The organism is Paenibacillus sp. sgz302148 (assembly GCF_056120465.1).
The window spans coordinates 25,757-83,427 of the sequence record NZ_JBVYOJ010000020.1; the positions used below are offsets into that span (position 1 = coordinate 25,757).

Annotated in this window: 50 protein-coding genes (1 of these 50 cut by a window edge); 13 read left to right on the forward strand and 37 right to left on the reverse strand. The window is 52.0% G+C overall.

Annotated elements, in window-relative coordinates; translation table 11 throughout:
* Positions 1-933, reverse strand: a 933-nt coding sequence (locus AC0LWM_RS25335) for a UDP-N-acetylmuramoyl-tripeptide--D-alanyl-D-alanine ligase (RefSeq protein ID WP_474677800.1), incomplete at its 3' end; no start/stop codon positions are given.
* Between the two features lie 159 nt (positions 934-1,092).
* On the opposite strand from AC0LWM_RS25335, the gene AC0LWM_RS25340 reads away from it, so the two are divergent.
* Positions 1,093-1,914 (forward strand): GNAT family N-acetyltransferase, encoded by an 822-nt coding sequence (locus AC0LWM_RS25340; RefSeq protein ID WP_474677801.1) that lies wholly within the window; start codon positions 1,093-1,095, stop codon positions 1,912-1,914.
* Here the strand turns inward: AC0LWM_RS25340 and AC0LWM_RS25345 are convergent.
* From AC0LWM_RS25345 to AC0LWM_RS25460, 24 genes are all read right to left on the reverse strand, one after another.
* On the reverse strand, positions 1,845-2,504 hold the full coding sequence (locus AC0LWM_RS25345) for a YdcF family protein (RefSeq protein ID WP_474677802.1): 660 nt from the start codon (positions 2,502-2,504) through the stop codon (positions 1,845-1,847). The two genes, AC0LWM_RS25340 and AC0LWM_RS25345, sit on opposite strands and share 70 nt — an antisense overlap.
* A gap of 18 nt (positions 2,505-2,522) precedes the next feature.
* A complete protein-coding gene (locus AC0LWM_RS25350) occupies positions 2,523-3,200 on the reverse strand; it encodes an alpha/beta hydrolase (RefSeq protein WP_474677803.1) in 678 nt (225 codons plus the stop codon).
* Positions 3,190-3,756, reverse strand: coding sequence for a ribonuclease FAU-1 family protein (locus tag AC0LWM_RS25355; protein ID WP_474677804.1), 567 nt, complete (start codon positions 3,754-3,756; stop codon positions 3,190-3,192). The genes AC0LWM_RS25350 and AC0LWM_RS25355 overlap by 11 nt, the downstream gene beginning before the upstream one ends.
* A gap of 72 nt (positions 3,757-3,828) precedes the next feature.
* On the reverse strand, positions 3,829-4,434 hold the full coding sequence (locus AC0LWM_RS25360) for a peptidylprolyl isomerase (protein ID WP_474677896.1): 606 nt from the start codon (positions 4,432-4,434) through the stop codon (positions 3,829-3,831).
* Positions 4,435-4,789: 355 nt separating this feature from the next.
* Complete coding sequence (locus tag AC0LWM_RS25365) at positions 4,790-6,040, reverse strand: ABC transporter substrate-binding protein (RefSeq protein WP_474677805.1); 1,251 nt, start codon at positions 6,038-6,040, stop codon at positions 4,790-4,792.
* Positions 6,041-6,297: 257 nt separating this feature from the next.
* Entirely contained in the window at positions 6,298-7,176 is an 879-nt protein-coding gene (locus AC0LWM_RS25370) for an ABC transporter ATP-binding protein (protein WP_474677806.1), read from the reverse strand.
* Between the two features lie 3 nt (positions 7,177-7,179).
* The gene (locus AC0LWM_RS25375; RefSeq protein WP_474677807.1) at positions 7,180-10,044 is read right to left on the reverse strand and encodes an ABC transporter permease; all 2,865 of its coding nucleotides are present in this window, start codon (positions 10,042-10,044) and stop codon (positions 7,180-7,182) included.
* 22 nt (positions 10,045-10,066) lie between these two features.
* On the reverse strand, positions 10,067-11,098 hold the full coding sequence (locus AC0LWM_RS25380) for an efflux RND transporter periplasmic adaptor subunit (protein WP_474677808.1): 1,032 nt from the start codon (positions 11,096-11,098) through the stop codon (positions 10,067-10,069).
* Complete coding sequence (locus tag AC0LWM_RS25385) at positions 11,073-11,783, reverse strand: ABC transporter ATP-binding protein (protein WP_474677809.1); 711 nt, start codon at positions 11,781-11,783, stop codon at positions 11,073-11,075. The genes AC0LWM_RS25380 and AC0LWM_RS25385 overlap by 26 nt, the downstream gene beginning before the upstream one ends.
* A 222-nt stretch (positions 11,784-12,005) precedes the next feature.
* Positions 12,006-13,595 carry a response regulator transcription factor gene (locus AC0LWM_RS25390; RefSeq protein ID WP_474677810.1) on the reverse strand — a complete coding sequence of 530 codons (1,590 nt, stop codon included), beginning with the start codon at positions 13,593-13,595 and terminating at the stop codon, positions 12,006-12,008.
* A 4-nt stretch (positions 13,596-13,599) separates the two neighbouring features.
* Positions 13,600-15,357, reverse strand: a complete 1,758-nt coding sequence (locus tag AC0LWM_RS25395) for a sensor histidine kinase (protein ID WP_474677811.1) — start codon at positions 15,355-15,357, stop codon at positions 13,600-13,602.
* 3 nt (positions 15,358-15,360) lie between these two features.
* Entirely contained in the window at positions 15,361-17,949 is a 2,589-nt protein-coding gene (locus AC0LWM_RS25400) for a transglycosylase domain-containing protein (RefSeq protein ID WP_474677812.1), read from the reverse strand.
* Positions 17,950-18,091: 142 nt separating this feature from the next.
* Complete coding sequence (gene hfq / locus AC0LWM_RS25405) at positions 18,092-18,328, reverse strand: RNA chaperone Hfq (protein WP_474677813.1); 237 nt, start codon at positions 18,326-18,328, stop codon at positions 18,092-18,094.
* A 21-nt stretch (positions 18,329-18,349) separates the two neighbouring features.
* Entirely contained in the window at positions 18,350-19,333 is a 984-nt protein-coding gene (miaA, locus tag AC0LWM_RS25410) for a tRNA (adenosine(37)-N6)-dimethylallyltransferase MiaA (protein WP_474677897.1), read from the reverse strand.
* Entirely contained in the window at positions 19,317-20,105 is a 789-nt protein-coding gene (locus tag AC0LWM_RS25415) for a class I SAM-dependent methyltransferase (protein WP_474677814.1), read from the reverse strand. The genes miaA and AC0LWM_RS25415 overlap by 17 nt, the downstream gene beginning before the upstream one ends.
* Complete coding sequence (gene mutL / locus AC0LWM_RS25420) at positions 20,105-22,369, reverse strand: DNA mismatch repair endonuclease MutL (protein ID WP_474677815.1); 2,265 nt, start codon at positions 22,367-22,369, stop codon at positions 20,105-20,107. The genes AC0LWM_RS25415 and mutL overlap by 1 nt, the downstream gene beginning before the upstream one ends.
* A gap of 38 nt (positions 22,370-22,407) precedes the next feature.
* On the reverse strand, positions 22,408-23,904 hold the full coding sequence (locus AC0LWM_RS25425) for a S41 family peptidase (RefSeq protein ID WP_474677816.1): 1,497 nt from the start codon (positions 23,902-23,904) through the stop codon (positions 22,408-22,410).
* 502 nt (positions 23,905-24,406) lie between these two features.
* A complete protein-coding gene (gene mutS, locus AC0LWM_RS25430) occupies positions 24,407-27,142 on the reverse strand; it encodes a DNA mismatch repair protein MutS (RefSeq protein WP_474677898.1) in 2,736 nt (911 codons plus the stop codon).
* A gap of 84 nt (positions 27,143-27,226) precedes the next feature.
* Complete coding sequence (locus tag AC0LWM_RS25435) at positions 27,227-28,636, reverse strand: putative amidoligase domain-containing protein (protein ID WP_474677817.1); 1,410 nt, start codon at positions 28,634-28,636, stop codon at positions 27,227-27,229.
* Between the two features lie 124 nt (positions 28,637-28,760).
* The gene (locus AC0LWM_RS25440) at positions 28,761-29,330 is read right to left on the reverse strand and encodes an outer spore coat protein CotE (protein WP_474677818.1); all 570 of its coding nucleotides are present in this window, start codon (positions 29,328-29,330) and stop codon (positions 28,761-28,763) included.
* Between the two features lie 131 nt (positions 29,331-29,461).
* Positions 29,462-30,295, reverse strand: a complete 834-nt coding sequence (locus tag AC0LWM_RS25445) for an ABC transporter permease (protein WP_474677819.1) — start codon at positions 30,293-30,295, stop codon at positions 29,462-29,464.
* 6 nt (positions 30,296-30,301) lie between these two features.
* Positions 30,302-31,078 (reverse strand): ABC transporter ATP-binding protein, encoded by a 777-nt coding sequence (locus AC0LWM_RS25450; RefSeq protein WP_474677820.1) that lies wholly within the window; start codon positions 31,076-31,078, stop codon positions 30,302-30,304.
* Positions 31,075-32,073, reverse strand: a complete 999-nt coding sequence (locus AC0LWM_RS25455) for an ABC transporter substrate-binding protein (protein ID WP_474677821.1) — start codon at positions 32,071-32,073, stop codon at positions 31,075-31,077. Before AC0LWM_RS25455 ends, AC0LWM_RS25450 begins: the two co-directional genes overlap by 4 nt.
* Before the next feature lie 127 nt (positions 32,074-32,200).
* Entirely contained in the window at positions 32,201-33,715 is a 1,515-nt protein-coding gene (locus tag AC0LWM_RS25460; RefSeq protein WP_474677822.1) for a carboxypeptidase M32, read from the reverse strand.
* 126 nt (positions 33,716-33,841) lie between these two features.
* On the opposite strand from AC0LWM_RS25460, the gene AC0LWM_RS25465 reads away from it, so the two are divergent.
* Positions 33,842-34,180 (forward strand): iron-sulfur cluster biosynthesis family protein, encoded by a 339-nt coding sequence (locus AC0LWM_RS25465; protein ID WP_474677823.1) that lies wholly within the window; start codon positions 33,842-33,844, stop codon positions 34,178-34,180.
* A 13-nt stretch (positions 34,181-34,193) separates the two neighbouring features.
* Positions 34,194-34,769 carry a beta-class carbonic anhydrase gene (locus AC0LWM_RS25470; protein ID WP_474677824.1) on the forward strand — a complete coding sequence of 192 codons (576 nt, stop codon included), beginning with the start codon at positions 34,194-34,196 and terminating at the stop codon, positions 34,767-34,769.
* An 85-nt stretch (positions 34,770-34,854) separates the two neighbouring features.
* Here AC0LWM_RS25470 and AC0LWM_RS25475 read toward each other — a convergent pair whose 3' ends face one another.
* Positions 34,855-35,385, reverse strand: coding sequence for a DUF309 domain-containing protein (locus AC0LWM_RS25475; RefSeq protein WP_474677825.1), 531 nt, complete (start codon positions 35,383-35,385; stop codon positions 34,855-34,857).
* A 100-nt stretch (positions 35,386-35,485) separates the two neighbouring features.
* Between AC0LWM_RS25475 and AC0LWM_RS25480 the strand changes: the two genes are divergently transcribed.
* Positions 35,486-35,914 (forward strand): hypothetical protein, encoded by a 429-nt coding sequence (locus AC0LWM_RS25480; protein WP_474677826.1) that lies wholly within the window; start codon positions 35,486-35,488, stop codon positions 35,912-35,914.
* Between the two features lie 5 nt (positions 35,915-35,919).
* On the forward strand, positions 35,920-36,204 hold the full coding sequence (locus AC0LWM_RS25485) for a YxcD family protein (RefSeq protein ID WP_474677827.1): 285 nt from the start codon (positions 35,920-35,922) through the stop codon (positions 36,202-36,204).
* A 70-nt stretch (positions 36,205-36,274) separates the two neighbouring features.
* Here the strand turns inward: AC0LWM_RS25485 and AC0LWM_RS25490 are convergent, their stop codons facing one another.
* The 3 genes from AC0LWM_RS25490 to AC0LWM_RS25500 form a co-directional block, all read right to left on the reverse strand.
* Complete coding sequence (locus AC0LWM_RS25490; protein ID WP_474677828.1) at positions 36,275-36,898, reverse strand: polysaccharide deacetylase family protein; 624 nt, start codon at positions 36,896-36,898, stop codon at positions 36,275-36,277.
* An 11-nt stretch (positions 36,899-36,909) separates the two neighbouring features.
* Positions 36,910-37,545: a polysaccharide deacetylase family protein gene (locus AC0LWM_RS25495; protein WP_474677829.1), complete on the reverse strand. Its 636-nt coding sequence runs from the start codon at positions 37,543-37,545 to the stop codon at positions 36,910-36,912.
* Between the two features lie 62 nt (positions 37,546-37,607).
* Complete coding sequence (locus tag AC0LWM_RS25500; RefSeq protein WP_474677830.1) at positions 37,608-38,591, reverse strand: CgeB family protein; 984 nt, start codon at positions 38,589-38,591, stop codon at positions 37,608-37,610.
* A gap of 200 nt (positions 38,592-38,791) precedes the next feature.
* On the opposite strand from AC0LWM_RS25500, the gene AC0LWM_RS25505 reads away from it, so the two are divergent.
* The 7 genes from AC0LWM_RS25505 (at position 38,792) to AC0LWM_RS25535 (ending at position 47,975) form a co-directional block, all read left to right on the forward strand.
* The gene (locus AC0LWM_RS25505) at positions 38,792-39,487 is read left to right on the forward strand and encodes a glycoside hydrolase family 75 protein (protein ID WP_474677831.1); all 696 of its coding nucleotides are present in this window, start codon (positions 38,792-38,794) and stop codon (positions 39,485-39,487) included.
* Positions 39,488-39,517: 30 nt separating this feature from the next.
* Complete coding sequence (locus AC0LWM_RS25510) at positions 39,518-40,492, forward strand: CgeB family protein (protein WP_474677832.1); 975 nt, start codon at positions 39,518-39,520, stop codon at positions 40,490-40,492.
* A 23-nt stretch (positions 40,493-40,515) separates the two neighbouring features.
* Complete coding sequence (locus tag AC0LWM_RS25515) at positions 40,516-41,160, forward strand: polysaccharide deacetylase family protein (RefSeq protein WP_474677833.1); 645 nt, start codon at positions 40,516-40,518, stop codon at positions 41,158-41,160.
* Between the two features lie 19 nt (positions 41,161-41,179).
* A complete protein-coding gene (locus tag AC0LWM_RS25520; protein ID WP_474677834.1) occupies positions 41,180-42,157 on the forward strand; it encodes a CgeB family protein in 978 nt (325 codons plus the stop codon).
* A gap of 213 nt (positions 42,158-42,370) precedes the next feature.
* On the forward strand, positions 42,371-44,281 hold the full coding sequence (locus AC0LWM_RS25525) for a glycosyl hydrolase family 18 protein (protein ID WP_474677835.1): 1,911 nt from the start codon (positions 42,371-42,373) through the stop codon (positions 44,279-44,281).
* 252 nt (positions 44,282-44,533) lie between these two features.
* Positions 44,534-46,153: a sensor domain-containing diguanylate cyclase gene (locus tag AC0LWM_RS25530; RefSeq protein WP_474677836.1), complete on the forward strand. Its 1,620-nt coding sequence runs from the start codon at positions 44,534-44,536 to the stop codon at positions 46,151-46,153.
* A gap of 226 nt (positions 46,154-46,379) precedes the next feature.
* Positions 46,380-47,975 carry a sensor domain-containing diguanylate cyclase gene (locus AC0LWM_RS25535; protein WP_474677837.1) on the forward strand — a complete coding sequence of 532 codons (1,596 nt, stop codon included), beginning with the start codon at positions 46,380-46,382 and terminating at the stop codon, positions 47,973-47,975.
* A gap of 86 nt (positions 47,976-48,061) precedes the next feature.
* On the opposite strand, the gene AC0LWM_RS25540 is transcribed toward AC0LWM_RS25535, so the two are convergent.
* The 4 genes from AC0LWM_RS25540 to AC0LWM_RS25555 form a co-directional block, all read right to left on the reverse strand.
* Complete coding sequence (locus AC0LWM_RS25540) at positions 48,062-48,859, reverse strand: C39 family peptidase (protein ID WP_474677838.1); 798 nt, start codon at positions 48,857-48,859, stop codon at positions 48,062-48,064.
* 216 nt (positions 48,860-49,075) lie between these two features.
* On the reverse strand, positions 49,076-50,032 hold the full coding sequence (locus AC0LWM_RS25545; RefSeq protein ID WP_474677839.1) for a carbon-nitrogen hydrolase family protein: 957 nt from the start codon (positions 50,030-50,032) through the stop codon (positions 49,076-49,078).
* Positions 50,029-50,862, reverse strand: a complete 834-nt coding sequence (locus AC0LWM_RS25550) for a uroporphyrinogen-III synthase (RefSeq protein WP_474677840.1) — start codon at positions 50,860-50,862, stop codon at positions 50,029-50,031. Before AC0LWM_RS25550 ends, AC0LWM_RS25545 begins: the two co-directional genes overlap by 4 nt.
* 42 nt (positions 50,863-50,904) lie before the next feature.
* Positions 50,905-52,623, reverse strand: a complete 1,719-nt coding sequence (locus tag AC0LWM_RS25555; protein WP_474677841.1) for an NADPH-dependent assimilatory sulfite reductase hemoprotein subunit — start codon at positions 52,621-52,623, stop codon at positions 50,905-50,907.
* A 259-nt stretch (positions 52,624-52,882) separates the two neighbouring features.
* On the opposite strand from AC0LWM_RS25555, the gene pdxR reads away from it, so the two are divergent.
* The gene (gene pdxR, locus AC0LWM_RS25560) at positions 52,883-54,319 is read left to right on the forward strand and encodes a MocR-like pyridoxine biosynthesis transcription factor PdxR (RefSeq protein ID WP_474677842.1); all 1,437 of its coding nucleotides are present in this window, start codon (positions 52,883-52,885) and stop codon (positions 54,317-54,319) included.
* 94 nt (positions 54,320-54,413) lie between these two features.
* Here the strand turns inward: pdxR and AC0LWM_RS25565 are convergent, their stop codons facing one another.
* The 4 genes from AC0LWM_RS25565 to AC0LWM_RS25580 form a co-directional block, all read right to left on the reverse strand.
* A complete protein-coding gene (locus AC0LWM_RS25565) occupies positions 54,414-54,986 on the reverse strand; it encodes an SCO family protein (protein ID WP_474677843.1) in 573 nt (190 codons plus the stop codon).
* 190 nt (positions 54,987-55,176) lie between these two features.
* Positions 55,177-55,503 (reverse strand): cytochrome o ubiquinol oxidase subunit IV, encoded by a 327-nt coding sequence (locus AC0LWM_RS25570; RefSeq protein ID WP_474677844.1) that lies wholly within the window; start codon positions 55,501-55,503, stop codon positions 55,177-55,179.
* 1 nt (position 55,504) lies between these two features.
* On the reverse strand, positions 55,505-56,050 hold the full coding sequence (cyoC, locus tag AC0LWM_RS25575; RefSeq protein ID WP_474677899.1) for a cytochrome o ubiquinol oxidase subunit III: 546 nt from the start codon (positions 56,048-56,050) through the stop codon (positions 55,505-55,507).
* A gap of 80 nt (positions 56,051-56,130) precedes the next feature.
* On the reverse strand, positions 56,131-57,671 hold the 3' portion of the coding sequence (locus tag AC0LWM_RS25580; protein WP_474677845.1) for a cbb3-type cytochrome c oxidase subunit I. It continues 442 nt past the right edge of the window; the window shows 1,541 of its 1,983 coding nt (coding positions 443-1,983); its start codon lies off the right edge, out of view — the gene reads right to left on this strand; it ends in the stop codon at positions 56,131-56,133.

Here is a 57,671-nt window from a genome sequence, read left to right on the forward strand (position 1 = left end):
CCCGCTGGCGATCCTGTCGCCGGAAATGCCGAGCCGATCGGCCACGGCAATGGCGGCCAGGGCATTATGGACGTTGTGCTTGCCAAGCAGAGGGATGAACAGATGAGGGAGCTCGGGGCGATTGGTCATGAAGCGGATGCCCCCGGGCTCCTGCTCCATCGAAGTGACATCATAGTCGTACGATGCAGCAACCCCGAATTCAATCCGCTCCCAGAGGCCGCCCCCTTCCCAAGCGGCGTTCGACAATAACGGCTCACCGCCCGGAACGACAAGCGTTCCGCCTGCTCGCAAGCCCTGCGTAATCTCGCGCTTGGCCGCGGCGATCCGCTCTCGCGACCCCATGGACGACAGATGCGATAATCCGATCATCGTAATGACGGCGACGTCCGGAGCGGCGATTTCCGACAGACGGGCGATTTGGCCGGGCTCGCTCATCCCCATTTCCAGAACGGCCACCTCGGTTTGCGGATCGATTTCGAGTAAGGATAGAGGAAGTCCGATTTGGCTGTTGAGGTTTCCTTTTGTTTTGTAGACCGAATAGGTCGTGGAGAGAATGGCATCGATCAAATCCTTGGTCGTCGTTTTCCCGTTGCTTCCCGTGACGGCGACGACTTTAACCGGAAGCCTCTTGCGATACGCCGCGGCAAGGCGCTGCAAAGCGGCAAGCGTATCGTCGACATGGATGAGCGGCACGCCCTCGGGAGCGTTCGGCTCCGACTTTTGCCACAAGGACGCTGCGGCGCCGTGGGCAATCGCCGCCTCCACGTACCGGTGTCCGTTGTCCACCCGCCGAATGGGAACGAACAATTCACCGCCTCGTATCGTTCTCGAATCGATGGAAACGCCCCTCATCGTTAACGTTGCATCAACCGCGGCGGCTTCAACGTTTCCGTCTACGATTGCGGCGATATCCCCAAGGCTTGATTCAAACATGCTTCTCGCCTCCCTATACAAATCATGCAAACATCAACGAAAAAACACTTTACGCACGATTAAATATACAATAAAATGTATAATTATTCCGAACTTGCATAAATCGATTTGAAACTGGGGCTCGGAAATAACACAATACAGCCTATCGGGGGAGCCAATATGATGACAAACGAACAGCGCAGCCTCGCCGCTTTCATTGAGGAACTCGCGAGTAACACATGGCCGGCCAAATATGTGCAGCATTACGGCAGCTGGACGTTCCGAGCCAACGACGGCGCTTCGAAACGGGCGAACAGCGTTCTGCCGCTTGGCGCGATGCCGCCTTACGCCGGTTGGTTGGATGAGGTCCGCGCCTTCTACGCAAACCACAGGCTGCCGGTCCGCTTTTCGATCAGCGACGCATCGCCGCCCGAATTAGATCCGATGCTGGAGCAGCTTGGGTATGTGAAGGAAACGGAGTGCTCGATTCTGATCGCTTCTGCGAGAGATGTAGCTTCAACAGCCGGCAACCGGCTTCCGGAAGGATATTCGGCCAGCTTCTGCACGAGACCTTGGCAGGCATGGATGGACGCTTACATTCAGATCGAAGGCTACGCCGAGGAAATGCAAGCTAAATACCGCGACATCGTGAGCCGGATCGCGCCGCGCAAATCCTTCATCCTCGTCCAGCAAGGCAGCGAGGCGGTCGGGATCGGCACCGTCGTTGCCGAGCGAGGCTGGGCCGGCTTCGTCAATATTGCCGTAAGCGAAAGCCACAGGCAGAAAGGACTTGCCACCTTCATCATGGCGGCTCTGTCCGAACAAGCGGTCCGGCTCGGCGCCCAAAGTCTTTATCTGCAGGTCGTGAATGACAATCCACCCGCGCTAGCGCTATACGGAAAGCTTGGATTCACCCCGTTATATCACTATCATTACCGGACGGAAATCGGGTCCTCAGCGCCAAAATCGAGCAGCAGCTTGTCGGCCATCCATTTGGAATAAGCCAGCAGTTCGCGGCCGGTGTTCCAAGGAACATTCATCACTTTGGTCGGCGTCGTGGAAGCAACCGGGTTCTCGAAGCCCAAATAACGAGCGATATCCAGCGATCGGGCCCCGTGATAGCGATGTGTGATGATGACCGCGCTTTTCCAGCCTTTATCGTCCATCAGACGTTTGCTGAACAATAAATTTTCGTACGTATTCGTCGCTTTATTTTCAAGCACGATCCGATCCTCCGGCACGCCCATGGCAACTAACGCTTTGGCCATGCCCTCCGCCTCGGTGAGCCGAGAGTTGTTCCCGTCAAGACCGCCGGTTACGATCAATGCGCGTACCCGGCCCTCTTTAAATACTCTGTACGCTTCCTCAAGCCGTTCTTTCAAGCCGGGGCTCGGCTTGTCTTTCCATAACGCGGCGCCTAACACGATGCCGACATCCGCCGGTTCGGCGTTCGGCGTGTTGTCCACCGTGAGAATATGCCACAAAATATAAACAAACCATATGAAAGCTGCTAACGCAAAAAGAGAAACAATCCTCAGCGCTGTCGCAAGCGCTTTGAGAACTCTCCGCTTCTTCCGCGGAACGGTCTTCATTAACATCACCTTTATCGTCTATTTCTGCAAAAAAGCAAGAACCGTACGGAACAATTCGTCCGCCTCTTTGTCTTGACAAATCATGTGCCGCGATTGCAGGAACCAGCGCAATTCCTTCTCTCCTTGAACTTGATCGGCAATGTAACGGGCGCTCGAAGGATGGATGACCTGGTCCCGTTCGCCCTGAACGATTAATACAGGCACGCGTATGCGGCTGAATTCCGGCTTCAATTGACGGACAAGCCTGCTGAATTGCCAGGTTGCAAAAAGCGGCGTCTGGTGCGTTTTGGACAAAAGCCGCCTTACGGAACGGTCTTCCTTCCACTGCTCCAACGCCGCTTGCGCGAATCGTACCGGACTCATATATATGACGGCTGCGTTCAGCAGCACAAGCCTTCTTACACGGTGACGGTTGGCCAAATAAGCCGCGATAAGGCCGCCCATGGAGAAGCCGACGAGGTCAAATTGGCCGTACGACCGTTCGAGCCTCTTCGCGGCTTCCGTACCGCTGGCTACCCACTCCTGCCACTGGGTATCGCGCATGGAGCGGCTGTCCTCGCCGTGACCGGCAAGCGTAGGCGTATCGCAGGCCCACCCATGCCGCTCCAGATATCGTGCGAGCGGCTCGATTTCATGGGGGCTGCCCGTAAATCCGTGCAGCAGCAGGCATGCTTGCGTTGCCGAGCTATGATCCATGACTGCCCCCGTTCCTTGGCACAGCCGTGAACAATTCCGCTCGATGCCTTACCGACATTTGCAAAAAATTGAATTCGTTGCGGCGAATCGTCTCTAGCACCTTCGCAGCCTCGGCTTTCGCCATCCGGTAGTCGTCATTCGAAATGGCGCCCTGCTCATAAGCCTCCAACAGCTCATCCTCGTCGAGCAGGAACACCTCGCCCGAAGGCAGGACGATGATATCCAGGAACAAATCGTCGAACCAAGGAACCCCTTGATCGGTAACGCCTTGAGACTTGCAAATATCTATGTACCATTGAACGACATGTTGCTTGGCATCGAACATCGTCGTCACGACGTAATGCTCGTTTTTCGGGAAATGCTGAAGCCAGGAATAACCGTTGTCCGCCAAACACAGGCGGGTACCGTTGTATTCCTTCCACAGCGGGTCCCGCAGCTGGTGTATGAGGTAAAGCGTGACGTAACCAGTAAACTCGTCGCCGGTCAGATAGAGGGATTGATAGCTCTTGCTCGTAATCCGCCTCCAATTCGCCCGATCCGAAAATTTTCGTTTCATGACGATGTTCCTTTCCCGCGGAACGAAGAAACAAAAAACGTGCTGCGTGCACGTTTATCGCTTCTGCTGCCGCTACTTTTCTTCGATCTCGATCGAGTCGATCGTAACTTTTTCCGTCGGCTTGCTCATTTCGTCACTAGCTCCCGGCCCAACAGGAGTCGCGGCGATATTCAGCACCGTGTCCATACCTTCGACGATTTTGCCGAAGATCGGATAGTACGGCTGAGGATTCAAAATCTCCGAGCTTTTTTCCGTTGTGCAGATAAAGAATTGGCTGCCGCCCGTATTCGCGCCTGCGTTTGCCATCGCGACAATTCCCGGTTCGTATGAATATTTGGAACCCAGTTCGTCTTTAATGGCATATCCGGGGCCGCCTGTTCCGTTGCCGAGCGGATCGCCCGTTTGAATCATGAAATCTTCGATAATGCGATGGAACGTTACACCGTTGTAAAAACCTTGTTTTGAAAGGAATACAAAGTTATTGACCGTGATCGGAGCGTCTTTTGCGAACAGTTCGATCGTAAATTTGCCTTTGGAGGTCGTCACATGAGCTTTATACGTCTTGCTCGTATCGATCTCCATCTTCGGAGGTTCCGTCCAGCTTTTCACCTTGGAATCCCCATTCGACGAGGCGTCCGGTTTGGTCGGTTTTGCGCCGCATCCGGCAAGCAACAACATGGATACTACTAGTATACTTACAAATGGCAGCCATAATACCCTTCTCAAAGCTTGCTTCACTCCAACTCGTTGTTTTTTTCAGAAAATTATACCATACTCGTCCTTTCGATACAAAACTAATGCAATATGATAAATGGCATTTATGTTTAATGTCATTAATCATATATGAGATAAAATAAATAACCCTCAGCGGGTGCAGGGGTTATTGTTTTTTGCGTGCATTTTTTGTCCCCCGTTCAGGAGGAAGCAGATACTGCTCCCTCCATCGTTCTGAAAACAAGGAATAATTAACACATACCTGCAGTTTCAGTTCTGATAAAAAACATAAAGTATTAGTCGAACATCACCCTCGATATTACGGCACAATTTCGGGATACACATGCGGCAGCTTCGTATCAATTTCGTTGGCGTATTGCGACAAGATCGCTTGAATATTACTCCCCTTCTTGAAAAGGGCCTCAACATCCAAGGTTACAGCAAGATTGCGGTTATCATTAAAAGAGTTGTAAAAAATAAAAGAGGCAGGCTCTGCGTCTTGTAAACCCCGACTCAAAACGTTCAGCAGAGATTCATCGGCCACCCATTCCGAAGTGGAATCACCGGTTTGATTCTGTATCGTATGGTTGATGAGCAGTGGCATAGGTTGGTCTTGAGCTAAATACTCCAAGAGCTTCCATGAAAGTTGTTTGTTTTGCGATGCGCTTGTCATCGACAATCCGCTAATGGCGGCAGTGTTGAAGCGCTGTCCTCCAATGCTCGGCAATGAGGCAACCTTGACCTTAAGGTGATCTCGATAAGTCAGCCAACCGGCGTATGATTGGATCGTAATGGCGCAATTGGCCTCTAAATTGCAATCAAAACTAACGATCGAAGCCTCCTTTAGCCGTTGGAATGCAACCTGAGTGTCCTTGCTATCGAAATATCCTGCAGCTTGTTTACGATCCGGTGAACTGAAGCGGCCTCCCATCCCCATAATAAAAGGCTCGAGGATATTGAACATGGGGTATATTGCGGTCTGATACCCATACGTTCGAAGTTGTTCAGCAATGTTGAGGAACTGCTCCCAAGTCCAACTGTCATTAGGATAAGGAATGCCTGCGGCATCAAACGCCTCGGGCTTGAAGTACATAACAATAGGATATGCAGTTATAGGTAAACCAAGGTAAGCGCCGTCGGACATCGTTGCCTTTAACAAGTTTTCGTAGATGGGATCCCATGAAGTGCCTCGGTTCATGAGATACGGATTCAGATCCGAAATGACTTGTTTATCATATAAATACCGCATTTGATCAGGAACGAGCTGAATAAGATCATACGCAGGTTCTTTATTGCTAGTTGATAGGCGGGAAAACATTCGCTCGTAGTTGAAATTAATAAGTTTGTCCACCTTGATCTTCACGTTCGGATGTTCCGCCATAAACTCCTTCATTTTTACTTCGATCGGCAGCTTCTTCCTAAGGTCTTCGTTGCTCACCGACAACAAAATGCGCAAAGTCACAGGCTCCGTATTTTCTTCCAATACTTCGACTTCGCTTGCCTTATCACAGGCGGAAACAAGAATAGATAACAACAGAAGAAGAATTGCTGTAAACCGTAATGATTTCAAATTTTTCGCCATCCTAACTCACGCAGTTTTAGATATATCTTATCGTGCCGATTTGCACCAAACGCACTCATTCAAAAAGTTGATATATCTAATTTCCATTATACATAATATACCATAGTAATTCAATACTTTTATAGCAACTTTTGCTATAACAAAAAGCGGTTGCCAGCATTATCGCTGCGCAACCGCTTCTAGCGCTCCATTCGGAGCCATCTTCCGTTTATAGTCTCAATCAAACAAGAGACAGAATCCTTCTTCTATCCTTCCGGCGGCAAAATAACGATTTTGCCGTCCTCCAGCGTCAGCTGAACCTTGTTCGTATTTTTGATGCCGATCGACTCCAAGTAGTTCGTCGGAATTTGCAGTCGTCCCGCCCTGTCGAGCACCGCATATTCGACGTGGGACTCGTCTTCGGCGATAAGCCCCTGCTCCAGCTCCGCCAGCTCCTCGGCATACGATTTACGGCGGATCATCTCCGACGAGGTTTTGCCGTCCCGGATCGCGACGACGCGGTCGACCTTCTTCGCCAGCAGCGGATCGTGCGTGACGATGACGACCGTCAGCCCGAGGCTGCGGTTCAGGTCGCGGAACAAGTCCAAGATCTGGTTTGACGTCTTCGTATCGACCGAACCGGTCGGTTCGTCGGCAAGCAGCAGCTTTGGATAATTCGCCAGCGCAATCGCAATCGCCACGCGCTGCTGTTCTCCGCCGGACAGCTGGTTCAGGCGGTTTTTGGCGCGGTGGCTTAAGCCGACGGCATCCAGCAGTTCAATGGCGCGCTGCCGCTTGCGGCGCCCTTGCAGCAAAATCGGTAGCTCCACATTTTCAAGCGCGGTCAAATACGGGATCAAATTGCGCGCATTGTTCTGCCAGACGAAGCCAACCGTCTCGCGCTTGTACTTCATCAAGTCGCGCTCGGTGAACTTGAGCAGGTTTTTCCCGTCGACGAACAGGTTGCCCGCGGACGGCCGATCCAGGCCGCCTAGCATGTTGAGCAGCGTCGATTTGCCGCTGCCGCTATTGCCGATGATCGCCATCAACTCGCCGGGCTCGACGTGCAGATCGAGCCCTTGCAGCGCGACGACCTCGAGGTCGGCCGCCTTGTATATTTTCACCAGGTTATCGCAATGGATCACGGTTTAATCCTCCCCTAACTTGATCGCTTGATGGATTTTGATGCGCGACAGCAGGACGCTGAGAATAATTAAACCAAGCGTTACCATAAACGCGACGATGGAATACAACCGGATCGAGTCGAGCGAGTCGTTGATCACTTCGAACGGCGGCACTTGCGCGGCCGGGTTGAACGAAATCTGGAACATCGGAACGAAGAGCCGGCTCGCCAAATTGCCGCATAACACGCCGATCGCAATCGCGGCACCCGACGTCAATATTTGCTCCGCGATAAGCATGCCGACCAGCTGCGGGAAGGAGATGCCCATCGCTCGCAGCATGCCGAGCTGAAGCGTTCGTCCGGACAATGACAAGATCCAGTACAATAAGAACCCAAAGAAACAAATCGCGATCGAAATCATAAAGCCTAACGTCATGACGCCGTTAATCGACATTTGGAACGGATCGTTTTTGGCTGCTTTCAGCTGCTCCCGCGTATTGGTCAAGCCCGTGACGGGAATCTTCTGCGCGGCCAATTCATCGTATAGCGGCTGCACAAGGGCATCCTTTTTCAGCTTGATCCATACCTCGTAAGGCTCCAGTGCCAGTGCTCGCGCAATATATTCGCGATGGCCGACGATCAACTTCGGCTTATCGGCGTTGTTCGACTTTTCGCCGGACCCTTTCGGATTCGGATTAAAGCCGGGGAAAAAATCGATAATGCCGTAAATAACGAAGCTGCGTGTCCCGGCTTCGCTCCATCCGACCTGAATCGGATCGCCCTCCTTGGCCCCCGTTTGCTCGGCGATGGAACGGGAAATGAGCACGGCCGTCGGATTCGTCGACAGCAAATTCAAATAATCATAAAAATGGTGCGGCAGCAGACCGTCCTTCATCCATACCGTCCTGCCGAAGTCGTCCGTGTCGATGCCCATCAGCTTCGTCGACCCGGAATTGTTGCCCGCGCTGTAATCCGCGTTTTCTTTGATAAACACTTTAGCGGTTTGCTCCACACCGGGCAGCTTCGTCAGCGGTTCATACGGCGCTTCCGTATACTGCACTTTCTTCGGCGGGCCTTCGGCCGCGGGTGGCGGACCGCCCATACCTGGCATCGCCGGAGGAGGCGCATCGTTTTCCCACCGAATATTCAGAGTGAGATCGGCGCCGTTTTTATACAATATTTTTTCCTGCGTATTGATGTTGATCGTCCTTGCCGCACTGGCGCTGAACAATCCCGTCGACAGCGTGATGATCAGGAACACCATCAGAAACTGATAATGGCTCGTCGAACGGCCGACCTGAATAAGCGTCGAGTAAAGCGACGGCGGCCACCATTTGCGCCCGACCCAATAGACGAAGCGGACAAAAAACGGATAAATTCGTAATATAAACAACCCCGAACCGATAATAAACAATGCCGGGACAAGGAACAGCAGCGGATCGATGTTCATATCCGTCGTATCCAGCCCTAGCTTCTGGAGGTCGTTCATCCGAGTGTGGAACGTTCTTAACCCGTACACCGAAACGCCGATCAGAATAATATCGATAAAAAATTTATGGAAAAACGACGTTTTCTTCAAACGGGACATCTGCTGTTTGTGACCGACGATCGATACTCTCGTCGCCAGGAACGCCGGAATAAGCGTCATAATGACGGAGCTCACGACGGCGATAAGCGCGTATTGGTATGCCTGCTCGCCAACCCTCACCTTCAGTGACGCCCGTTGGACGAATTCGAGGAATCCGTTTGATGCACCCAGCATTTTGGTTAAGAGCATGCCGAGCATCGGCCCAGCGACAAAGGCGATCACCCCGAGCAGAATCCCTTCGATCACGTACGAGCATATAATTTGCAGCCGGCTGGCGCCGCGGCTTCGCAGCACCGCGATTTCGGTTTTTTGCCGGTCCGTAATGAGGTTCGAAACCATGAATAGATAAAAGCCCAACATAATAATGACCGGAATGTTAAGCGACCATAACAAAATCCGAAGCTTCGTCTCCCGTTCCGCATACTTCTCCATCGTTTTCAGAGCGGGCGCTTTGACCGCGTAGTTGAAAAAGCGGTTTTTCAGCACCGTATTCACCCAGCGGTTCGTATCGAAAAAGCTTTGCATCGTCGTTAAATCCAATTGCGTATAGTCAAGCGCAAAGTACCAGAAGTTCGATACGTGCGGCAGTTTCCCGCCGATCCGAAAATCCTTTTCATACAGATCGAACGGCACGAAAATGGACTGCTTGTAGCTGGAAAACGTAGTGTTGTACCAGAACGTGTCGTATTCCGATTTGCGCGTGAACACGCCGACCGGCTTGATCTTAACCGGCTCAAGCACCGCCTTGTCCTGAATGACGAACACGTTGCCGAGGACCATCTTAAGAGTGGACAACCCGCCGTCCGGAACCATCACCTCATATACGCCGTCAACGGGTTCATTGCTCGGCAACCGTCCGTCGATGAGCTCGATGTGCTCTTCGATCCCCTTCATGGCGCTGACCTGCGCGATACGGTTGACTTTCGGATCGATAAGCGTGCCCTCATCCGGCATCAGCTTCAAATATTGGGTGCCGCGTTCGAATACGATGAAATGAGCCGGAATGCCGAATGAAGGCAATGCCTTCTCCACCATGAACTTATCGACTTGATCCGTATATTTAAGCCGTTTCGCCGCGTCCAGGTCGCTCATATAGGAGGAACCCAGGAACGCTCCCGGGAATTGGCCGGAATCGTTTTGCGACAGCTCCAAATCTTTGACGAGCATCCGCTGCAGTATCGCATCCGTATAGATCGGCATGCTGCTGACGAGGGCAACGGATAACACGAGGCCAAGCAACAAGCTGAGTTCCAGCCATTTGTTTTTGACCATTTTGCGGAAAATCATTACAAAAAGCGCCATGGCTTAGCTGCCTCCCAACCCGTTATTGCAAGATCACTTGCTGGCCTTCCTTCAGCCCTTGCGTAATCTCCACTTCCGTTGAAGATTCGATTCCCTTTTCCACGTCGATTTCCCTTACGCTTTTGCCGTCAAGCACCTGGACATAGTTACGGCCCAAATAAGCACGCAAACCACGGCGAGGAATCTTAAGCGTATCCGTCCGTTTTTGCGTAACGATCGTAATATCGGCGAACTTGCCGATCTCCGCTTTATCCGGAATTTTATCCATCGTAAAATAAGCCGTCTTCGAGTACTTCTCCATCAATTCCCGATTTTCCGTGAACGGCGCCGAAGAAGGCGCTTGCACGACTTTGCCTGTATATTTGTTCTTGTCGAACTCGATTTCGGCGGTCATGCCGACTGTAACATCGCCAAGATTGTTGCTTTCGCTGGAATAAGATAAACGAAGCTGGCTCGTATCCGCGATCACGATCAGCTTGCGATCCGAATCGATGTAATCGCCCGGCTTGGAATCGTCGGTAAAGATAACTTGCCCGTCCATCGTCGCGCGCATTTCTTTGGCCGCTTTTTTCTTCAGCACGTTGTCGAGTTGGATTTGGGCGATATCGAGCTCCAGCATTTTGATTCTCATCTGACTCACGTCCTGTTGTTCCTTCGCACCGTCCAGTGCGACTTTCACCTTCTCCACTTCAAGCTGCCGCTGCTTGATTTCAAGGTCGATGCCTTCCAGCTCCAGCTGGACGAGCAGATCGCCTTTCTTCACCATATCTCCGGCTTTGACATTAATGGAAGCCAGCTTGCCCCCACCCGATTCGAACTTGTAAAATTCCTGCTTCGTCGATTCGAACGTCGCGACGCCCTTCACTTGCTTCTGAATATCGCCGCGCTTGACTTCGAACGTTTCGTAGTTTTCTTTAAGCGGCTTGAATAACGGCGGCTTTAATGCTTCCTCCTCCGCCGGAAGTAGCGAACATCCGGAAACGGTTGCCGAGATGCAGCTGATCGTGAGTGCAAAAGCGAGCCTTTGTTTAGCCTTGATCCACAATTTGTCCATCCTCCAATGCGTAAACGTGATCGACGATTTCCATAATAGCGGGATCGTGCGTCGTCAGGATGATCGTCATGCGCTCTTCGCGCACGAGATCCTTGAACAGCTTCATCACCTGCAGCCCCATCTTGCTGTCGAGCTCGGCCGTAGGTTCGTCCGCCAGAATAAGCCTGGGCCGGTGGGCGATCGCTCTTGCGATCGCAACGCGCTGTTGCTCTCCGCCCGACAGCTCAAACGGCCGATGCTTCATTCTCGCCTTCATGCCAACCGTCGATAACGCGTGCTCCGCAAGCTGCTTATGATCCTTGGTCGGCGTACCGGAGATGCGAAGGCCGAACTCCACGTTCTCGTAAGCGGACATCAGCGGCATCAGCGCAAACGATTGGAACACAAGCCCCATTCGGGTGCGACGCAGCACGTTGCGCTCCTTCTCGGACAACCCGGTCAGTTCCTGCCCCATAAAATAAATCGATCCTTCGGTCGGCCGGTCAAGCGCGCCGAGCAAGTTAATCAGCGTTGTTTTGCCGGAGCCGGATCGTCCTCTCAAAGCGACAAGCCTGCCTGGAGGTATCGATAAATCGGCACCCTTTAGAGCATGAACCGCCGCTTGCCCGCGCCCGAAAGTCCGTTTGACGCCGATCGCTTGAATAAGCGGTTCGCTGCTTGTTTCCGGTTTCGGTTCATTCAACATTCGTGCACCCCTTTTATACTTTGACGAAGTCAAGGTTGTTCATCTTCAATGTAACCTGGCGGCACACGGCAAAAAAGCCCCCATTTTGTTGGAAAAGGGGGCTTTTTGTTCGAAATGCTATTCGTTGAATATGTAAGAAAAGCTTCTATTCGAAGCCCTTTCCACGATGAATGACCCTGCGTAAGAGGAAGCTTTTCTTGCGCCACTGCGGTATCGCTGAGATTACCGTTGAAGCACGTATTCCTTGGGGGAGCAGCCGACGAGCTTACGGAACGTCCGGGCGAACGCTTTGGCATCGGAAAAGCCTACGGATTCGGCAATTTCATACACCTTCTTCGCATCCCCGGACATGAGCAGCTTCTTGGCCTCCTCGATACGGATGCTCGTTAACGATTCAACAAGCGATTCGCCGGTTTCCCTGCTATACAGATCGCTTAAATAGCTCCGGCTCAGCTTCACGTGATCGGCGATATCGACCGTGCCGATATTCCGCCGATAATTGTCGCGCATAAACTGAATCGCCTTGCGGACGAACGGATTGCTCGAAGTCGCGTGAATGACGCCGCCGAAGCGCCGGCTCCACAGCTCCCGCATCGCCGCCGACAGCCACTGCGTCAGACCGTGCGCATCGAAGCAATCCGCAATGGCCGGCTTGGAAACGTACAGCCGTTCAAACTCGTCCAGAGCCGCGTAGTTCTGCTCCCGGGCGTATCCAAGCGCAAGGGCCAGCAGCTCGAACGTAAAGCCATGCAGCTTCGCGATATCTGGCTTTGCCTCGCGAATCCAATCTGCAATCCCTTCGGTGCGGTGCAGGAGTGCTTCTCCGTTGGCGGTTGCGATGGCACGCAGCAAATCGTTGCGCAGCTCGTAAGGAAACGCCGGATCGTCCGATACGCCCGTAAGCCCGTCCAGCCCGACGATCGTGCCGTGAGTCGTTCCCGGCGCGGCGGCATAATAAGCGTGCCTGATTTGACGCTGATGAAGCTGTAGGCTGGCCTGCAGATCGGACAGCTGCCGAATGACCGGGCCGATGCCGACAAACCAGCGGGTGTCCGGTGCCGTCTCCTGTCCTGCCGAGTCCCGCAGCAGCCGGTTGACGGCAGTCGCATGATGATAGCACCATTGGTGCGCGAACAGCTTGGACTGCATGGCCGAAGCGTCGCAAGGGTAGTACAACAGCAGCGCCTGCTCCTGCCAGGTGACGGCGGCGGCGCAATCGGCGAACGGCAATCCGGCGGGAAGAAGCTCATCTTTGGGAGCCCAATAGACCATCAGCGAAACGACAGCCCCCGTCTGGGCGAACAGCTCGGCTTCCAGCTCGCCGTCCGCTGCGGTTTGCTGATGGATATACCGGCGAATCCGCTCGGACAGCCGCATTTGCTTCGTTTGCTCGATTTGCTGCTGCCACCGCCCCAGTTGATCGCGCGCCGCTCGTTCCTGCTCCAGCTTCTCCCGCATTCCTTGCAGAATGGCGACCAGTTCTTCGGTCTCCATCGTTGGTTTCAGGATGTAGTCGCTTGCCCCCAGCTTCATCGCTTCTTTCACGTAAGCAAAATCGTCCAAACAACTCAGCACGAGCACGGCGACATCGTGATTACTTTCGCGGGCTTTGCGGATCAGCTCCAGCCCATCCATGCCCGGCATCAATATATCGGTAATGAGAATATCGACCGCCTCGCTTGCCATGAGGTCCAGCGCCTCAAACCCGTCCGCCGCTTCACCGGCGAGACGAAAGCCATGTCGCTCCCAGTCGACCAGCGTGCGCAAGCCGACGCGAATGATCGGTTCATCGTCGACAACGATAATATTCATACGGTTATAACTCCTCGCTTGCGTGAATCGGAAGCGAAAGGCGAATCGTCGTCCCTTCGTTTTCCTTGGAGAAAATATGCATTTTATAATCGTCTCCGTAATACAAACGGATTTTGTCGCGAATATGCTGCAGCCCGATGCCGCTCATTTTCTCCTTAGCCGTCCGGTTATCGGCCCGGCCCGTCGGCAGCATGTCCGGCCTGCCTTCCGTCGCCTTGTCCGAATGCGGTTCGGCCTTATTGGCCATGGCCTTCGCTTTCATGCCCACTCCGTTGTCGCTGACCTCGCAAAGCAGCATGTCGCGATCGAGATAAGCGCGGATCGTAATGACCCCTTCGCCTTTGCGCGGCTCGATCCCGTGGATCAACGCATTCTCGACAAGCGGCTGCAGAATGAGCCGCGGTACTAGGCACAAGGAAGCGACGGATTCGATCTCGAACACCGTCTTGACCTGATCTCCATACCGGAAAGCTTGAATATTCATATAATCTTGAATAAGTCCGATTTCTTCCTTGATCGTAAGGAAATCGCCCTTCTTGCCGAGGCTCGCTTGCAGCAGCCGGACAAGCGCGCTGACGGCGTCGGCGATTTGCGGCGTCTTGTGAATTTTCGCCACCCATTTGATCGTATTCAGCGTATTGTACAAAAAATGCGGGTTCAACTGATATTGCAAAGCGGTAATTTCCGCTTCCTTCTTGAGCGATTCCTCGATTTTCACTTTTTTGATCAGCTCCTCGAGCCGGTTCAGCATCTGGTTGTAACTCTCGCCCAAATCATTCATTTCCTGCGAGCCGCCGGAAGTCCAATAGGCCTTCAAATCGCCGAGCTCGGCTCTCTTCATCAGCAGCCTGAGGCTCTGCAGCGGATTTGCGATGATACGTGCGAAGAACAATGAACTGATCACGGATAAGAGCAGGACAACGCCAAAAAAGATGATGAGCGTCTTGCTAAGCGAAGACCAAGAAGAGCTTATGTACTCGTTGGGCACCGACAGCTCGGAGGTCAACCGGATCCCTCCGGAATCGACCGTTCGTACGGAAACGATTTCATCCGCTCGCATTGCGGTTCGGTTCGCACCGGTTGCATCCCCCTCCGTATCGATCGTACCCTTGGCGGCGTGGTTGTATATCGTTCGGCCTTGCGCATCCTTGATCGTATGCCTTGCCGAAGACTGTGCGCCGTGAAAGTCGTTCATAAGACGGGAAATATCGGTCACGATGACCAGGTGGCCGATAATGGCGTTGGAATCCAGCCGATACAGCGGCGCAACGAGGCGCAAGCCGTACCTTGAATTCCCTTCGTCCAACATATGAAAAGGCTGAAGCAGCCGCTCGTTGCCGAGGGGCTGCCCAGATTCTTCTTGCGGCGGGATGACATTCGTATCCGAACAAAACGTCGTGTCCAAGATAAAGCAGACATCGGTGACGTAAGGATCGTTCATCTTCTGGATGCCGATCATTCGGTCGGTTTGCTGCTTCAATCGATCGAACGTGTCGGATGCGCTGCCTGTTCCCATACCGAATTGATATTGCAAATAATAATCCGTATTGATATTGCGGTAAATGCTTTCGAGTTGGCCGATTTCCTGGACGATTCGCTCGGTGACCCGGATATTCGTCTGGTCGGCGTAATCCTTCAATTCGTTCTCGGCATACCCGGATGTCTGGCCGAAAAAAACGAACATTCCGGCCAACAAGGGGACCGAGCCGATTACGAGCAAATACAGCAATAAGATCAACCGAAAACTGAACACAGGCTTCATCGATTACCTCGTGCCTGAAGAATTTGTATTCGAAGTCGGATTCGTCGAATTCGTTCCGACCTCAGAACCGTCAGTTGTATAACCGGTACCGTCGCCAGTATCCGTTCCGTTTCCAGTATCGGTACCGGTTCCGGTGTCGATTCCGGAATTTCCGGTATCCCCGGTACCGCCGTTGTCTGAGTTGCCTTTGTTTCCATTACCATTACCGTTGCCGTGATTTCCATTGCCTTTTCCGTTGCCGTTTCCATTCCCATTGCCGTTCTGCCCGTTCGAGTCTTTCGGCGGCAGAATCTCGTCAATCGGAGGTTCCTCTTCCATCGGCTGCTCGTCAGGTGGAAGGATATCCGGTTCTTTATTGATAGCATCCGGCATAACGACCGTCACCACGTTCGACTTTTCGCTTTCCAGGTTCGACTCCGCAAAATAAGCGGTCACGTAATATTGATACGTCTTGCCTGCAACAGTCGACATATCGACGACTTGGGTGCCTGCCGCGATCTCCTGAAGCATCGAGAACTGCGCCTCGGAAGCTTCCTTGCGGTACAGACGGTAAGTGGCTTTATCGGGGCTCGCCTTCCAGGCCAAGTCAACCGATTCCGTTTCCGTATCGACCGTCGCCGTCAGATCGGAAACGCCACTCGGAGGCTCCGTGACATCGGCGACACCTTCCGGTTTTTTGAAATCGACCACTTTGCGGCCGGCGAGCGCCTTGGACATGACCTTGCCCCACAATTGGGCAGCTTGGCCGCTGCCCTTCTTGAGATAATGGTCTTTGTCCGTCTTGTCGAAGCCCATCCATACGGCGCCGGTCCACTCCGGCGTGTAACCAACGAACCAGATGTCGCGGTTGCCGCTCGTTGGCACGCCTTTGATTCCGACTTGCGTCGTCCCCGTTTTGCCCGCAACCGGACGGTCGATCTTCGCTCTGACTCCGGTGCCGCCGGGCGTTAATACGCCTTCCAGCAATTGGGTCATCGAAAAGGCCGTTTGTTCGCTCATCACCTGTTCCGCTTTCAGCTTGCCGATCGAATAGACGGGGTCGCCTTCGGTCGTCGTTATTTCCGTAATCGCATGCGCCTCGTACATCCTGCCGCCGTTCGCAAACGCGCTATATGCCTGGGCCATGTTGAGCGGCGACGCGCCTTTGGTTAATCCGCCAAGCGCGATCGCGAGGTTTTTATCTTCGTCGGTAAGTGGAATGCCCAAGCTCTTCGCAAAATTGTAGCCCGTTTTCATGCCGATTTGATCGAGCAGCCAAACAGCCGGCAAATTGACGGAGCGCTTGACGGCGTCCATCATGCTGATCGGGCCGACATATTTGTTTTTGCCGTGGTCGCTAGGGCAATATTTGCCAAAGCATTGCTTGTCGTCGCGCAGCGTGGAATACGGCGACCAATTGCCCGATTCGATGGCCGGCGCGTATACGGCAATCGGTTTAAACGACGATCCCGGCTGACGCGGTGCGACGGCGCGGTTGAAGCCCTTCTGGATATAGTCCCGCCCGCCGACCATCGCCACGATGCCGCCGTTGCTCTGATCGACGATCACCATGCTCGCTTGCTGCTTCTGATCCGGACCGTCCTCCTCGAACATCTTGTCGTCGGCGAAGACGGATGCCATCGCGCGCTGAGCCTTCTGATTCATCGTTGTCGTGATGATATAGCCGCCGCGCAGCAACTCGTCCTCAGAAAGCTTGGTCAGCTTCATCGCCTCTTCGATCACGTAATCCTTATACGCCAGAAACTCGCTGTTCGTGTTGCGGACCGGAGGCTTATATTCTTCCGCCGCCGCCTTCTCTTTCTCTTGTGCCGTAATAATGCCTTGCTCGTACATAAGCTGCAGGACAACGCCGCGGCGTTCCTTCGACTTTTCCGGATTGGAAATCGGATTGTAGGTGCCTGGCGCCTTCGGAATGCCCGCCAGCGTGGCGATTTGCCACAAATCAAGCTTTTCGACGGGCTTGTTGAAATAATACTTCGACGCCGCCTGGACGCCGTAAGCCCCTTTTCCGTAATAAATCCGGTTTAAATATAATTCCATGATTTCATCTTTAGATCTCTTCGTTTCCAGCGCAACGGCGATCGAAGCTTCCGTCGCTTTGCGGAAAAACGTTTTGTCCGCGCTCAGGAACAAGTTTTTGGCGAGCTGCTGCGTGATCGTGCTGCCGCCCTCGACGGCGCTGCGCTGCACGACGTCCTTCACGAGCGCCCGTCCGATCGACCAGAAATCGACGCCCTGATGCTCGTAGAAACGCTTGTCCTCCGTGGCGATAACCGCTTGAACGAGAAGCTTCGGAATTTTGTCGTACGTAATGTACTCCCGGTTTTCCGGCCCGAAGCGTAGCACTTCCTTGCCATCCGCATCTTTCAGGATGGACGATTCCGCCATATCGAACTTATCCTTTTGCTCCGTCAAGATGCGTTCCCCGTTCAACAAAATAACTAGATAACCGGCGATTCCGCAAAATACGGCAAACGCCGCCGTAAAAAACAGCCATAAGAACAGTTTGCTTTTTTTAAACTTTTTGCGCGGTTTTTTCGATTTCTTCGGTGTTCCTTCGCCGCCTGCTTGTTCTGATGATCTAGCTGCCATAGGTACCGACTCCCTCTCCCAACATAATTTCTCTCTAAAGTGTCTTTAAGAAAAGAACAACCCTCGAAGGGTTGCTCTTAACCTTACATATTCATATACGCAAAACGGGCTGTAAATGTTTCGGCCGGTTTTCAAACGCCAATTACTCTGCGGTATTGTCTTGCATCAGCGAAACGTTGCGCTGAGGCGTAAACGTCGAAATTGCATGCTTGTAAACCATTTGTTGGCGACCTTCGCTGTCAATAATGATCGTGAAATTATCGAAGGCACGGATGACGCCGCGGATTTGGAAGCCGTTCGTTAAATAAACTGTCACCGGGATGCTTTCTTTGCGTAGCTGATTAAGAAACGTGTCTTGGATATTAATGGTTTTGTTCATTGGCCGAATAACCCCCATCGATTAAGATTGTTCTGAAATATATTCAAGATTCATCCGAAACTTTCCTGCTAGTATAGCATTAATTTTATTCAAATGTCCGGAAAAATTCGTTGAATCGGTAACATCAACCCAGTGTATGCCCTGCATGTGGCGAAACCATGACAATTGTCGTTTGGCAAAATGGCGCGTATCGCGCTTGAGCAGCTCGATCGCCCGGTCAAGATTGTATTCGCCCCGCAGGTACGCGGCAATCTCCTTGTAGCCGAGCCCTTGCATCGAGATATACTCCGTGCGCATTCCGCGATCCAGCAAATCGCGCACCTCGTCGACAAGACCTTGCCGGATCATGAGATCGATACGTTCTTCAATACGTTTATATAGCAAATCCCTATCCATTGTCAACCCGATGAGGACAAGGTCGTACGGAGACTGCTTCTCCTGGCCCCGCCGCTGCCCGGTTGACGTGCTGCCTGTCAAATGATGGACCTCCAACGCCCGGATGACGCGACGTTGGTCGTTCGGGTGCAGCCGCTCGGCCGCTTCGGGATCGATTTGCCGAAGCTTGTCATGGAGTGCCTCGGCACCATGCTTTTCCGCAAAAAGACGCTGCTCCTCGCGAAAAGCCTCGTCCGAGCCGACCTCGCTGAACTGGTAGTCGTAGCAGACCGATTCGATGTACAGGCCGGTACCGCCAACAATAAAAGGAATGCGTCCGCGGTCATTGATCTCGGCGATCAGCCGTCTGGCCGTGGCCTGGAATTCCGCAGCGGAGAACGGATAGTCGGGCTCGCAAATGTCGATCATATGGTGCACGACGCCTTCGCGTTCCTGCTCCGTGATTTTGGCCGTGCCGATGTCCATCCCGCGATATACCTGCATGGAGTCGCCGGATAGGATCTCGCAGCCAAACCGCTTGGATATTTCGATACTCAGCTTCGTTTTGCCGGACGCTGTCGGACCAAGCAGAACGATGAGCTTCGGCTTACGCTCAGCCGTTGTCAATATGTATCACTCCGTAAGCAATTTTCGAATGGGTGCGCTGGATTTGCGCGAAGCCGAGCCGAGCGAACTGGTCGCTGTCGCGGTGTTCCTTCAAGACGACCGCTTTGCGGGCGACCCGCCTCGCTTGCTCGATCGCCTCCGCCGCGAGCGGGCGATCGTCGGCTTCACGGCGCAGCGGCGACATCGCGCTCGATTCGCCGATCGGCTGGCGGAACATCGGATCGAAGTAAACGATGTCCACGCTGCTTGTCTCCATCTGCCGCAAATACGGCAGATGGTCGGTATTTGCGATGCGCACGCGCCGCATCGCTTCATTCAGCTGCGGCACGTCGGATTCGTACGTGCGCAGGCCCTCGAGGAGAAGCGCGTACAGCCTTGGCGCGCTCTCCAGTGCCGTTACCGCGCCGCGCTCGCCGACGGCATGCGCCAGCACGATAGCGTCGGAGCCGAGCCCTGCGGTGCAGTCGAGCACGGCGTCGCCGGGCTTCACCCCGGCGAGCACGACGAGCGTGTCCGGCTCGCCTGCGAGCATCCGCTTGACGCGTACGACCGCCATGCTGGGGTGGAAGAACATTTGCGCACCGTCCGCGCGAATCAGCTTCACTTCCTCATCTGTCAGCAGCAGCACGTCTTCCGCTTCACCGCCCCGGGAAACCGCCAGCTTCGCAAGCGAAAGCCCGCCGCGCGGCACATAGGATGCCCCTAGTTCTTCCGTAAGCCGTTTCGCCCGCAGCACGAGCTCCTTCGACGGGCGTAAGGCGGTCGATACGATCATTACATCACCCGCTTAAACATTTTTTCCAGCTCGTATGTCGAGAAGCTGACCACGATCGGCCTGCCGTGCGGGCACGTATAAGGCTGCTTGCAGCGGCGCAGCTTGTCGAGCAGCGCTTCGATCTCCAGCAAGCTGAGACTTTGGTTCGCCTTGATCGAAGCTTTACACGAGCATAGAATAGCTGCCTTCTCGCGCATCTTCGCGAGATCGACCGCCTTGCGTTCTTTTAATATCCAATCGGACATTTCCTCGATAATATGCCTTTCTTCGCCCGCCGGAAACCAATACGGGTGCGAGCGGACAATAAACGAGCCGCCGCCGAACGGTTCCAAATGGACGCCCGACTGGGCGAATAACGGCAGCCTCTCCTGAATAGCAGCCGCATCCGTCGGCGTAAATTCAAGCGTAATCGGAATGAGCAGCTCTTGGCTTGCTTCCTCCGGATTGCCGAATTTCTCGTAATAATACTCGTAATTGATACGTTCGTGTGCGGCATGCTGATCGATCATGAACAAGCCGCTATCGTTCTGGGCGATCACATACGTGCCATGCATCTGGCCGATCGGGTATAGCTCGGGAAAAGCCGGAATCTCCGCCGGCTCGGCACCCGCTCCCGGCGGTTTGAACATCGCCTGCAGCTTGGCTGCCGCGGCTGCATCCCATTCATTGCGCGACTCTCTCGCAGGCTGCTGTATTCTTCCGGAGGACGGAGCGGCACCCGAAGACATCGCTGCGCCGCCGTTGGAAGCGGCATACCGCTCCCGCGCCGAACTCGAACCGGCAGCGGAATTGGCCTGGCTGTTCGAATGACCGAGAAGAGAACTCGTCTCCATAGTTCCTGCGGCTTCTGCGGATACTGTCCCATGTTCGGCTCCCCCGGCAAACGATTGAAATGGGGATGCCGGTGATTCCGGCGCAACAGGAGGGACATCCTTGTCGCGTTCGTTCAAACGATGCCAAGTAATCGCGTCGGCTGCATCTACCGTTTCGCCGGTTCTTTGCCGGCCGAACGGCTCTTTCTCTTGCTGCTGCGGCGTCCCAGCGGCGGAATCCGCCATTTCTCTGACCTTGCCTCCGGCTATCGTCCCATTGTGCGTCGGCTGCTGCCAGTTCGTTCTATCTGCCGCTTGAGACGATTGAGTCGTTGAAGCGGACGGATGTACCGGCGATGCAGGTATAGCCGATGACGCCGCCGTTTCCGCCCGATAGAACGCAAGCTGCTCTTGAATGACGACCGGCTTCTTCTCCGCAGGCTTCACCGCTTCCGGGATGAGCACGAGCTGCTTCAGCTTGCTCCTGACCGCCGTTTCGACGAACTGCATCAGTTCGGCGTCCTTGCTGAATCGTACCTCTAGCTTCGAGGGATGAACGTTGACGTCGACAAGCGTCGGGTGCATGTTCAGTTCGAGCAGCACAAGCGGAAACCGGTTGATCGGCAGAAGTGTATGATACGCGCTCAGAATAGCCTGTGTCAATGTGTAGTTGCGTATGTACCGGCCGTTGACGATCGTGGACATCGCCGTGCGATTCGCTCTCGTAAATTCGGGCCTCGAGACGTAACCGCGGATCGAATAGTCCGGGTTTTCGCTTTCGACCGCTATCATACTCTTCGCAGCAGCCGTCCCGTATATGGCCGCCAGTACTTGAAGCGCGTCGCCGTTTCCTGTCGTCTGAAGCAGCAGATTGCCGTTATGCCGCAAAGTAAAGGCGATTCTCGGGTGCGCCAAGGCTAATCGGTACACATAATCCGAGATGTGGCTTTGCTCCGTCTGGATCGTTTTCATATATTTCAGCCGTGCAGGCGTATTGTAGAACAATTCCTTCACGGCGAAATCCGTTCCTTTGGCCGCCATGGCGTCCTGATTCATCAGCAGCTTGCCGCCTTCGATGACAATTTTGCGGCCGAGGCCGCCCGCCTCCGTCGCGCTGGTGCACTCTACCTTCGAGACGGCCGCGATGCTGGGCAGCGCCTCGCCGCGAAAGCCGAGGCTGCGAATTTGGAACAAGTCTTTGCCGGTCGCGATTTTGCTGGTGGCATGGCGGTAAAAAGCCGTTTCGATGTCATCCGGTTCGATGCCGGAGCCGTTGTCCTGAATCCGGATGAGCTGCAAGCCGCCTTCCTCGACGGTTACGTCGATTTTGGTGCTGCCGGCGTCGATCGAATTTTCCACTAGCTCCTTAACGACCGAGGAAGGGCGTTCTACCACTTCCCCGGCGGCGATTTGGTTCGCGATATGCTCGTCAAGCACGCGTATGATGCCCATCGGAACACCTTCCCTTCAACCCCGACATAGATTACTTTTTATTTCGATTTAAAATAAAGCTCTATGCGCTTGGCATCCCCGGACCAGCTGAACTGCGGGAAGCTCGCCTGAAAGCGCCGCAGATCGATATACGTTGTTCCGTCTTTGGCGGTTTTTAACCCGTCCGCTTCAGTCGCGAACGTTTTCTTGACCGCTCCCGAGTCGATATCCAGTCCGCGAGCCGAACCGTTCCAAGTTAATTGCCCTTGTACCATCGCCGCCAACACGCGCGATGGGACGTAGAGCTTATTCCCCTCGCTCAGTATAGGGAACGTATCGGGAAAATCGACGCCGTTCACCGTCAAGGCTTTGCTGTCCATCGCCACATCGAGGCTGGTCAAGCCGGCCGCATTCAAGGCGGTCAGCAGCTGCGCCGCATCGCCTTTGACTTCGATGTCCGGCGTGATGCCAACCTTGTTCACCTTGTGCTGCTTCGGCGTCAAATACTCCTGGATCGTCACCTTAAGCACGCCGCCTGTGGAAAGCGGTACAAGGCTCTGCACGCTGCCCTTGCCGAATGTTTTCGTGCCGACCACTTTTGCGACTTTATAGTCCTGCAGCGCTCCGGTTAACACCTCCGATGCACTTGCGCTGTTGCCGTTCACGAGCATGAATACCGGAATGCCGAGCTGCTCGCCGTTCGTAATTTGGATCGGATTGTCCGTGCCGTTCCGGTCTTTCGTATGAATAAACGCGCCTTCTCGGATGAAATGTTTGCCGATGTTCGTCGCCGAATCGAGGTATCCGCCTCCATTATCTCGCAGATCGACGATAAGCGAGGATATGCCCTTCATCTTGAGCTCCTTCAGCCTTTCGGCGAACAGCTCGTCCGCGTTTTCAGAGAAGGTCGACAGGTCTATATAACCGATGCGGCCGACCATTTTCGCCGTCACGATCGGAATCTGAATCGTCTTCCGCTGCAAGGTCACCTCGCGCGAAACGGTTCCGGAACGTACCGTAATCGTTATGCTTGTTCCTTCCTTGCCTTTGATGGCCCCCGTCAAATCGTCGACCTTCATGCCTTTGGCGGATTTCCCTCCAACGGCGGTAATATAGTCGCCACGCTTCAACCCTTGCCCTTCGGCCGGAGAGTTCGGGAAAACCTCCGCTGCGTAAAAGCCTTCGCTATCCTCGCCGACGCGAACGCCGATGCCGACATAATTGTTCTCGAGCGAGTTCTGGAAGCTTTTCCATTCGTCCGCGCTAAAATATTGCGTATACGGATCGTTCAGCTGCTGAATCATACCGCGAATCGCCGCATCCTTAAGCTGTTCGGCGTCCGGCTTGCTGACGTGATTTTGCTCCAGCAGCTGGAGCACTTCCTTCACTTGCGCATCGACTTTGTTAATCGCATCGGCCGTGCTTTCTCCGGTCTGGCCGGCGGCTTGCGAGGGCAGTGCCGCTGCCGTCACGGTCAAGCCGACAATGACGGCGAACATGATGACGACGCCATATCTGCGCAACAAGGCGACTGCTTTGTTTCGATCGAAATTCATCGGAAGCCCATCCCCTTCGTTTGATGTATTCGGTGTGCGTTGTGCTACTCCTAGACCGGCCTCATGTTCTGTACGGCTAATCGGTTCTTTTCCGTGAAAGTCCTTCAGAAAACTGAGAAAGACTTTCGAAAAAACGGGTATTCAGAGAAAACTGTAAGAGGTACCGAGATACTGTAAAAAGGTACTAAGATAACTGTAAAGGTACTGAGATTACTGTTAAAGGCATTCAGAAATTTTTGGCTGAATTTTAGATACGAATTTCTGAAGCAAGCTTGTCATCAAGCGATTATTCGCGACTTCAGAAATTTCTTTCTTTTATTCAGAAATTTTTGGCTAAAATTAAGAAATTAATTTCTGAATTGCACAGATTCCGCTCAATAGCGGCTCAAAATCAGAAAATCTTTTCTGAATTTCAGCAATTAATTTCTGAATCAAGCTCGCCATCATACGACTATTCGCGACTTCAGAAATTTCTTTCTTTTATTCAGAAATTTTTGGATAGTTACGGCAATTCCTCGGATTGCTTCTTCAGCTCGTATACAAAATTCATCGCCATCAGAGGCGTCATATTGATCAAATCCGCCGTTTTCAGCTTTTCGATAATCTGGAGCGCCTTAGGATCGATCTTCGGCTCAGCAGACGGTTCTGCAGACGGTTCAGCCGATGCTGCATGAAGCGCGACGATGCGCGGCTCGGCATCATCGGTCTCCGGCTTCCTTTTGGAACGGTCGGTCGCTTTCCCTTTCGCGGACTGTTTGTCCTCGTCTCCGAAAATCGAAAGCTGGACGACGCCGTAGGCTTCCTGCGTCTCCGCCATGCCTGCCGCCGTTTCCGCCAGCACGGAGCCCGCGGCAGCTGCAGCTCGCTCTTCGAATCCGGACAATAAGGCATAGGCACGGTCGATAATGAGATCCGGCAAGCCGGCAAGCCGAGCGCAGTAGATGCCATAGCTTGTCCCTGCCGCGCCTCGTACCAGCTTCCGCAAGAACGTCACCGTATCCCCGCTTTCGGCGACCGCCATGCAGTGATTGCTCAAAAACTGCAAGCTATCCTCCAAATGCGCCAATTCGTGAAAATGTGTCGATACCAGCGTCTTGCAGCCAACATGATCGTGCAAAAACTCGATTACCGCCTGGGCGATCGACATCCCTTCGCCCGTCGACGTGCCGCGGCCGAGTTCATCGATGATGACCAAGCTGCGTTCGGTCGCCTTCTCCGTCATCACTTGAATGTCCTTCATCTCGACCATGAACGTGCTTTGGCCGCCGATCAAGTCGTCCGCCGCGCCGATCCGGGTGAAGATCCGGTCGATGAGCGGCACTTCGGCTTTGTCCGCAGGCACGAAGCAGCCGATTTGGGCCATGATGCAAATTAGCGCCACTTGACGCATATACGTGCTCTTGCCGGCCATATTCGGCCCCGTGATGAGCAATACGCGCGTTTCGTCCGCGGTCAGCGTCGTCTCGTTGGCGATGAACGCACCGCCGTCCATGACGGCCTCCACGACGGGATGCCGCCCGGCTTCTACGACGAAGTCATAGCCGTCGGTAATCGTCGGTCGCCGGAACCGATACGAGGCGCTGACCGTCGCCATCGACTGGTAAGCGTCGACCGCCGCGATCGTTTCGGCCAATTGCTGCAGCCGCGTCATTTGGCTTGCGATGCTTGTCCGCAGGTCGAGGAACAGCTGCTGCTCGATATCGACCATCTTCTCCTCGGCCTCAAGGATCAGCGCTTCCTTCTCCTTCAGCTCCGGCGTTACATACCGCTCCGCGTTCGCCAGCGTTTGCTTGCGTTCATAACGGCCTTCGGGCAATGCGCCCATGTTCGCCTTCGTCACTTCAATAAAATATCCGAATATTTTGTTGTAACCGATTTTGAGCGACTTAATACCTGTTGCTTCGCGTTCCTGACGCTCGAGCTCGGCGATCCATTGCTTGCCGTTCACGCTCGCTTCGCGAAGCTGGTCAAGCCGCTCGTGGTAGCCGGCCTTGATGAGCCCGCCGTCCCGAATCGAAACGGGCGGTTCGTCGACGATCGCGGCTTCGATTTGACCGGCAATGTCCTCGCAGTCGTCGAGTGTCTCCACGAGGCGGCGCAGTGTCGAAGAGTCGCTTGATGCGCACAACTCGCGCAATCCGGGCACCTGCCGCAACGACGCCTTGAGCGCGATCAGGTCGCGGCCGTTGGCATTGCCGAACGAGATGCGGCCGACGAGCCGCTCCAAATCATAAATCTCCTTCAGCTGCTGGCGCAGCTCCTCACGCAGAATGAACTGGTTATACAGTACATCCACAGCCTCCAGCCGCTCCTCGATTCCCTTCTTGCTCATGAGCGGCTTGTCGATCCAGCGGCGCAGCAGCCTTGCTCCCATCGACGTATGCGTCCGGTCCAGGAGCCACAGTAGCGAGCCTTTCTTCGCGCGGTCCCGCACCGTTTCCGTCAATTCCAGATTACGGCGCGTAAACGGATCGAGAATCATATATTGATTCGGTTCGTATTGGTGGATCCGCGTCACATGCTGCAGCGAACGCTTCTGCGTATCGCTTAAATAAGCGAGCAGCAAAGCGACCGAGCGGCGGCGCGCGGTATCCTCCGCACCCCATTGTTCGCCAGGGAATTGCTCTGCAAGCAGCTTCCCGTCCTCCCGATCCCAAGCCGTGAACAAGACCGGCTTCGACCACTGGCTCGCATAGCCGGCTTGGCGGACCTCCTCGAGTACGGCGCTGTCGCCGATCATTTCCGATGGTTCGTACACGTTCACTTCATCCATCAGCTGCTCGAAAGTCCGCGCTAGCGAAGTCACGTACAGCTCGCCCGTCGTCAAGTCGCAAGCCGCAACGCCGTACGAACCGCCGTCCGACGCCAGGCATACGAGAAAGTTGTTCGCCTTGTCGCCAAGCGTCTTGCCGTCCATCACCGTTCCCGGCGTAACGACGCGCACGATTTCCCGGCGGACGACGCCTTTCGCTTCGGCCGGATTTTCCACCTGCTCGCAAATGGCGACCTTATATCCTTTTTCAATCAGCCTCGTTATGTAATTTTCCGCCGAATGGTACGGAACGCCGCACATCGGTATTTTCTGCTCCACGCCGCCGTCACGGCCTGTCAGCGTGATCTCGAGCTCCTTCGCCGCGAGAATCGCATCGTCAAAAAACATTTCGTAAAAGTCGCCGAGCCTGAAAAACAAAAAGGCGTCCTGCGCTTCTTGCTTGACCGCCAAATATTGCTCGATCATCGGTGTATACTTCAACTCGCCTTACCTCCAACCCCATGCATGTACGAACATTCCCCAACATTATACCATGAATGCCAAAGGGAATCATGAATAGGGCTTAATTTTCCACGACCGGCGTATATCCTCCTGCTCGTTCCACGGTTCTTTCCGCTCCATCTGGCGGAACAGCGGTTCGATCGCCTCGCGGAAAGCGGCAAACGCAGGCAGCCGCTCCAGATCGGAGCGAAGCAAGGTGAAAACGCGCCCGATTGCGGCTTTATCGCCGTCGTAGTAGTGCTGCTGCATCGATTCGGACGCAAGCGGCCGCCGATGAAGCTCGCGATAGTGCGTGGCGATGACGACCGCCAGCGCGACGACGCCGGTTGCGACCTTCGGCGATACGAGCCAACTGGGCAGCGTACGGTATTCGAAGCCGCCGTGCGGCTGCAGCCGGAAATCGCCGAGGAACCCGTATTTCGGCCTGCGTTGGGCCGTCGTCGAATCTTCGATTAAAACGAGCGGCAGCGCCAAATAGTTATCTAGAGAGCGCAGCAATTCCGCGTTCAGCCATACGCCGCTTAAATGCAAATGTCCGCCGAGCGGCAATCCTCTGTAAGGCATTCCTCCCGCAAGCCACATGAGCGAGTCGTCGGCGATCTGATCGGCCGCCATTTCCATCGCCTGATGCAGGTTGGCGATCAGCTGCCCGGGCTCGGGACTCGGATCGGGGCGCAGCTCGACGAGCGGATAATATTTACGCTCGCGGATGACGACCGAATCGCAGCCGACGACGCCTTTTTTGGCCAAATATTTGGATGCCGATACGATTTTCCCGTCAACCCGGCGCAATATAAATTCAGGATCCGTTCCGACGACAACCGGCCGTCGCCGCGCCTTGGACTCTTCGTCAACGCTTTCGGCAAACGCGGCAATCGCGGCCGCGTACATCGCCGCGAGCCGATCGTCCAGCTGCGGGGAAAGGTCTACCTTCATCACGGCAAACGAGCCTTGATCGCCGAACGCGATGTGGACATTGGCGAAATCAAGTCCGAGGCTGTACACCGTACGCACCGCGGCTCGGGTGATGCTCCTCACGATCGGCGAGTTGGCATTCATCTCCAATTGCCGGTATGTCGATGGAAGCGCAAACACACTAGGGGACGCAAACAACCCGATAGGCTGCAAATGGAACACCGGTACGATATAACCTCTGCCCGCGCCGAGCTTGATCGTCGCCCCGTCCTGCCGAGAGGACAGGCGTGGCGCCAAAGCGGCCGCCTGAATGCCGTGCCGGCGCAGCATGCTGCTCATCCTGTCTCCGTCGAGCTGCGAAACGCGCGCCGCTTCGGCGTTTAAAGTGCGGGAGCCCCGCGGACGTACGGGCGTTTGCGCCGTTCCCCAATAGATCACGGTTGTTTCCGCCTCGTCGGGCAATTTCGACCCATGAGCCACGGTCAATTGTTCGAGCAGCCGGACCGGAGCATTGCTCTCGTCGTACAACAGAAACGATGACATCGTCCATCCCCCTTCCCCACAGCATATTAGAACGCTTCGCTTTTTATCCGAAAAATCAAACAAAAAGAGGGCACCCGCCCTCTTCGCAATCCCGTATTCCGCATATACTGAACTATGAAACGACTTAGACGCCGTCCTCGAGCAGGTCCGCATCCAGATCCTCGAATTCGCCGTCGTCTCCACCTTCGGCGAAGTCGTAGTCTTTGTCGCCAAAATCGTCGCAGCCGTGCGGGCAGACCAATACGCACACTTTCGTTTCCGCGATCATCTCGACCGCGAATTCCCGTTCTACGCGAATAATAACGCTCGTGCCCGACGACGATACGCTGGCTTCGACGCAGTTAGGCTCTTGCGTAGCCTCTGCGTCCACTTCCTCCGTCGAAGTCCTATGTTTGGGATCCACATAAGATAGCGGGACCAGTTCTACATACGAAATCGTTTCTTTTGCTACGTCCGTTTGCGAGTTTTTGTCGTATGAATACCAGATGTTGATATCGTAAGTACCAATGACTTCGATGCCATCCCCGGACTTGACCGCTTCATATTGATGATTTATAATCCACGCACCCAAAATGCTGCTCGGATTATGAGGCGGCGTTACGGTATGGGTCACGCATGCATACTTACGTCCTTTGCCGCAGATCGCTTTCGTGATGATCTGTCTGCATTGCACATCTTTATCTCGAACTGACATCCTTTCAACCTCCTCCACTACAATCATTCATTACAAGTGTATGCAGGACATTCGTCTAGAGTGACAAAAACTTTTATCCCGCCTCGATTACTTTGTAGACTTTCATTCTATTGGACTGCGCTTTTTTCTACCTACCGATTCGAAAGCATTTTTTTCTCGATATAAGCGACAGCCTGGTACATCATCGTCGCTACGGCCGCAATGATGAACAATCCGGCCAGTACCAGCGTGAAATTGAAAACTTGAAAGCCGTAGACGATCAAGTATCCAAGCCCTTGCTGCGAAACGAGGAACTCGCCTACGATCACGCCGACCCAAGCCAGCCCAACGTTGACCTTCAGCGTCGACACGATCGCCGGAATGGACGACGGAAGTACGGCTTTCGCGAAAATATTCCAGCGCGATCCGCCGAATACGCGGACAACCTTCACGAAATTCGGATCGGTCTGCTTGAAGCTGCCGTAGATGTGCAGCATGGTGATGATGACCGTAACCGACAGCGTTGTTGCGACGATCGCCGCGAAGCCTGCGCCGAAGCTGACGATAAACAGCGGTCCAAGCGCGACCTTCGGCATGCTGTTCAGCACGACGATGAACGGATCGAGCACGCGCGCAAGGAACGGCGACCACCATAATATGGCGGCGGCTGCCGTACCAAGCGCCGTGCCGAGCACGAATCCGACGAACGTTTCCAGCACGGTCGTGCCGATGTGCGGCAGCAAGGTGCCGTCGATGAGTTGATCCCAGATAAGGCGTGCGATTTTGCTTGGGTAGCTGAACAACAAAACGTCAATCCACTTCAGCTGCCCGGCAATTTCCCATAGCGCAAAAAAAGCGATCAGCAGAACAATCCGGACGGCGAGTACACGTCGCAGTACCCGTGTCTTGCGAATTTGATACTCCTCTCGAAGCCGGAGGGCGAGCTGCTTGCTGTCTTGACGATTCATCCGGAACGGCGCGCCCATGCGCGATCACCTCTTCTCCTCCGTGGATTCCAGCTGCTGCCAGATGTCATTGAACAAGGCATGAAACCCCGGCTGCTCGCGAGCATGGAACGGTTCCACCGCCCGGATCCGCTCAGGAACGTAGAACTGTTTGCGGATCGTGCCCGGATTGCGACCCAGTACGATGACCCGATCGCTCATGGCAATCGCTTCGGACAAATCGTGCGTCACGAGTATCGCCGTCTTATGCCGCGTCTTTAATGTGCGGACAAGCAAATCCTCCAGTTTCAGCTTGGTTTGGTAATCCAATGCCGAGAAAGGCTCGTCGAGCAGCAGCAAATCCGGTTCCGTCGCCAGCGTCCGAACGAGGGCGACGCGCTGCCGCATGCCGCCGGACAGCTGATTCGGATATGCGTCGCGGAACGTGCCCAGTCCCATATCGTCCAGCAGCTGCACGACTCTGCCGATTCCTTGCTTGTTCAACTGCCCGGTCAGCTCCAGACCGATGATCGCGTTCTGGTAGATGGTGCGCCATGGGAACAAATAATCCTGCTGCAGCATGTAGCCGACTTTGATGTTCGGCCCGTTCACCGCAGTACCGCCTACGCGAACCTCTCCGGCAGAAGGAGCGAGCAATCCGGCGATGATCGACAGAATCGTCGTTTTGCCGCAGCCGCTCGGACCGACCAAGCTGACAAACTCGCCTTGCTCCACGGTCAGGTTAATTTTGTCGATCGCAAGCGACGCTCCTTGCTCGTTCACGTATACTTGCGATACATGAAAAAGCTGTACCGCGGGCTTCATGGCCTAGCTTTTTCCGCGAAGCTGTTGTCGACAAGCGTGCCATGGTCTACACGCTGCTTCAGCTCGCCCGCCGATTCGATCACATCCTGCAAATTGTTCCATTCCTGCTCGTCGATGATCGGATCGACCGCAAAGGAACCTTGCGACTTGTAACGGTTAATGACGCTAAGAACGATGTCCCGGTCCACATTCGTAAAATACGGCATAATCGCGTCAGCGATTTCCTCCGTGCTGCTCGACTGCACCCACGCTTGCGCCTTCTGTATGGCGTTCGTGAACTTTTGCACCGTGTTCGGGTTATCCTTGATGAAGCTTTTTTTCGTCATAAACGCAGTGTAAGGAAGGTGCCCGCTTTCTTTGCCGAATGACGCCACGACGTACCCTTTGCCTTCCTTCTCGAATACCGAAGCCTGTGGCTCGAACAGCTGCACGTAATCGCCGGTGCCCGACGCGAAAGCTGCCGGAATATTGGCGAATTCCACGTTTTGAATCAGCGTCAAGTCTTTGTGCGGATCGATTCCGAATTTCTTGAGCGCGAACTCGCCTGCCATTTGCGGCATGCCGCCTTTGCGCTGGCCGAGGAAGGTCGAGCCCTTCAGCATATTCCAGTCGAAGTTTTCGATCGGCTTGCGCGATACGAGAAACGTGCCGTCGGTTTGCGTCAATTGGGCGAAGTTGATCACGGGATCGTCGGAGCCCTGCTGATACACATAAATCGACGTCTCTGAGCCGACGAGCGCAACGTCGATCTGACCGGACAGAAGCGCGGCCATCGTCTTGTCGCCGCCAGGCGTCGTCGTAAGTTCAACGTCCAAACCCTCTTCCTTGAAAAATCCTTTAGCCAGCGCGGCATATTGCGGCGCATAGAAGATCGAGCGCGTCACTTCGCCGATCGTCACTTTCGATTGTTCGGCTTTCCCGCTGCCGCAAGCGCCCAATACGGCCGCAAGCAGCAGCATTACGGCCAGCAGCACCGCCATGTTTCGTAGTTTCATCGTTCTTCCCCCCGTTTGCAGGATATTACGATATTCTATGCACCTGCCCAGGCATTTGGTGAGAACGACAAAGGCGCCTAACGTCTTCGTTAAGCGCCTTTGTGCAAATTTATTTTCATATGTTCGGTTACAAGTTGTAGATGTCTTTGTATTTCCGCTCCAAGTAGTCAACGAGATAGACCGGATTCAGCGGCTCGCCGGTTACCTTCTGCACGATCTCGGAAGGCGTGAGCAGCTTGCCGTACTGATAAATATGCTCGACGAGCCACGATTTGATCGGAGCGAAGTTGCCTTGTTCGATGAGTTGGTCGAACTGCGGAAGCGATTTGTGCATCGTGTTCGCGAATTGCGCCGCGTACATGTTGCCGAGCGAATACGACGGGAAGTAGCCGAAACCGCCGCCCGACCAATGAACATCCTGCAGCACGCCTTCACCGTTGTTCGCCGGAACGACGCCGAGGTATTCTTTGTACTTGGCGTTCCAAATCTCCGGTAAATCGCTCACCTTGACGTTGTCGTTGAACAGCATTTTTTCGATTTCGTAACGGATCATGATGTGGAGATTGTACGTCAGCTCGTCGGCTTCAATTCGGATTAGCGACGGCTTCACTTCGTTGATCGCCTTGTAGAACGTCTCAACCGGTACGTTCAGCTGCTGCGGGAACAGCTCTTTGAGATCGCCGTAATAGCGATTCCAGAAACCGCGGCTGCGTCCGACGACATTTTCCCAGAAACGGGATTGCGATTCGTGAATGCCCATCGACGTGCCCGTGCATAACGGGGTGCCGAGCAGATCGAGCGAAATGTTCTGCTCATAGAGCGCATGACCGCATTCGTGTATGGTGCCGAATAAGGCGCTGACGACGTCGTCCGGCAAGTAGCGCGTCGTGATGCGAACGTCGCCCGGGTTCAGCCCCGTCGCGAACGGGTGCACGCTTTCGTCCAAACGTCCCGCATCGAAGTCGTAGCCGAGCTGGCCAAGAATGAACCGGCTGAATTTCTTCTGTTGCTCCTTGTCGAATTGCTGGCGAAGTACCGTCGTATCCGGTTTGTTCGCGGCATGCTGAATGGCCGATACGAGCGGCACCAGCTTTTCGCGCAGCTCGCCGAACACTTGATCCAGCTTGGCGACCGTCATGTCCGGTTCATACATGTCGAGCAGCGTATCATAACGGGTTTCCTTGTAGCCCCACAGATCGATGAATTCTTGGTTGAACGCGACGATCTTCTCCAAATACGGTTTGAACGAATCGAAATCGGAGCTTTCCTTCGCTTCTTCCCAAGCGGATTCCGCTTGCGACGTCAGCACAACGTAAGCTTCGTATTTATCGTGCGGAATTTTTTTGCTGCGCTCGTATTCCTTGTGGCATTCGGAGACGACTTTGCGATTGATTTCGTCCAATTGCCCGAAATTGTCTTTTTCCATAAGCGCCGTTACATAATGGCCCATTTCATCGGAGGTTCGCAGCTTGAATGCTTCGCCCGACAACGTTCCGACCGCTTCGGACCTTGCCGCGATTCCTTTGCGCGGAGCACCGGTTCGCATGTCCCAATACACGACGGCCAGCGCTTCGTTATAGCTTTGGATTTTTTTTACAAGCTGCCTAAAGCCGTCGACTTGCCGCTTTAAAGCATCGTTCATCGTTCGTTTCCTCCCTGGATTATCGTGATTCGTATGTAACTTAACTTGATCATACAAGTTCCAAGACGTATAATCAACATGTTACACAACGGGTTTTTTACATGTTATGGAAAGGAGCGCTTCAGCATGTTTATTCGCTTTACCGATGCGGCAGTGGAACAAATTCGCGAAAAATTCGGCGACCGATCCGCTTATCTAAAGCTCGCCTACGATACGGAAGGATGCGGCTGTGCCGTCAACGGCGTAGCTCAGCTATGGATTATCGAGGATCCGCCTCCTTACGATGTCCAAGCTTCCGGAGACCCTTTCCCCGTATGCTATGATCCGAATCACGAAATATATTTCGAGGATCAAATGGTAATCGACTATGCCGAACGGACCCGTTCGTATAAATTGAGCAGCTCAAGCCAAATCTATAATGCGTTTATGCCTTTGTTGGATAAACGGCCGGTAGTTTTAAAGTAGTGGGAGGAATACGATGTCGAACCTATCGAATATATTGGAATTCAACAAAACGTTTGTAGAGAACAAAGAATACGAAGCTTATTTGACCGATCGGTACCCCGATAAAAAAATGGTCATCATTACTTGCATGGACGCGCGGCTCGTCGAGCTGCTGCCCAAAGCGATGAACCTGCGCAACGGAGACGCCAAAATTATTAAAAACGCCGGCGCCATCATTACAATGCCGTTCGGCAACGTTATGCGGAGCGTACTTGTCGCCATCTATGAACTTGGAGCTCGCGAAGTGTTCGTCGTCGGCCACCATGGCTGCGGCATGACCGGAATCGACCCTGAGAAGGTCATTCAGAAGGCGGTCGACTGGGGCATCTCGGAAGACGTTATCAATACGCTGAAAAACTCCGGCATCAACTTGAACCGGTGGTTGACCGGCTTCGATAGCGTACATGAAGGGGTTACGAACAGCGTCGAGATTATTCGCAAGCATCCTCTCCTGCCTCCCGGCATACCGGTCCACGGCATGATTATGGATCCTAAAACCGGAAAGCTGGAGCTGGTAGTGAACGGCTACGGCGAACATCAACCTGAATAAATTGTTCGAACGAACAAATAAGAGCACAGCGGCGCTGTGCTCTTTCTTTTCTTCGCGATGATCATGCGCATGGGGATACACCCGCTCAAAGGTTGTTCTTCCGGTTGCGCAGCTCGAGCTGCTCTTGTCTCGCTCTTATGACTTCGGAACGGTCGCGGCGCGTATGCCGATGGATGAGCTCCTCGTTCGTCATATCGCTAGGCTGTCCCCAGACAAGCCCTCTTTTCTTGCACAATTCCTCGCATGCAAGCTCCAACTGCGCATCTGCGATCGGAATGTTGATGTCCGCATACGGCGGCGCATCCTCCTCCAGCTGCTCCCCACGCTTTCTCAGCGCGTCCAGAAACGCGTCGGCATCAATCCCAAGGTAGTGCAGACCCGCTTCGTTCAAATTGACGAGCGCTTGCCGGTTCATTTTACGTGCTCCAGCCAAATTTCCTCTGCGTCCATGATACAGCGACACCGCCGTTTGAATGAGACCGACCCAAGTTTTGGCGTATGGGCTTTCCGGATGTTCCTTCCAATATTCCTCCAATAGTTCATGGCATTCAAAATAATCGCGGTTTGCGTGAAATTCGATCAAATAATCGATATAAGCCGAAGGATAAACTTGCAATCGGATAACCTCCGAAAAATATTTTTTGAAACCAAAGCAAATACTATACGTAGAACTATACGGGGAAACCTATCGAATCGCAACAGGAGGATGGGATTAAATGAAGAAACTTGTAGTACTGATGCTGGCGTTCGCTGTATTTGCCGGGTTTTCGGGATTTGCGGCTGTGGACCATGCGGATGCGAAAGGCTTCAAATCGGGGAAAAGATCGTACAACCAGACGCCTTCCAAATCGACCGACAACGTATCCAAAACGGATGGCGGCGCAACAAAAGGCACAACGAACACCGGCGCGGCAACGACAAACCGCGGATTTTTCAGCGGCGGGGGCTTCATGAAAGGTTTGATGATCGGCGGCTTGGCCGGCATGCTGTTCGGCGGCATGTTTGGCGGAATGGGCTTTTTCGGCGACATGCTAGGCTTGCTCGTTAACGTCGCGGCCATTGTGATCCTAATTGCCGTTATCCGCAAAATTTACGTTTACTTCAAAGATCGTAAAAAACTTGACGAGAATCCTAAGAGGTATTAATCGGTATGCGTTTAAGTATGGATGAAATCGTCAATGCGATATGTTTGCATATGGCGGAACGTAAGCAACTGCAGCCAAACGATATCGAAGTGGAATTAAGCTGGGACGAAGAGCTCGGTTTTACCGCTGAAGTTTGGGTGCAGGGCCGAAGCCAATACTTGGTGGAAGCCAACATGCTCGAAGCGATCGAGCGTTACATGTTCACGCAATATAATCAACGCATCTTCCGCAGTCAAATTCAACTCGTTGTTGGAGAAGATGAAATGGTTGCGGATATCGTCGAAAACTAAAAGCAAGATGTACAAGCTCCGTTTCCCGTCACCGGGTACGGAGCTTTTTCGCGCCTTATGAAGGGGTCCATTATTGATTCTTAATTAACCGAATCATCGTGGAGATCTTTACAAATCGATATCCTTTCCTGCGCAATCCATCTATGATGCGTGGCAGAGCCGCTATTGTTTGTTTACACGTATCGCTTGCATGCATCAGAACGATATCGCCCGGATGAACGCGGGCAAGTACTCGGTTCACAATCCGGCGCACTCCCGGGTTCGTCCAGTCGAGGGAATCCGTGTCCCACTGTATGACTTCATACCCCATTCGGTTTAACTTTTTGATCACCCTGCGGTTGTGATCTCCATTCGGAGTACGGATCAATCGGGTTCGAACTTTTGCAGCTCGAAATATTGCCGCTTCTGCTTTTTTTACTTCTTTTTCGATCCACTTGTTCCCATGCTTGGAGTAATTATAGTGCAAATAACCATGTGAACCAATTTCATATCCCACAGATCTTATTCTTTTGGCTGTTTTCACATTGCGGATGGCCCAAGGGCCGGCCAAAAAGAACGTCACATTCGGGACGCGTTTTTTTTCCAATATGTCCAATACGGGATTTTGGACCTTCTTTCCCCAGCCGATGTCGAAGGTAAGGGCGACGATTTTCTCTTTTGTATGCACGTTATATACCGCTGAAATGTCGTTCATTATTTATAACATCACCTTTTCTTAACCCTTGTCTTTGCGTACTTAAGAAGTTCTGTAACAGTCACAAATTTATAGCCTCTTCTCCTTAAGGAATCTACAATAACAGGTAGAGCCTTCAAGGTCTGGGTCCAAGTATCGCAAGCATGCAATAAGATGATATCCCCTGGATGGACATGAACTAACACTCTTTTCACGATTTTTCCAACCCCTGGCATGGTCCAATCTAGCGAATCGGTATCCCATTGAATGATGGTCTGGCCCATGGAACGCAATTTTTGAATGACTCTTAGATTCATATCTCCGCTAGGCGTACGGATCATGTTGGTTCTAACCCCGGTTGCCCTGTAGATGGCGCGCTTCGCCTTTTTGACTTGCCGATCGATCCATATATTGCTGTGTCGTGAATAATCCCGGTGGAGGTAACCATGGGAGGCTAATTCAAAGCCTTGTCTATGAATTCGACGCGCGATGGCGGGATATTGATTTACCCATGTGCCGCTAAGAAAGAAGGTGGCCTTTTTTACTTTCAGCTTGTTTAACAATCTCAGCATGGCGAGTGGTACTTGATTTCCAAAAGCAACATCGAACGTGAGAGCAGCAACCTTTTTGGAAGTGGGTACCTCATAAATGACATCGTCCCAAGACATCCATTCCCCCCTCTCCTCTCCGCCCCGCAACAACTCCGGTTTCTCACTTCCCGGCGTTCATTTTATTTTTTAAGCAGACCGTGTCGACGCAGTACTCTTAGCATAAACTTGGCTCGATTTTTATAATTGTGCTTGGCGATCGTCATTCTTCCTTGTTTCCGGATGCGCTCACGTCCTTTTGAATCTTTCAAGTAGCGCTTTACCAAACTTATCGTTTCGTTCGGGGAAGAAGCCGCGACAACATCACGTCCCGGTTTCAGCAATTTTCGAATTCCCGGTGTATTGCACGTTAATAAAAATCCGCTGGAACCTAATATTTCGTAAGTTCTCTGAGTTACCATATCGGGATAATTTTGTGGTCCAAGCATAATTTTCGCAGAGCTATAGACTCTGCTCGCGTCCTTGTAAGGGATTTTCCCGTGAATCCACCGGCGAGGTATTCGGCGGCCCAGATAATGACCCATTTTATCCCAATTACTACCGTAAAAGTCTACTCTCATGCCTTTTTTGAGTAAAGGACGAAGTAAAATGTTGATGGCCCTGCGGCGATAATGCTTTGGATATTTTTGCAGAACTTCCGGGTAGGCATTCGCAACAACCGCTATGTCGGTTTCATATTTTTTATTAGGTTTTAAGCGTCTGTGAATACTCGAATGATAAGCAAAATCCATATACGCGGCGGGAAGGCCCATTTTCCGGTAATATTCTGCAGTCTTCGCCGAAATGGTGAAAATAAAATTCGGCTTCATTCGCCTTATTAAGGGCAATGTGTACTCTTTCGTAAAGTTAGGATCCTCCGTAGCCCAATAAATCAAAGGAATGTTCGCTGCTTTTGCAAACTTCCCCATCCAACGTTGCTTCTCCTTCGTATGCTCGGGTCCCCAACCAACCGTCACCATCAAGTCAGGACGGAATGATTGAATCAGAGCGGGTATTTTCCGGCGGGTCAGAGGTCCCGAAATAAGCACTTTATGACCTAATTCACGCAACCCGCCAGGCAATCCCCGCGACCAGATCGGTCCGCTCTCGAAAAACAAAATTCTCATCTGATAACCCGCCTTTTCGCAACCATAGTCCACTAGGTGTAGGTAACTTTGCGTATAGATACAAAAATTGTATTCACCGCACTTATCCGGGGAATAAGCAAAGTTCCTAATTTGGCGAAAATAGGCTATCGTTGCAATCCTCTTCCGTTACCCATGAATACGATGGTGGGAAAATGCAGCAAAGGGAACGGGTGATTTGTATGAAACGAGTGGTAGGTTCTGTCTATGATCCCCAAGTTAATAAACGGATTTTTGTATATACAATTCCCGGAAAAAGGCCTCGAGCCTTCTTTTTCCGCAGCAAATTGGCCATAGACGCGGATGGTTCCCCGCATGCTTACAATCCTCAAAATACCGGACTAGACGATTTGAGCCATGCAGGCAGGCCAGGCAACTGGTGGGGAATTGTGACACGCAACGGCAAGCCGTCGGGGAGACCTGTAATCCAAAAGAGAAGCGATCCCGCCCCAGGGTATTATGTTTCTCAAACATCCCTTTCGGATTATAACAAGTCTCCATTTGATCCAGCCGCTTATGTGAATTCAGAAACAATCCCTTACATCGTATTGCCTGCAAACCAAAGTTTCGGTGCGGTTTTGGGGGATTTTGCCGTCGTGTATAACCTGAAAAATAAAAGATTTGCGTATGCGATCTTTGCCGATCAAGATGTGGGGTTAGGCGAAGGGTCCATTGCCTTGGCGAAAAGGCTGGGAATCAAATCAAATCCAAGAAGCGGTGGAACAGGCATTAATAGGAATGTTCTATACTTGGTATTCCCTAAGTCGGGCAAAGGAGATGGAAGCATCCCTTCCCTCACGGTCATTTCACGAAAAACAAGAAGATTATTTAATCAATGGGGCGGTCTTTCATTTTTGAATGAGGTAAAAACATGTTAATTAATTGAAAAGTCTAATGGGAGGATTACCGTGCGGATTTTATTCCTTGAAGATCACGCCATGTGGATTCACGGATTACCGAATGGGTTTCGCAAGTTAGGCCATAAGGTAAAAACGTATTCCCCCGATTCGAATACGAAGCTGATCATTAATCGATTTCAACCCGACTTGATCATGACGATCGGTTGGACCGAAGCGAACGGATCTGCAAAGAAGCAACTTCAAATTGCTAAGGCGGTAAAGCACTCCTGTGTCCCGCATGTCTATTGGTCGACGGAGGACCCCGGCTATACACAGAGCTTCTCCCTGCCGTTAATTCGTCGAATCAAGCCTGATTTTGTGTTTACGATCCACCGGCCAACAATGAAGCTCTATCGAAAATTATCCATTCCGACGGCTCACCTTGATTTTGGTTTTGATCCGTCCGTTCATAGAAGAGCAAAGGTTCACAAGAAATATCGAAGTACGGCAGCGCTTGTCGCAAACGGATACGTGCAGCTGTACAGGGAAAAACCGAAACATTATCGATTTCAAACTCTTCGTCATTTAGTGAATCCGTTCTTGAAAAAAAATTTGAAAATAAACTTCTACGGTCGTTACTGGGATCAGATGCGCCACGTATTCAAGCAACCTATTCCCAAACATTGGATTCGCGGTTATTTGCCGTATACGAAAGCAAACAAGGTGTACAGTTCAGTTGATTTTGTCATCGGTCCCCAAAACGGTACCGATCGGCTTACTCAGCGGACATATGAAGTTCTTGCATCAGGTGGTTTACTGATCACATCAGACACTCCGGAGGTACGAAGGCTGTTTCGTCCCGGGCGTGACCTTCTTGTTTCGGCATCAGAAAAAAAGACCCGCAAGCTGATAAAAAAGTATTTGCAGCTCCCCAAAGAACGGAAACGAATTCGTCGGAATGCGATTCGGGCCGTTCGAACCCACTCCTACAAAAATCGAGCGTCTTATATCCTTCGTGTACTAAGAAAACATCAGATTATTTAAATAATAGGTTAGGATGAAAAAGGGTGAATAAAAAAAATATAAAGACAAAAACAGCCTACTTAACATTCGACGATGGCCCTTTACGATACACAGAGGCCATTCTGAATGTTTTACAGCAGCATCATGTAAAAGCCACTTTTTTCGTAACGGGCAGCGAAACAAATTATGGTTTGAAGATGTACGAAAGAATCGTACGGGAGCGTCATGCGGTTGGCAACCACACTTTTTCTCATAATTACCGCTACATTTATTCTTCCGTTCATCATTTTAAAAAGGACTTTTATAGACTTGAGAACCTTTTGCGGCGTAGCGTAAAAATAAAAAGCCGTATTTTCCGTTTTCCGGGAGGATCCAATAATAAAGTCAGCCATCGTTATGGCGGCAAACAAATCATGCCCAAAATCATAGCGGAAATGAACAGACTAGGATACAAGTATATTGACTGGAATGTAGATTCAAACGATTGTAAGATGCCAAGGAGAACGCCGGACGCGATCACTCGGACAGTATTACGGGAATGTAGGCGAAAACGAGAGGCCATCATTATCTTTCATGACTTTAGTAAATCAACCGTAACGGCTTTACCCGCTATTATCCGCGGATTAAAAGAACAAGGCTTCACATTCGGCAAACTCTCCAGGACGTCAGGGAGCTTTCAACTAAGCTAGTCGGAGGAAGTGAATTAGAATGCGGATTCTGTTTTTAGAAAGCCATCCTATGTGGATACACGGGCTGCCAAACGGGTTTCGGGATGCGGGGCATGAAGTAAAAATATCAGGTCCTTTATTAAAGCGCGATATACCGAAAATATTAGCCACATTCCGGCCTCATTTAATTATAACCTTAGGGTGGACTGAGGAACACTCCCCTCCTCAACAACAAATCGTCCGAAAATATGTGAGCAAATCTCGAATCCCCCATGTGTATTGGGCTACCGAAGACCCTACCCATACCAAATCTTTCACCTTGCCTTACATTCGATATGTGAAACCAGATTTTGTCTTTACCATCTCCCCCAAAAGGGCTAAACAATATAAAAAAATAGGTTTCCCATCCGCTTATTTGGATTTTGGATATCATTCAAAAGTGCACCATCCCGTAAAACCCCTAAAAAAATATAAGCGAGATATCGCGATCGTCGCTAATGCCTATCCGCGAAACCTTACGAAATATAAGGACCATTATCGCATTCAATCCTTGAGAAATCTGATTCGCCCTTTAGTAAAAAACAATATTCGGGTTGATTTCTGGGGAAAAGAATGGGAGAAAATGAAACCCATTCTCGGCGTGAAAATTCCTAAAAAGTGGATACATGGTTACTTGCCCTATACAGAAGCGAATAAAGTATACAGCTCCGCGAAAATTGTTATCGGTTTACAGAACCGGCTGACTCAGGTTACCCAGCGTACTTACGAAATACTTGGCTCCGGCGGATTCCTTCTAACAAACGATACACCGGAAATTCGGCGGCTGTTTAAAAATAAAAAACATCTCGTTGTTTCAAAGTCTGCTAAAAAAACTTTAGATTTAGTTCGTTATTATCTAAAACAATCGAAGGAACGAAAACGAATCCGACGGAACGGATTAAAAGCGGTAACCCGACACTCCTATAAACGACGCGCCATGCAAATGATTCGTGTGCTAAAAAGACATCATATTGTTTAAAAGTATCCGGAAGATTCGCAGGCGCCTGGCAGGGGCGTCTTTTTCATTTCTAATCACAACCGACGTTCGAAGCAAAGTGTCCAAGCTCCGTTTCCCGTCACCGGATACGGAAACTTTTTGCGTCCACCCCCTCTCCCTCTTTTTCCCACCGCAACCTATCGCGTAATTTCTCGTTAATAGAATAGACAGCGAGAATACGAGGAGGCCTGAGTCATGAAATCGAAAACGACGTTTGCCCTTACGCTGCTGCTCCTGCTTACATTCGGACTGCAGCAGATGGCATTCGCCGGCGCATCGGACAAAACAACGCATTACCGCGTGTACCAGAAAGACCGGCTTATCAAGGAATTCGCCGCTTACGGCAGCGCACTTGCATATGCCAAAGGAATTACATACGGCCGGATCGAAGAAATCGGCACAGGCCGATGGGTGTGGGATAACCTGCCCCGCTTCAAAATTTATCAATTCGGCGCGTCGGATCCCAAATGGGAGTTTCGTACGCTCAGCGAAGCGATCGCCAAAGCCAAAACGATGCGAAACGTCAGTATTCGCGATCTCGAGAACATCGGCTGGGTATGGAGCAATTACGCGCAATACCGCGTGTACCAGGGCGATAACACTCTGCCTGATTGGGAGTTTGCGGATCTGCAATCCGCCGTCAAAGAAGCGAAGAAATGGACGAATTCGCACATTATCGATCTGAAAACAAACCGTTGGGTGTGGGATAATCTGACGGTTGCCGCGAAGAAAAAACTGCGGGCTGGTACAGTTGTATACCAAGTCAACCAAAACGGAGTAACTGCGGACGATTGGAAATATGCATATCTTGAAGACGCGGTCGGCCGTGCCGTCAGCTTGGGCAACGCGGAAATCGTCCGCATCGATACCGGACGAACGGTATATACGAATAGGCGTCAGCACGAAGTTTTTTCGCAAGGGAAGCCGGTCAAAGCATTCGTCAGCATGAATGACGCGGTTCAATTCGCCAAAAGCTTGCCGTATGCTCAAGTCATGCGCGGCGGCCAGGAAATTTGGACGAGCATTCCGTACTTGCAAGTTTACGAAAACGACCGGCTCGTCGCGCGGTTCCATGCGCTGAAGTCCGCCCTTGCTTATGGAGCGGCGCACAAAAACGTGCTTGTCATGACCAATGACAACCGCAAAGTATGGAACAACTTCAGGAAATTAATTTACATGGGCTGGAACGGGTCGTCCAATGATGAAACCATTCAATCGCAAGTTGCGCAAACACAAGGACTCGATATCGATTCGCCGACCTGGTTCGAGCTCAAGGATGCAGCCGGAGGAATAACGGATCGCTCCAATCCCGATACAGCGGCAACACTCATGAGCCAAGGCTTCAAGGTGTACCCGCTTGTCAGCAATACGTTCAACACGGAGCTGACCACGAAGTTCCTGAGCGATCCCGCCGCTCAGCGCAGCTTTATCGATACGCTAGTCGCCCGCCTGAAAGCGCTTGGCGTCGGCGGGGTCAATATCGACTTCGAGAATGTCGCAGGCAAAGACCGCGACCGGTACAGCGAGTTCATCCGGCTGCTCAGCGAATCGGCGCACAAGCAGAAGCTGATCGTCACGATCGACCTGCCGCGAGGCGACGTCCTGTGGAATGCACGCAGCGCCTACGATCACGAGAAGCTGGCTCAATACGTCGACTATATCATTACGATGACGTATGACCAATATTGGTCAGGCAGCGAATCTCCCGGTTCGGTTGCCGGTTTGCAGTGGGTGGAGACGGGAGTTTCCGATTTTCTCTCGTACGGCGTTCCCCGCGACAAGCTGCTGCTTGGCGTACCCTTCTATGTTCGCGAGTGGAAGCTTGATCGTGCCGGTCAGTTGGTCAGCAATCGAGCGGTGATCATGAAGAGCCTTGCGGACCTGATCGCTTCCACCGGAGCGACTAAAACTTGGGATGCCGCTTTCGGTCAATATCGCGTCGATTATGTGAAGGACGGCTTCCGATACGTCCTCTGGCTGGAAGATAACGCAACGGTCAAGAGCCGGGTCGCCATCGCCAAAAAATACGAATTGGCCGGCGTCGCCTTCTGGCGTCTTGGCTACGAGGCACCCGAAACTTGGTCGTTGTTGGTCGGAGAGAAATAGAAATGGTTGCAGGGTCAGCCTTCGCTGCTAGCGGAGGCTGGCCTTTTTTTATGCCCGTTGCCGCTTAATCCCGCTCTCGGCGGGGTTTTCGAAGGTCGAACCGCCGTTTGTCGTCTACTGCTTTTGTATGAAAAAAGGTATATTCGAATGTATTTATGAGTGCATTTCGTTATAATCAAGCTAAGAGCTGACGAATCATGTCGAATCTTATCGATTTATCTGAATTGCAATTTGTTGATAAGGAGACATTCCATGCTTGTATATCGCGAAATCAGAAATAAACAACGCAAAAAGATCAGTTTAACCACCCTTTTTACCGGGCTTGTCTCCTTATCGGTCGTTCTGACGCTAACCATTCTCCTCATCGGATCCTATCATCTGAAAAAACAAACGCTGATCGATACGACGCTCACTTCGAATTATGCCGCCGCGGACAAGATGAGTCAGACGATCGACTATTTGTTCAAATCGATGCGAAGCAGCTTGCAATACTCCTCGGCTTTAATGGCCAATATCAAATCCATGCCCGCCGGCGAGGTTAATTCGTATTTGGAAATCATCCGTCGCAGCGGAGGCTACTTCAACTCTATGATCCTTGTGGACGAAACCGGTCTTGTCCGATACAGATCGCCGTTATCCGGAGGTTCGACCGGGATGTACGTGACTTCGAAAGAAGCAAGAACCGCATTAGCCTTGAAGAAGCCGTATATCTCCATTCCGTACATACCGCCGCAGACCCAACGTTTGATCACATTCGTAAGCGAGCCGATTTACGATATGGCGGGCCAATATCGCGGGTTTATCGGAGGGTCTTTATTTCTTCAAGAGGACAACATCTTGAATTCGATTTTCGGGAACAACCCGATCAATGAACTAGGATCGTACTTCTACATTGTCGGTTCCAACGGCCATATCCTGTTCCACCCCGACCAAAGCCGAATCGGCGAGGATGTCAGCGCCAATCCGGTCGTCGGCAAACTCATCCAAGGGCGCAGCGGACAAGAACCGGTAGTCAATTTGAGAGGCGTTGCTTTGCTCGCAGGTTACGTCAGGGTTCCGGAGAATGGCTGGGGTGTCGTTGTGGTGTCCCCCGAGAGCGTTGTAAATAAACAATTAAACGATTATATTGGAACGATGCTGTTGTACGTACTGCCGCCTTTCGCCGCATTGTTGCTGGCCGCCATCTGGCTTGCCCGCAGATTGGCGAAGCCGTTCGTCGCACTGACCGATGCCGTAAGCAAGATCGGCGAGGAAAAAGCGGAGCTGCCGAAAGGAAAGCAGCATTGGAATCGCGAAGCCGATTCGTTGACCAAAGCAATTCGCAATGCCATCAAAAACATTCGCAAACAAACCGATCGTTTGGCGCACGAGGCGATGACGGATCCATTGACCGGGCTTACGAACCGAAGGACGCTGGAAGCGAACATGCAGCGATGGATCACGGAAATGAATCCTTTTTCCGTCATTATTATGGATATCGACCGATTTAAAGAGATCAACGACATATTCGGGCATCTGGCCGGAGACGAAGTGCTAAGGCATTTCGCGGAAATTGTCGTTTCATGCATTCGGCCGGGCGATGTATGCTGCCGTTACGGGGGCGAGGAATTTGTCGCATTAATTGCACACGCCAATGCCGATGAGGGTTATCTCGTAGCCGAACGCATTCGCCGTACGCTGGAGGAAAGCGAAAACCCGATCAAGAGGCAAATTACGGTTTCACAAGGCGTCGTGCATTATGCAGCGGACACCGCTGCATCCGCCAAAGAGTTGATTCGCCTTGCGGATCAAGCATTATACAAGGCGAAGAGATCGGGGAGAAACCAGACGGTTATCGCCGAAAATGATGAATGGATGCCGGATCAAGATTAGACTCCCGCCGCGTTGACTTGCCAAGGTAAACATATGAAAAGGTCAGCTTCCGCATCTTGGGGTCGCTGACCTTTTGCTTAAGAACGTCGATCGATTCCATGCCTTTGGTCTTGAATATGGAATATATTACTGCACTCTTAGGTCTTTTGGTATATAATCAGAGCTAAGATATGGCGAATTATGTCGGTTAGCGGATCACTTTCTTTCGTACAAAAGGGGGCAACAAATGCACGTATTGCGCGAGAAAAAAACAAGCCAATGGAACAAAATTAGCCTGGCCACCCTTTTAACAGGGCTTGTCTCCCTATCGGTCGTTCTAACTTTAACCATTATACTTATCGTATCGTATAAATTGAAAAAACAAACGCTGATCGATACGACGCTTACGTTGAATTACGCAAACGCCGGCAAAATGAGTCAGACGATCGACTCGTTGTTTAAATCCATGCGAAATAGCCTTCACTACGCTTCAAGCATCTTGTCGAATAACAAGTCTATGAATGGCGAGGATGTAAATTCGAAGCTGGAAATAATACGCCGCAGCAGCAACTACTTTAATTCCATTGTCCTGGTCGATGAAACGGGACTTGTCCGATACAGGTCTCCGAAATCCGGAGGTTCGGTCGGAAAACATATTTCGACCCCAGCGGCAAAAACCGCATTGGAATTGAAAAAGCACTACGTTTCCGATCCTTACATAACTCCAAATACGAATAGACTTATCGTGTTCATGAGTGAGCCGCTATACGATATAGAAGGTCAATATCGGGGGTATATCGGTGGAACTCTTTTTCTTCAGGAAAACAACATATTGAACATGATCTTCGGGAACAATCCGACGAATGAACTAGGCTCTTATTTTTACATCGTAGGTTCCAGCGGTCACGTCCTGTTTCATCGTGACAAAAGCCGGATCGGCGAAGATATTAGCGCCAACCAAGTTGTTCGCAAATTGATTCGCGGACAAAGCGGACAAGAACAGACGGTCAATTTAAAAGGCGAGGCTTTACTGGCTGGTTATGTAAAAGTTCCGGAAAATGGCTGGGGTGTCGTTGTCGTTTCCCCGGAAAGTGTTATGATCGAACAATTGAATCAACAAATTCTTGCCATTCTGCTATATATGCTGCCGCCTTTTATCTTATTAATGTTGATTGTCATCGGTCTTGCGCGCCGATTGGCTAAACCCTTCGTTTTTCTCGCCGACCTTGTAAGCAATATCGGCAAAGATAAAGCCGAGCTTCCTAATGGAAAGCAGCACTGGAATAGGGAAGCCGATTTATTGACAAAAGCGATTCGATACGCCCTACATGATTTTAAAGAGCATACCGATCAATTGGCGCATGAAGCAATGACGGATCCATTAACCGGATTAACGAATCGAAGGACACTCGAAGCCATTTTGCAAAGCTGGATTATGGAGCAAATTTCTTTTTCCGTTATTATTATGGACATCGATCGATTTAAAAGCATTAACGACACCTACGGTCATCAAACCGGTGACGAGGTGCTCAAACATTTTGCCTCAATTATGGCTTCTTGCGTCCGGCCAGGCGATATTTGTTGTCGCTTCGGGGGTGAGGAATTCATCACACTCATTTCACATGCCGATTCTGAGGCTGCATATCAAGTGGCAGAACGCATTCGCAATTTATTGGAACATAGCGACAACCCGATTGGGCAGCCTATAACGGTCTCGCAAGGCATCGCTCATTATGCATCCCACGCCGATATGGCGGCAGAACTGATCCATAAGGCGGATCAAGCCTTATATGAAGCCAAGAAGTCGGGACGAAACCGAACCGTAATCGCCAAAATCGAGTAAGTATGAATCAACCCTGTACCAAATAGGTACAGGGTTATCTATTATTATTACGGCAAACCCACGGCTGAAAACGGGACACCCAGGAGTTAAGCGACGTATGATATCGCTTGGCTGCCCATTTGCACCCATGCTTTCTCAAAATTGTCGCGCAATACTTTTTTGTTCGGCTCGTCTTCGTAAGGGTCATTGATATACACGTATTTGTTATCATACCCAGTCATCACGACGCTATGCTCTTTATACGTAACTTTCATGGAGCCGTTCGCCGTTTCCCATATTTGGAAAGCATCGTCGTCAAGCGGTGCAAACTTCGTCGTCGTAATGACCCATACCGGGAAGCCGTTATCTAGTGAATCGTACAGGTCGTCGATCGTGCCGCCCGACAGATTGATCAGCTTGTCCGGCAAATATTGCTTGCCAAGCGCAAAAATCGGGTCCCCGTAAACGCCTAGACCAGGGTTGTCGAACGTATAGACATCGCCGACGAAACCTTCGTTCATGTCGCCGTGAAGACCGTTTTTCTGAAAAGGCACCTTTGCAACTTGCTTCGCCAGCGTCATTTTGTCCACCTGAACGCCTGCATCGTTCAACAACATCGCGAGGCTCGTTACCTCGCAGCCCCGAGCCAGCTCCGGCATTTGCTGAATCAGGGGGACGTCAAGCGGCAGATTCGTTTGGGCATGCTGCTTGGTCGATTGAGCCGAGGTTGCGGAATCTGTCGCTACGGCTTGATTGTCTTGGGCGGGAGTTGGAGCCGCTGCTACTGGCGCTGTCGCTGCAGCCTTGGATGACCTCGCCAGAATAACCTGATTGTTATGTTCCAGCAGATAACCGCCTGCTATTATCAATAAAATAAAGGTGATGGCGAGACGCCATTTCTTCATCTTGCATTCCTCCTTGCTAGTTATTGCAAAAAAAAGAGATTAAGATGATCCTAGACTATAAATATATAATAAAAATGACTTCATTTTTGTAAGTAAATATTGCCAGATTCCAGAATAAACCAAATATCATTGGATCAAGTGCCTTAAAAACGCAAAAAGGACGCCTCTCTACGAGATGCGCCCTAGTAACTATATTTCATTCGAAAATAATATGAATTAGTTCATGCCAACCGTCCGTACGATATCTTGTTTCTTCTCGTTCACGATCAATTGAAAAATGTCCGGACGGCTGTAATGCCCTGTTACGTCAAAGTCAAAACGGCTTTGCACGACTTGGGTAAGATCCAGTTCCGCGATGAGAATGCCTTCCTGGTCATACAGCGGCTTAGCTACATATTCCCCAAGCGGTCCAACAATGGCGCTTCCCCCTCTGCTTAGGATGTCATCATCTTCCTTCATGTCTTCATAACAAGATAAATCGGCTGGATATGAAGCTTTTGTCGCAAACTGATTGCAGGAAAGGACGTAACAACGGCTTTCGCAAGCGATATGCCGAATCGTTGCCTGCCACGTATCGCGGGCATCTGCCGTAGGCGCGATGTAAATGTCGATTCCTTTCGCATACATGGCCATGCGGGCAAGCGGCATGTAATTTTCCCAGCAGATCAAACCGCCTATTCTTCCGAAAGGCGTATCGATGACGGTGAGCGTGCTGCCGTCCCCTTGTCCCCATAAGAGGCGCTCGGAACCCGTCGGAACCAGCTTTCGATGTTTGCCGAGTAAGCTGCCGTCCGGTCCGAAGTAGATCATGGAGTTATATAAAGTTCCTGTGCTGAGTTCCTGATCCCGCTCCACGACGCCGATCACCAGATAAACCCCCAATTGTTCGGCGAGCTCGCCTAAAATTTCGGTTTCCGTTCCCGGCACGTCGACGGCGCTATCCCAATATCTTTCCCAATCTCTTCTCCCCGCGGCATTGCGGCTTCCGACTCGTGTACCGAAGCTTAAGCCGCGCGGGTACCCCGGCAAGATCACCTCAGGAAATACAATCAGCTCGGCTCCTTGTCCGGCAGCTTCCTTCGTCTTATTCGCAATCATATCCATTGCGGATTGTTTATCGAACAAGATGGGTGCGGATTGAACGACGGCTACCTTCACATTTCGTTTTTTCACTCGGACATCCCCCGCAGCGTTGATTTATTTCGGTAGTAATGAGTTAACTCAATAATCATGGCGCCCATGCGCTCATTCTCAGGCGTCAGCACGCGCTGAACTCCCTCTTCCTTCAATGCCTCCGCCGTGACTTTACCTACCGCTACCGCGAGCACTCTTTTTTTGAAGCAATTGTTCACGTCCAAGTACCCTCCGCTGGCTTTGATATAATCATAAAAATAACGAACTTGAACGGCGGTCGTGAAACAGACGGCATCGACGGAACCATGGATAATTTCTTGACAAAGTTGCATAGAGACATTACGATCCGGGGCAACATGCTTATAGGGCATGAGTGGCCTGACCGCGGCTCCTTTATTGACAAAGAAGTTCACGAGTGACGGCATTGGTTCGCCATGAAGTTGAATCGTAACGCCTTGACCTTCAAAATCGAAGGCGGCAAGTTCCCGTATAAGTCCCCGCGTCGTGCCATCGTCATCGATCACGATCGGTTTCATGCCAAGCTGCTTCAGCAGCGCAAAAGTTTTGTACCCTCTGGCCCCAACCTTGGACTGCTTCATCATGCCCAGAAGCTGCGGCTGGATCCCGATTCGCTCCGCCTGAAGCAGCAAAGCTTCTAGCCCGGTACCTGTCGTAAAAATGAACCAGTCGGTCCCGCTCTCCATCAGGCGAGATAAATCGCGCTTCATATCATCTTCCGCTAAATACAGGGTTCCTTGCTGCGGACGGGCGATCGCTTCTCCTCCCTGTCTTGCGATTATCTCGCTCAGTTCCCCGATTTTGCGCGAACCGGTGATGACAATCCGTTTTCCTTCCAAACCGCCTGTCATTTCGTAGGCTCCTTTCTCGAGCAAACTGCAGATGTATTCGACTTAGCTGCCCATCTCGCCGACTTCTTCGCCTTGGAATCGTAGTTTGCCGGCTCTGCGCCAATAACTGCCGAAATCCTCTTCCGGTTCCCGCTCCTGAACATATGACATCAATACTGGACGGACGGTGTTTAGCAATTGTTCGAACGGCACCGCTTCCCGAAACCTTTCGTTCAGTGCCGTGCCAAGGGAGCTGCCTCCCAAGAACACGTCATACTTTCCGGGCGCCCTACCGATAAATGCGATATTGGCGTTGTAGGGACGCGCGCAGCCGTTGGAGCATCCGGTCATCCGAATGGTGATGTCTTCCTTGGCGAGATGAAGTTCATCGAACAATTGCTCGAACTGCGGCAACAAATCCGGCATCGCTCGCTCCGACTCCGCCAAGGCAAGTCCGCAAGTCGGCAGCGATACACACGCCATCGAATTTTGCCGGACTTTGGATATTTCATCCGGCAGAGGCACGCCCGCTTCCCGCAACCGTTCTTCGATGAGCGGCCGATATTCGTCTGCGATTCCGCCGAGAATTACATTTTGCTGGGATGTAAATCGGACGGTCGGTTGGAATTCTTGCACTATATCTCGCAGCGTCGATTTCAGCCGTATCCCTTCGGTGTCCTTAATGCGTCCGTAAGGAATATATAAGCCAAGGTAGCTGATCCCCTCCCGCTCCCTATGCCACCCGAGATGGTCGCTCCCATTGTGCCAGGTCAGCTGCCTCGGCGGCTCCAGCTTACGCTCTAGCCTCGCCTCGACTTCTTCCCGGAACCAATCGAGTCCGCGCCGGTCGATCAAATATTTCATGCGGGCGAAGCGCCGGTTGGCGCGATCGCCGAAGTCGCGTTCGATGGTGACGATGGCCACGCATGTATCCAAAATCGTATCGACGGCTTCGCCCCTCGCAACATAACATAGCGGACTTGCAAGCCTCGGATACGTTTCCTGGTCAAGCGCCATTCTCCCCATGCCTCCGCCTACCAGAACGGTATAACCTTCGACGTGTCCGCCCTCGATATGTGCTACAAGCCCAAGATCGTTATCGTAAACATCGAGGCAATTATCCCCTTCCGGCACGATGGCGACTTTAAACTTGCGCGGCAGGTACACATCGCCGTACAACGGCTCTTCCGTTTCGCCATCCGCCAGTTGTACGGGCTCGCCATCCACCCAAATTTCATGATAGGCATTGGTCTTCGCACTTAGCCGATCGGCCAAAGCAAGCAAGTCATGGCGCATCTCGTCGCGGTACGGCTCGTCGCCGGGTTCCGCGCAGCAAATCGTATTGCGGCCGGAATCTCCGCAAGCCCCTAATGTCGTCACTAGCGCTTCATTCAGCGTCTTGATCGTCGTCTTCAAATCGCCCTTGAGAATGCCATGAAGCTGCAGCGTTTGACGCGTTGTGATGCGCAAGTTTCGATAATCCGAATACTCGTCGGCCAGGCGGTCAAACACTAAGTATTGGTCCGGGAATAATAACCCTCCCGGAATTCGAGCGCGGATCATCATGCTGTAATGCCGGTCTTTGCCCTCTTTCTTCAACTGGGCGCGCAGATCGCGATCGTCCTGCTGATTTACGCCATGGAACTTAAGCACCTGGACGTTTTCTTCCTCGAATTTGGGCTGTCCGTCTTGAAGCGCCTCTTTAATCGTTCCCCGCAGGTGCCGGCTTTGCCGCTTGATCTTTTCGATTTTGGATACATTCTCGTCGTCAATCGCTGCCAATGAACTCACTCCTTATTTGAATTCCTACTTTTCCACTATGATATATGAATGAATGACAAAACAAACCATCCAATACCGGATGATTTCAAGCCATCCATTTGCCGGAACAGATGATCCAATTGGTTAAGCAGATAGACCAACCATGTTCAAACAATAGTAATACATTTGTCATTGTTAAGATAAAAAACTTATCCATATGTATTGAAAAACAGTGATATGATAAAAAACACAATCATATCCAAGCGGAGGGAACATAAGCATGTGGAAGCCCGATCGTCAGAGCAATAAACCTCTGTACGAGCAGATTGCCGATCATCTGGAACGAAGAATCTCATACGGCGAATTCCCGCCAGGCAGCTTGCTGCCTTCTGAGCGAAAACTGGCCGAGCAACTCGGCGTAAATCGAAGCACCGTCATTTTGGCTTTTGCGGAGCTACGTTCGCTTGGGATCATTGAAAGCCGGACGGGCAGCGGGACGCGCGTAAGCAAGTACAAATGGGGGGCCACGCCCAAGCATACGCCGAATTGGAGTCGATATGCCGAGGGCGGAAGCTTCCTGCCGAACTTGCCGTTTATGCGCAAAATTCGTGAAGCGCTGACACAGCACCCCTCCCTGATCGATTTCGCAAGCGGGGAGCTGGCATCGGATTTATCTCCGATGGATGAAATCGCAACACTAATGGACAAGCATCGTTACACCTCTTATTTGGGCTACGACAACCCGCAAGGATATATTCCGCTCAGACAATCGCTGGTGTCGTACCTCGGCAAACACCGGGGCATCCAAACAACCGAATCTTCGATTCTGATTACTTCCGGATCTCAGCAATCGTTGTATTTGATTACGCAATGCTTGTTGTCCCCCGGGGACGCCGTCGCCATAGAGGATCCTTCCTACTGTTACTCCCTGCCCATGTTTCAATCGGCCGGGCTTCGGTTATACCGTCTTCCCGTCGACGAACACGGCATTCGTCCCGCGGACATTCGCGCTTTATACAAGAAACACCGCATCAAAATGGTGTTTATGAATCCGAATTTTCAAAATCCGACAGGCACGGTGCTTGCTGCAGAGCGGCGCGTACAGCTGTTTGAAATCGCCAGCGAATTGGGCTTGCCGATTGTTGAAGACGATCCTTTCGGTCTGACCGCTTATGACGGGAATCCGCGCGCTCCGCTCAAATCGATCGATCCGGTCGGCTCGATTCTTTATATCGGTTCGTTCTCCAAAATCGCCGCTTCCGGACTTCGCGTCGGGTGGATGGTCGCGCCGCGTTCCATCGTCGAGCGTCTTGCCGATGCCAGGCAGCAAATGGATTTCGGACTAAGCGTCATTCCGCAGCAGGTGGCTGCGCAGTTTTTGGACTCGGCCTATTTTGAGCCTCACTTGGAGCGCTTGCGTACCCAGCTGCTCTTTAAACGCGATTTGATCATTGAAGCACTGCAGAAGGAGCTTCCGGATCTTGTCCGTTTCACGATTCCTCAAGGGGGATTGCACTTATGGTGCAAGCTGGTCCCCGAGGTCCATGACGGCAAGCTGCTGGAAGAAGCGATCAAACAAGGAGTTGTATTTGTGCCGGGAAGCGTGTACGGATCGGATTCCGGTTTCGTGCGGTTTACTTATGCAAGGCCCAAAGCGGAAGAAATTGGTCCAGGAATTGCAAAATTCGCGAATGCGCTGCGTGAATTGATGGGTTGAAAGCAAACAACCGCCTGCAGCAGGCGGTTGTTTCTTTACTTGATCCGATTCATTTTTCATTTCATAAACGCGAATTCCATCCCCCATCATCCATCTATCGCTGCAATGCTTTGATATCTTTAACGATTGTTTCGTAGGGGGTGTCCGTCATCCCGTCGTACTTGGCGACAACCCTTCCGGAAGGATCGACCAGATAAAAGAAGGTGCCGTGAATGACTTGATCGTCGGAGTCCTTCGCGATGGCGGAACGGAACGATTTCAACAGAAACGTTTTGATTTCGTCGAACGAATACCCGGTTAGCCCATGCCAATCCGTAAAATCCGCTTCGAATTTGGACAGGTAACTTTTTAGTGCCGCGGGATCATCCCGCTCCGGGTCGACCGAAAACGATACGAGTTCGGCCTTCACGCCCTCGGACTTCAACTGCTTCTGCAATTCCGCCATATGAGCGGACATCGTCGGACAAACCGTCATGCAATAGGTGAATACAACGTCGGCTACCCATACTTTTCCTTTCAAATCGGACAATGAAAACGGTTTGCCGTCTTGATTGACGAACTCAAAGGGCTCGACCTGATACTGGAGCTGCTTTGGCTTGCCGCCGCATGCGGTGACCGAAACCATAACAACGATGGAGAGGCAAACGAGCATAATCGCTTTTTTCACCGCCTAATCCCCCTTCGATTCTTTGTATTTCGAGATCCATAGCGCAATCGCCTCAATTTCGGAGAACCGGTGAATCCGATTTTTGCGCACAAGCACTTAGCAATACGATGAAGAGAACTGGGACAATGCCCTTGCAAATTCTGCTCATCATGTTAACCTCCTTAACCGATGGAACTCGCATTCTGCATACTCATAACGCTACCATGTTGTACAGCATGACCCACATCGACCCGGCTACGATCACGACCAAGATAACAAGGCCTAGAATCAGAGAAATCAGATTATAACGAGGCTTCTTCTCCTCTCGCAAATGCATGAAGAAGTAGAGCTGCACAAACAATTGCAGTACGCCTGCCGACATCAACACGATAGCGTTTGCTGTCCCCTCCAACCAGCCGCCCAAAGCGATGGCTATAGGAATGATCGTCAGTACGATGGAGCAGAGGAAGCCGATCGTATACGATTGAAATGATCCATGCGATTCCTCCTGCAAATGAACCGTATCCGTATGCGCCATCCTAGCTCACCCCCATTAAATAAACAACCGTGAATACGAAAATCCAGACTACATCGAGAAAATGCCAAAACAAGCTGATTACGTTGACTTTACGCTTCGTTGCCGGCGTAATTCCGTGTTTGGACAGCTGCAACATGATCGCGATCATCCAGACCAGTCCGATCGTTACATGAAGACCATGCGTGCCGACCAGCGTATAAAACGCCGATAAAAACGCGCTGCTGCCGATCGTTGCGCCTTCGCCAACGAAATGCGCAAACTCGCTGATTTCCAGCCCGATGAACACTGCGCCGAGCAAAGCCGTCACGGCGAGCCAACCGAGCAAGGCACGCTTATTCCCGCGATTCATCGCAAGCAGCGCCAGTCCGCATGTATAACTGCTTGTCAGCAGAATAAACGTGCTTGCAATGACTCCGCCCAATTCGAACAGCTCAGCCGGACCCGGGCCGCCGTTCGTGTTGTTCTTCAGTACGATGTAAGCGGCGAAAAACGTACCGAATATCATAATGTCCGTCATCAGGTAAATCCAAAATCCGAATGTTCTCATCTCTTCCAAATCCGGATGACCGTGTTGCTCCTGTGGGGAGACGCCGCGATACGCCTTATTTTCCGTCAAATGGGGTGAACTCATGAGGTTCTCACCTTCCTTATGGCCGCTTCCGTGCGTTTGATCTCTTCTACCGGAATATAATAATCGGTGTTATAGTTGAACGAATGGACAAGCATGCAGACCGCGACGCCGGCCAGCCCCGGGATGATGAGCCATAACCACTGAAACACGAATCCGAATCCGGCCAGAAACCAAAAACCTGCCATAATAATCGGGATACCGGAGTTTTTCGGCATATGAATCGGCTCCAGCTGCTTTTGGGCCGGAACGGCTTGTCCCTGTTGCCTGCGCCTTTTCGTCTCCCACCAATCATCCTGTTCCGTAACTTGCGGAATCACGGCAAAGTTATATAGCGGCGCCGGCGAAGGAATCGACCATTCCAAGGTGCGTCCGTTCCACGGATCACCCGTCGTGTCGAGATGTTTACGATGATGCTTGACGCCATGCGCAATTTGCCAAACTTGAAACAAAAACGCGATCCCCATTAGGCCTGCGCCGACAGTGGACACCAGATTCAAATCCCACCAACCTTTGTCCCAGCTGTACGTAACGACACGCCGGGTCATGCCCATTAATCCGAGCACGTATTGCGGCATGAAGCATACGTAAAACCCGATATTCCAGAACCAGAACGCCCACTTGCCGATGCGCTCGTTCAGCTTGAAGCCGAACAGCTTCGGCCACCAATAGTACAATCCGGCGAAATAACCGAATACGACGCCGCCGATAATGACTTGATGGAAATGCGCGATCAGGAAGTAGCTGTTATGGAATTGAAAATCCGCAGGAGCTACGGACAAAAGCACCCCGGTAAGTCCTCCTACTACAAAACAGGGAATAAATCCGATCGTCCACAGCATCGGCGTCTCGAACGTGATTTTGCCCCGGAACATGGTGAACAGCCAGTTGAACACTTTGACGCCGGTCGGAATGGCGATAAGCATCGTCGTTAAAGCGAAGAATGCGTTGACGTCCGCGCCCGAGCCCATCGTGAAGAAATGATGCGCCCATACGAGGAACGACAATACGCTGATGATCATCATCGCATACACCATCGAGTTGTAGCCGAACAGCTTTTTCCGGGAAAAGGTCGATACGATTTCCGAAAAAATGCCGAACGCCGGCAGCACGATGATATACACCTCGGGATGACCCCACATCCAAATCAGATTGATATACATCATGGGGTTGCCGCCGCCGTCCAATGTGAAGAAATGGGCGCCTGCATACCGGTCCATAAACAAAAGCGCGAGCGTAGCCGTCAAAATCGGGAACGAAAAAATGATTGCGATGCAGCTCGACAATACCGACCATGGGAACATCGGCATTTTCATCAGCTTCATGCCCGGCGCGCGCATTTTCAGAATGGTGACGATAAAGTTGATTCCGGTCATCAAACTGCCGATCCCGGAAATTTGAATGCCCCATATATAAAAGTCTTGACCGACGCCCGGATTGTACATCAGCTCCGAATAAGGCGGATAAGCAAGCCACCCTGCATCCGGCGAACCGCCGATGACAAACGACAGGTTAAACAGCATCGCGCCGGCGAAGAACA

Bases quoted from the DNA above. Each gene is read 5' to 3' on its own strand.
- AC0LWM_RS25340 (WP_474677801.1), top strand. From the start codon at position 1,093: ATGATGACAAACGAACAGCGCAGCCTCGCCGCTTTCATTGAGGAACTC.
- AC0LWM_RS25345 (WP_474677802.1), bottom strand. From the start codon at position 2,504: ATGAAGACCGTTCCGCGGAAGAAGCGGAGAGTTCTCAAAGCGCTTGCG.
- AC0LWM_RS25350 (WP_474677803.1), bottom strand. From the start codon at position 3,200: ATGGATCATAGCTCGGCAACGCAAGCATGCCTGCTGCTGCACGGATTT.
- AC0LWM_RS25355 (WP_474677804.1), bottom strand. From the start codon at position 3,756: ATGAAACGAAAATTTTCGGATCGGGCGAATTGGAGGCGGATTACGAGC.
- AC0LWM_RS25360 (WP_474677896.1), bottom strand. From the start codon at position 4,434: ATGTTGTTGCTTGCCGGATGCGGCGCAAAACCGACCAAACCGGACGCC.
- AC0LWM_RS25375 (WP_474677807.1), bottom strand. From the start codon at position 10,044: ATGGCGCTTTTTGTAATGATTTTCCGCAAAATGGTCAAAAACAAATGG.
- AC0LWM_RS25380 (WP_474677808.1), bottom strand. From the start codon at position 11,098: ATGGACAAATTGTGGATCAAGGCTAAACAAAGGCTCGCTTTTGCACTC.
- AC0LWM_RS25385 (WP_474677809.1), bottom strand. From the start codon at position 11,783: ATGTTGAATGAACCGAAACCGGAAACAAGCAGCGAACCGCTTATTCAA.
- AC0LWM_RS25390 (WP_474677810.1), bottom strand. From the start codon at position 13,595: ATGAATATTATCGTTGTCGACGATGAACCGATCATTCGCGTCGGCTTG.
- AC0LWM_RS25395 (WP_474677811.1), bottom strand. From the start codon at position 15,357: ATGAAGCCTGTGTTCAGTTTTCGGTTGATCTTATTGCTGTATTTGCTC.
- AC0LWM_RS25400 (WP_474677812.1), bottom strand. From the start codon at position 17,949: ATGGCAGCTAGATCATCAGAACAAGCAGGCGGCGAAGGAACACCGAAG.
- hfq (WP_474677813.1), bottom strand. From the start codon at position 18,328: ATGAACAAAACCATTAATATCCAAGACACGTTTCTTAATCAGCTACGC.
- AC0LWM_RS25415 (WP_474677814.1), bottom strand. From the start codon at position 20,105: ATGATCGTATCGACCGCCTTACGCCCGTCGAAGGAGCTCGTGCTGCGG.
- mutL (WP_474677815.1), bottom strand. From the start codon at position 22,369: ATGGGCATCATACGCGTGCTTGACGAGCATATCGCGAACCAAATCGCC.
- AC0LWM_RS25425 (WP_474677816.1), bottom strand. From the start codon at position 23,904: ATGAATTTCGATCGAAACAAAGCAGTCGCCTTGTTGCGCAGATATGGC.
- mutS (WP_474677898.1), bottom strand. From the start codon at position 27,142: ATGATCGAGCAATATTTGGCGGTCAAGCAAGAAGCGCAGGACGCCTTT.
- AC0LWM_RS25435 (WP_474677817.1), bottom strand. From the start codon at position 28,636: ATGTCATCGTTTCTGTTGTACGACGAGAGCAATGCTCCGGTCCGGCTG.
- AC0LWM_RS25440 (WP_474677818.1), bottom strand. From the start codon at position 29,330: ATGTCAGTTCGAGATAAAGATGTGCAATGCAGACAGATCATCACGAAA.
- AC0LWM_RS25445 (WP_474677819.1), bottom strand. From the start codon at position 30,295: ATGGGCGCGCCGTTCCGGATGAATCGTCAAGACAGCAAGCAGCTCGCC.
- AC0LWM_RS25450 (WP_474677820.1), bottom strand. From the start codon at position 31,078: ATGAAGCCCGCGGTACAGCTTTTTCATGTATCGCAAGTATACGTGAAC.
- AC0LWM_RS25455 (WP_474677821.1), bottom strand. From the start codon at position 32,073: ATGAAACTACGAAACATGGCGGTGCTGCTGGCCGTAATGCTGCTGCTT.
- AC0LWM_RS25460 (WP_474677822.1), bottom strand. From the start codon at position 33,715: ATGAACGATGCTTTAAAGCGGCAAGTCGACGGCTTTAGGCAGCTTGTA.
- AC0LWM_RS25465 (WP_474677823.1), top strand. From the start codon at position 33,842: ATGTTTATTCGCTTTACCGATGCGGCAGTGGAACAAATTCGCGAAAAA.
- AC0LWM_RS25470 (WP_474677824.1), top strand. From the start codon at position 34,194: ATGTCGAACCTATCGAATATATTGGAATTCAACAAAACGTTTGTAGAG.
- AC0LWM_RS25480 (WP_474677826.1), top strand. From the start codon at position 35,486: ATGAAGAAACTTGTAGTACTGATGCTGGCGTTCGCTGTATTTGCCGGG.
- AC0LWM_RS25485 (WP_474677827.1), top strand. From the start codon at position 35,920: ATGCGTTTAAGTATGGATGAAATCGTCAATGCGATATGTTTGCATATG.
- AC0LWM_RS25490 (WP_474677828.1), bottom strand. From the start codon at position 36,898: ATGAACGACATTTCAGCGGTATATAACGTGCATACAAAAGAGAAAATC.
- AC0LWM_RS25495 (WP_474677829.1), bottom strand. From the start codon at position 37,545: ATGTCTTGGGACGATGTCATTTATGAGGTACCCACTTCCAAAAAGGTT.
- AC0LWM_RS25500 (WP_474677830.1), bottom strand. From the start codon at position 38,591: ATGAGAATTTTGTTTTTCGAGAGCGGACCGATCTGGTCGCGGGGATTG.
- AC0LWM_RS25505 (WP_474677831.1), top strand. From the start codon at position 38,792: ATGAAACGAGTGGTAGGTTCTGTCTATGATCCCCAAGTTAATAAACGG.
- AC0LWM_RS25520 (WP_474677834.1), top strand. From the start codon at position 41,180: ATGCGGATTCTGTTTTTAGAAAGCCATCCTATGTGGATACACGGGCTG.
- AC0LWM_RS25525 (WP_474677835.1), top strand. From the start codon at position 42,371: ATGAAATCGAAAACGACGTTTGCCCTTACGCTGCTGCTCCTGCTTACA.
- AC0LWM_RS25530 (WP_474677836.1), top strand. From the start codon at position 44,534: ATGCTTGTATATCGCGAAATCAGAAATAAACAACGCAAAAAGATCAGT.
- AC0LWM_RS25535 (WP_474677837.1), top strand. From the start codon at position 46,380: ATGCACGTATTGCGCGAGAAAAAAACAAGCCAATGGAACAAAATTAGC.
- AC0LWM_RS25540 (WP_474677838.1), bottom strand. From the start codon at position 48,859: ATGAAGAAATGGCGTCTCGCCATCACCTTTATTTTATTGATAATAGCA.
- AC0LWM_RS25550 (WP_474677840.1), bottom strand. From the start codon at position 50,862: ATGACAGGCGGTTTGGAAGGAAAACGGATTGTCATCACCGGTTCGCGC.
- pdxR (WP_474677842.1), top strand. From the start codon at position 52,883: ATGTGGAAGCCCGATCGTCAGAGCAATAAACCTCTGTACGAGCAGATT.
- AC0LWM_RS25570 (WP_474677844.1), bottom strand. From the start codon at position 55,503: ATGGCGCATACGGATACGGTTCATTTGCAGGAGGAATCGCATGGATCA.
- cyoC (WP_474677899.1), bottom strand. From the start codon at position 56,050: ATGAGAACATTCGGATTTTGGATTTACCTGATGACGGACATTATGATA.